A 55,224-nucleotide genomic window follows, 5' to 3' on the forward strand; every position below is an offset into this window, starting at 1 on the left:
ATGGCCGATGCCCGCAAGCACGAAGACGTAGTAGCGCGTTTGAAGTTGGCGGGGGCGCAGTTGCCGCCGCCGTTGATAGAGGCACCGGCGCTTGAGTGGCCCGAGCCAGACGCCGAAGGTGAACCCGCCTCAGTGGTGCGTGGGTATCTGTTGGCCTATTACGAATGGGAAACGCGTGGCTACAAGGATTCCCGGTCCGGTGGCAACCTTCTGCGAAGCTCCGGCTTCCAGCAGGAGAAAGCGGATATTTTGACAGCCTGGTGCACCGACCGCCAACGCCTGTACTCGACTGGAATTTCAGTCGGGAGCCCCCGACGGTATGTGCCGGATGACCTACTGGTATCAGTTGCGAAGCTTGGGATCTCGAAGGCGGAAGTGCTGGTGCGCGACCATCCTCAGAAGTCGAGTTCCTTGCGTTACGAGCACTTGTTCGTACTCAAACGCGTGGGTAGACAGTGGCGTATCGACGTGTTGAAAAGGCGCCAATTCCGAGTAAAAAAGTGGTCGTCGGCTATTCTTTGACTGCAACTTTCAATATCCGCCGCTGCTCTTCCGCAGCAACACCCACGCCAGCATCAGGGCGAACATGCCAACGACGGTCAGGCCGAACCACAGCGCGGCCACCTTCACGTTGCCGATCAACGCCGTCAGCATCCGCTGCGGCTCGCTCTTCAGGATCGGATATTCAGCATGTGCCTTGCGCAGACGCTGCCACCCCAACCCGAGGAATACCAGGGTCGAGAACGGCACCAGCAGCAGCGTCGCCTGCATCAACCAGCCGTTCTGCGACGCATCGATCGAGCTGCTGAAAAAACCGCAAGAGCGGCGATGGGTAGCGCCCCGATGAAAAAGCGCGGCCAGGCCGTATTGATGAAGGGCGACATCGCAATCTTCCATGAAGCGGGGGCAGGTCCGCGCGGCATCATGCCATGTGATTGCCCTGCTGCACCGCCGCGAGTGGTGTCACACAGCTCTGGCTAGACTGTGCTTCTTTTTCCCCCGCAGGAGGCACCCATGGCCCATCCCATTTCCGTATCCCTGATTGGCGTTCCCACCGATGTGGGTGCGGGCCATCGCGGTGCACGGCTGGGGCCGGAAGCGCTGCGCGTGGCTGGGCTGCCGGAAGCGCTCGAGGCGCGCGGCGTGGATGTGCGCGACCTGGGCAACCTGGATGGTCCGCGCAATCCGTGGACCGCGCCGGTGGAAGGCTATCGCCACCTGGATGAAGTGGTGGCGTGGAACCACGCGCTGATGGAAGCCAGCTATGCCGAACTGCAGGCCGGCCGCATGCCGATCATGCTCGGCGGCGACCACTGCCTGGGCATCGGTTCGATCACTGCCGTGGCACGCTGGTGCCGCGAGCAGGGCAAGACCCTGCGCGTGCTGTGGCTGGATGCGCATTCGGACTTCAACACCAGCGATGTCACTCCATCGGGCAACATCCACGGCATGCCGGTGGCCTGCCTGTGCGGCCTCGGCCCGAAGGCGCTGACCCACCTCGGCGGCAGCGCACCGGCGATCACCCCCATCCAGGTGCACCAGATCGGCATCCGTTCGGTGGACCCGGAAGAGAAGCGCCTGATCAAGACCCACAAGGTGGATGTCTACGACATGCGCTACATCGACGAGAACGGCATGAAGCGCGCGGTCGAGGCAGCACTGGCGGGCATCGACGAGAACACCCACCTGCATGTCAGCTTCGATGTGGATTTCCTCGACCCGAGCATCGCACCGGGCGTCGGCACCACCGTGCCGGGCGGGGTGAACTACCGCGAGGCGCAGCTGGTGATGGAGATGATTGCCGACACCGGGCGCATGGGTTCGCTGGACATCGTCGAGCTCAACCCCTTGCTGGACAAGCAGAATGCCACCGCCGAACTGGCCGTGGACCTGGTCGAAAGCCTGTTCGGCAAGTCCACCCTGATGCGCGACTGAGCTCTCCGCCTGAACGGATCGATGATCCGTTCACACGCGCTCCACGCCCCTGCCGCCAGATTGCACATCACGCGGCGGCAGTGGCAGTGGCTCCTTCCGCCGAGCGACCGAACCCCATCCGCGAATGAAGCGGTATAGCGGCGAACCCAAGGAGAAGCCCATGAAGCGCGTAGTTGCCCTGATGCTGTTGTCGATGTTCTCGGTGGCCCTGCTGGCCGGTTGCAACACCGTTGCCGGTGCCGGCAAGGACGTGCAGAAGGCTGGCGAAAAGGTTGAGGATGCCGCCAAGGGCCGTTGAGCCTGAAGTGGAACGGAAAGCAAAAAGGCCGGGGGGACCTCCCCGGCCTTTTTTCTTGCGCGTTTTTCTGCAGCGTACGTGTCGAAGCGTAGTGAACCATTCAAGCAGGTGAGCAGTGCTTTCATGGTCGGTTGACCGGCACTCAACAGCCGCTGCGCGAAGCTGTAGCCACGGTAAGAACGCCGTTGCAACCAAGGACTCCCAGCAATGAACAAAGACATCATTTCCGGCAAGTGGTCGCAGCTGAAGGGCAAGGCCCAGGCCAAGTGGGGCGATCTGACCAACGACGACTTCGATGTGGCTGAAGGCAATGCCGAGTATCTGGCCGGCCGCCTGCAGGAACGTTATGGCTGGGCCAAGGATCGCGCTGAGAAGGAAGTCCGTGAGTTCCAGGATGCCGTGAGCAAGGACTACCCGGACTACAAGTAAGCGCTACGGTTTTCCCCCACGGCACAACGCCCGCACCGAGAGGTTGCGGGCGTTGTGCTGTCTGGGCGGCGATCAACGCGCCGGCGGGTCCGGCACATAGCGGTTGGGGAACGCCTGCGGTTCGCGCGGCAGGCGCGACGGCGGTGTATCGACCAGGATGCCGCGCGCGCGCAGATTGCGGGCGCTGTCGTAGCGCAGCTGCAGAACCTGCGCCGGGCTGCGGCTGGCGCGTTCGAAGTCGGTATCGCGTACCGACGACTGCTCGCGTGCGCCGTGGCCGGTGCCCAGCGCAGGGGCCTGTGACTTGCTGGCATAGCCCTCGATGCGGCTGTTGCTGGCGCTGGCATCGGCCGCCGCTTCGGCCGTCGGGGCCGGTGCCGGCAGCGGCAGGCTGCGGCGCAGGATCGGATCCGGACGCCAGCGGCGCGCTTCCTCGAACACCGCCACGCCGACCACGCCGATGTTGTCCGGGCGACCGGTGCGGCTGGCATAGCTGCCGCTGGGGCTGCTGAACACGAACTGCGCCACTTCATCCTGGCTCTTGCGCCAGCCGGTGATGTCGGCGCGCTGGCCGGGGTTGAGCACGTAGCCGGTCTGCGACGGATCGGCATCCTCGCCGGAGATGGCGTTGACGCCGTCCACCGACAGCACCACCAGCACCCGGCGCGGGCTGTCGTTGTACAGGCGCACGGCGTAGCGGTGGCCGCGCTCGCCGGCCACCCAGCGCTGGCCCTCGGCAGGGTAGCTGCGCAATTCGGTGCCGCGGTCGCGGTCGACCAGAGACATGCGCACGGGGCCGCCCTCGTAGGCCGGCGGCGGCATCGGGACGGGGCGGAAGCCGGCCAGGGGCAGGATCAGCAGCAGGGGCAGCAGGCGTTTCATCGGGCGTCTCCAGCGGGGTTGCGTGAATGAACGCGCCGCAGGCCCTGACGGGGTTGGTGGCGTGCAAGGTAAACTGGCCCCGTTCATCGAAGGTTACCCCACGCAGTCATGACCACCCGAGTCCTTACCGGCATCACCCCCTCCGGCACGCCCCACCTGGGCAACTACGTTGGCGCCATCCGTCCGGCCATCGCGGCCAGCCGCGCCCCGGGGATCGAGAGCTTCTTCTTTCTGGCCGACCTGCACAGCCTGATCAAGTCCCAGGACCCGCAGCGCACCCAGCGCGCGACCTTGGAGATCGCGGCTAGCTGGCTGGCCTGTGGCCTGGACCCGGAACAGGTGTGGTTCTACCGCCAGAGCGACATCCGCGAGACCACCGAGCTGATGTGGTTCCTGACCGCCATCGCCAGCAAGGGCATCCTCAACCGCGCGCACGCCTACAAGGCGGCGGTGGACAAGAACCGCGAGGAAGGCGTGGACGAGGACGCAGGCGTCAGCGCCGGCCTGTTCATGTACCCGGTACTGATGGCCGCCGATATCCTCATCTTCAAGGCCAACCAGGTACCGGTGGGCCGTGACCAGATCCAGCACATCGAGATGGCGCGCGACTTCGCCCAGCGCTTCAACCACGTGTATGGCAAGGAGTACTTCCCGCTGCCGGACGTGGTGATCGACGAGCAGGTGGCGACGCTGGCCGGCCTGGATGGCCGCAAGATGAGCAAGAGCTACCACAACACCATTCCGCTGTTCGTGCCGCGCGAGGAGCTGAAGAAGCTGGTGTTCTCGATCCTGACCGACTCGCGCGCACCTGGCGAGCCGAAGGACACCGAGGGCTCTGCGCTGTTCCAGATGTACCAGGCCTTCGCCACCCCGGAACAGACCGCCGAATTCGCCAGGGCGTTCGCCGCCGGCATCAGCTGGGGTGAGGCCAAGCAGCAGCTGTTCGAGCGCATCGACAGCGAACTGTCGCCGCTGCGCGAGCGCTACAACGCGCTGATGGCCGAGCCGGAGAAGATCGAAGCGCTGCTCAAGCGCCGTGGCCAGCAGCTGCGCGAGCAGTTGGCGGCACCGCTGCTGGACGAACTGCGCCATGCGGTGGGCCTGCGTGACCTGTCCACCGCAGGCGATATCGCCAGCGAGGACGCCGGCGTGGCCCGCGTGGCACCGCCACTGTTCAAGCAGTACCGCGAGAAGGACGGCCGCTTCTACTTCAAGCTGACCGCCGGTGACGGCACGCTGCTGATCCAGAGCGAGGGCTTCGATTCGCCGCGCGATGCGGGGCAGTTGATTGCCGTGATCAAGCAGGCGGAGCAGGGTGACCAGCTGCAGAGCGAACTGTTCAAGCTGGAAGCCGAAGTGGACGCCGTGCTGGCGGCCCTGGCCATGCTGCGCGAAGCGTAAGGGTAGTGCCGGCCGCTGGCCGGCAACTGCATAGGAAATGCCGGCCAGCGGCCGGCACTACCACGGCAACTGCATAGGAAAACGCCGGCCAGCGGCCGGCACTACCACGGCACTGCATAGGAAAACGCCGGCCAGCGGCCGGCCCTACCCGCGAACGAAGGTCATGGCATGATGTCCGCGCGCCTCAGGCGCGATGACATGGAGTCTGCGATGGCCTGGTTGTCGCTGCTGCTGTTCCTGCCCTGGTTCCTGCTGCTGGGCAGCCTGTACTGGCTGTTCCCGCGCCAGCCGCGCACCCCGCGGCGGCGCCTGTTCGATGGCTCCACCCTGCTGCTGGCCTTCGCCCTGAGCATCGTCTCGATGCTGTGGGGGTATCGACTTGGCATGGCACAGCCCGGCGCCGGCCCGATCTGGCCGCAGGTACTGGCGGTGCTGTACGCCTACGGCGCATTCCTGGCGGTGCTGGTGCTGGCCCTGCTGCTGCGGCCGCGGTTCGCATTGCGCTGAACCTGGCCCTTGCGCACCCGCTGGACCTGCGGTTGGTTGGCCTGCGCTTGCCCTTGGTAGAGTCGACTGTGAGTCGACTGCTCTTCTGGAAGCCCGCGCTGCGCGCGACAGTCGACTGACAGTCGACTCTACCCGGCCACAACCCGGCACTACCCGACCAAAGCCGCATCGAACCCGGACCGCCCGCGCGCCTACCATGGGCGTCTGTTCCCGATCCTGCCAGGTGCGCGCCGATGATCGCCGACCCCAGCATCCACACCATCGATACCGGCTTCCAGCGTCCCGACTTCGACGCGGCCTATCTGATCGTTGAAAACGACCGCGCCGCGTTCGTCGACTGTGGCACCGGCCTGTCGGTGCCGGCGATGCTGCAGGCGCTGGCCAACGCGGGTCTGGCCGTTGACGCGGTGGACTGGCTGCTGCTCACGCACGTGCACCTGGACCACGCCGGCGGCGCCGGCCTGCTGATGCAGCAGCTGCCCAACGCAAAGGCAGTGCTGCACCCGCGCGGTGCGCCGCACATGATCGACCCGACCCGGCTGATTGCCGGTGCCACGGCGGTGTACGGTGCCGAGGAAATCGCGCGCAGCTATGGTCGTATCGAGGCCATTCCCGAACATCGTGTGGTGGTGGCCGAGGACGGCCACCGTATCGACCTGGCCGGCCGCGAGCTGGTGCTGCTGCACACCCCGGGCCACGCACTGCACCATTACTGCGTGTGGGATGCGCGCAGCCGCAGCTGGTTCACCGGCGATACCTTCGGCATTTCCTACCGCGAGCTGGACAGCGCGCAGGGGGCCTTCATCTTCCCGACCTCGTCGCCGGTACAGTTCGACCCGGAAGCGATGAAGGCCTCGATCCAGCGCATGCTGGGCTATGGCCCGCAGGCGATGTACCTGACCCACTACGGCCGCGTGGAGCAGGTGCAGAAACTGGCCAACGACCTGTTCGAACAGATCGATGCGATGGCCACCATTGGCCGCCAGTGCGATGGCCGCCCCGACCGCCACCGCTGCCTGCTGGCCGCGCTGCAGGCGCTGTACCTGGAACGTGCACAGCTGCATGGCTGTGCGCTGGACGATGCGGCGGTGATCGCTGTTCTGGCGATGGACATCGAACTCAACGCGCAGGGCCTGGCCTGCTGGCTGGACCGCATCAGCAGGTAGACCCATGCCATGCGTGGATGACGTGAGCCCAGGCTGCGCCGTGATGTCACGACCACGTTACACTCTGGTGACTTCCAAGCTAGCCGTGGTACTGCCGTGAATCCGATGCGCGTGTTGCTGCTGTCGTCCTGCCTGTTTGTCGGTGGCCTGGCCCATGCGGCCAACGACCTCCCGGGTGGCGGCATCGATCCGCAGGCTCTGTCGCGCCACGTGCGTGTGCTGGCGTCGGATGAATTCGAGGGTCGCGCGCCGGCCACCGAGGGCGAAGAGCGCACGATGCAGTACCTGATCGAGCAGTTCCGCAGCTACGGCCTGCAGCCGGGTGGCGTGGATGGCAGCTGGGTGCAGCCGGTGCCGCTGGTGCGCGCGCAGCTGGACGGGCCGGCCAAGGCCAGCCTGTCGCTGAAGCAGGGCAAGCGCGCGCTGGCCAACGGCGTGGACGTGACCCTGCAGAGCCTGCAGCCGCGCAAGCGCGTGCAGATCAAGGATGCGCCACTGGTGTTCGTCGGTTATGGCATCGACGCACCGGAACGCCACTGGAACGACTACAAGGACGTGGACCTGCACGGCAAGATCGCCGTGGTGCTGATCAACGACGCCGATTTCGAGGCCGATGCACCGGGCGCGTTCGATGGCAAGGCGGTGACCTACTACGGCCGCTGGACCTACAAGTTCGAGGAAGCCGCGCGCCGTGGTGCCGAGGGTGTGCTGATCGTGCACGAGACCGCGCCGGCCGCCTATGGCTGGGCCACTGTGAAGAGCTCGGGCACCTCGCCGCTGTTCGACATCGAACGCGGCCAGGCCGAGGCGATGGCGCAGCACACGCCGCTGCGTGGCTGGATGCAGCGCGAACTTGCCGAGGCGATCTTCGCCGACGCCGGCTTGGACTTCGATGCCGAGAAGCGCAAGGCGATGCGTGCCGACTTCCGCCCGGTGGCACTGGACAACGCGAAGCTGAGCGTGGATTTCGCGCTTAAGCGCGAGCAGGTGGTGACCCGCAACGTGGTGGCCAAGCTGCCCGGTGGTGAACACGCCGACGAGGCCGTGATCTTCTCCGCGCACTGGGATGCGTTCGGTATCGGCCAAGCCGACGCCAAGGGCGACCGCATCCGCCGTGGTGCGATCGACAACGCCACCGGCGTGGCCACGGTGCTGGAACTGGGCCGCGTGTTCGCCGCCGGCCCGCAGCCGCAGCGCACGCTGTACTTCGTGGCCCTCACCGCCGAAGAGAAGGGCCTGCTGGGTGCCAGCTACTACGCCGCGCATCCGCTGGCGCCGCTGGACAAGACCGCTGCAGTGCTGAACATCGAGATGTTCAGCCCGGATGGCGCGACCCGCGACATCGCTTCGTGGGGCAAGGGCCGGGTGTCGCTGGAAGGCGACCTGGAACGCGTGGCCAAGGCCCGCGGTCGCAGCTACAGCCCGGACCCGAACCTGGAGGCCGGCTTCTTCTACCGCGCCGACCACTTCGCCTTTGCCCGCCTGGGCGTGCCGGCGATCACCATCGGCCCGGGCCTGGACAAGCTGGACGGCGGTGTTGAAGCCGGCCGCGCGCTGCGCGAGAAGTATTTCGCCGACTGCTACCACCAGGCCTGCGATGCCTGGACCCCGAGCTGGGATCCGAGCGGCCACGCGGCTGACACTCTGCTGGTCTACGACCTGGGTGCCGAGCTGGCCAACAGCCGCCGCTGGCCGACGTGGGAGAAGGAATCGGAGTTCCGCAGCACGCGGGACAAGAGCGAATCCGCCCGCCGCTGAGGTAGTGCCGGCCGTTGGCCGGCAACCTCATGAACCTTCGGAAGGAATGCGGCGTTGCCGGCCAGCGGCCGGCACTACCGCGCGTTCACCGGCGCCGGCGCAGCAGCGTCCATGCGCCCCAGCCGGCGGCAGCGAGCGCTGCCAGATAGCACGCCACCATCGTACGCAGGCCAACCGGCGACCCTGCATTGATGCCGCGATGCAGGCGCAGTTGCAGCGAGCTGTGGCCGCTGCCCAGGTCCACCGCCAGCTGCAGCGCCAGCGCGGCGCAGAACACCAGCAGGGCGACCCCGAACCCGGTGCGTGGCCACGCGACCTGTGCGCTGGGGCGGCGCAGCAGCCAGGCCAGTGCCGTGGCTGCGGCCAGCGTCGCCGCGATCCACATCAGTGGCGTGGCGGGAGACGCAGCGGCCACCGGCAGTGCACCGGTGGCCGCGATCAGGGCAACGCGCTTACTTGCGGGTGCCGTCGAGCCAGTTGGGGCCCTTGTTGGTGAGGAAGAACACATAGACCACCAACGATACCGCGATCGTTGCGGTCACGTAGATGGCGAACCAGTCGACGTGGCCGGTCTTCAGCGCGCCCTGGTACAGCAGCGGGGCGGTGCCGCCGAACAGCGAGTTGGCCAGCGCGTAACCCAGGCCTACGCCCAGCGCACGCACGTGGGTCGGGAACAGCTCGGCCTTCACGACGGCGTTGATGGAGGTGTAGCCGGTGAGGATGACGAACGCCAGCGCCAGGGTCAGGAAGGCCAGGGTGGCGTCATGCTGGTGCGGCAGCTGGGTGATCAGGTACCAGCTGTACAGCACGCCGCCCACACCGAAGAACACCAGCAGGGTCTTGCGGCCGATGATGTCCGACAGCCAGCCGCCGACCGGCTGCAGCACCATCAGGAACGCCAGCACGCCCAGGTTGATCAGGGTGCCGGTCATCGGGTCGTTGCCCGCGAATGCGCTCTGGATCATTTTCGGGCCGTTCACCGAGTAGGTGTAGAAGGCCACGGTGCCACCGGCGGTGATCAGGAAGCACAGCAGCAGAGGCCGCCACTGGTGCACGAACAGCTCGTACATGGAGCCGGACTTCTGCGCCTTGCCCTCGCGCGCAGCTTCGATCGACGACTCCGACAGCGATTCGTCCATGCCGCGGCGCAGCCAGAACACCACCACCGCGGCGATGCCACCGATGCCGAAGGCGATGCGCCAGCCCCACTCGGAGATCTCCGGCTTGCCCCAGAAGGTCAGCATCAGCAGCAGGGTCAGCTGGGCCAGCACATGGCCGCCGACCAGGGTGACGTAGTGGAAGGAGGACAGGAAGCCGCGACGGCCGGGAATGGCGGCCTCTGACATGTAGGTGGCGCTGGCGCCGTACTCGCCGCCGGTGGCGAAGCCCTGCAGCAGGCGCGCGAACAGCAGGATGACTGCGGCCCAGATGCCGATGCTGGCGGCGGTGGGGGTGATGGCGATCAGGAACGAGCACAGCGCCATCAGCGTGACCGAGACAGTCAGCGCCAACCGACGGCCGTGGCGGTCGGCGAAGCGGCCGAAGAACCAGGCACCGATCGGGCGCATCAGGAACGTGGCGGCGAAGATCGCCCACACGTACATCGTGGAGTTCTTGTCGTCCGGCGAGAAGAACTGCGATTCGAAGTACACGGCGAACACCGAGTACACGTAGACGTCATACCACTCCACCAGGTTGCCGGCGGAGCCTTTGAGGGTATTGGAGATCGACCGGCGCAGGGCAGCGCGGTCGTTCGCGGGTACGGCAGGTTGGGACGTGGTGCTCATCTGGGTGGGAATCCTCGATGCGGCGCGTCCGTGCGCAGGGAAAACGGCGCCCGGCCTTGGGGCGGCGCGGCCGGGCAGCCCTCTTGGTACTGCATCCGCCGTCAACACGGGGTAGCAGACCAGAGCAGGGTGCATGGATGGATGACAGCGTGCCACCGTCCGGGGTGCCGGACCATACTCAAAACGTCCTAGAATCCGCCTTCCCCCGGCTCCCTGGTGTGTCATGTCGGTTCCCCCCTCTTCGTCTGCGGCTGCCCCCCGGGGTGGCCTTGTCGCGCTGGCATTGCTGCTGGTCTACGTGGTCTGGGGCTCGACCTACCTGGGCATCGCCAAGGCCCTGCACGGCGGCGCGCTGCCGCTGACGATGGTTTCCGGCAGCCGGTTCATCATTGCCGGTGGCCTGATGTTCCTGGCCTTGCGCCTGTTCTGGAAGATGCCGAACCCGACCCTGCGGCAGTGGCGCAACCTGGTGGTGATGGGCGTGACCATGCTGGTGCTGGGCAACGGCATGGTGGTGCTGGCCGAGCGTGAGGTGTCCTCGGGCCTGGCCGCGACAGCGGTGGCCTCGGTGCCGCTGTGGATGGCGCTGTTCTCGGCGCTGCGCGGGCAGCATGCCAGCCGCGGTGAGTGGCTGGGCATCGCCATCGGCTTCCTCGGCGTAGTCTGGCTCAACGCCGGCAGCAGCCTGACGGCCTCGCCGACCGGGCTGGTGCTGCTGCTGATCGCGCCGATCGGCTGGGCCTTCGGTTCGGTGTGGGCGCGCGGCCTGGACCTGCCGGGCCCGTTCATGACCGCCGCCGGGCAGATGATCTGCGGTGGTGTGCTGCTGGTGCTGATCGGCCTGGCGGTCGGCGAGCGCCCGACCACGCTGCCCGATACCGGTGGCCTGCTGGCGATGGCCTACCTGTGCGTGTTCGGTTCCATCGTTGCGTTCACCGCCTACGTCTGGCTGCTGCAGAACGTGCGGCCGGCGCTGGCCGGCAGCTATGCGTACGTCAATCCGGTGATCGCGGTGCTGCTGGGCGCGCTGCTCAACGGCGAGCGCTTCGGCTGGCGCGACCTGCTGGCGATGGCGGTGATTCTCCTGGGTGTGGTGGTGCTGACAATGGCAAGGACGAGAAAGAAGTGAGCATGGACGAGAAAGAACAACGCCGGGGCCTGCTGGTCACCGCATCCACCTTCGTGATCTGGGGCCTGGTGCCGGTCTATTGGCACCTGCTCAACGAGGTACCCTCGTTCCAGATCATCGCCCACCGCATCATCTGGAGCACCGTGATGGTGCTGGGCTGGCTCTTGATCAGCTCGCGCCTGGGCTGGTGGCAGAAGATCGCCGCGCAGCCGCGCGCGCTGCCGATCCTGCTGGTGTCGAGCCTGACCATCGCCTTCAACTGGGGCCTGTACATCTGGGCGGTCAACGCCGGCCATGTGATCGAGACCAGCCTGGGCTACTTCATCAACCCCCTGGTGAACGTGCTGCTGGGCGTGCTGGTGCTGAAGGAGCGGCTGCGGCGCCTGCAGTGGGTGGCGGTGGCGATGGCGGCGGTGGGCGTGGCCTGGCTGACCATCGACGCGGGTACGCCGCCGTGGATCGCGCTGGGCCTGGCCTGTTCGTTCGGCCTGTATGGCCTGCTGCGCAAGCTGGTCTCGGTCGATCCGGTGGCCGGCCTGGGCGTGGAGAGCATGTACCTGTTCCTGCCGGCGCTGGCCTTCGCGATCTGGGCGGAAAACGGCCATGGCGGCGCGTTCTTGCACGGCTGGGGCTGGCGCAATGACCTGCTGCTGATCTTCGGTGGCGCAGTGACCGCAGTGCCGCTGATCGGTTTCGCCTACGGCGTGAAGCGCATCCCGCTGTCGCTGGTCGGCATCCTGCAGTACATCGCGCCGAGCCTGCAGTTGCTGCTGGGCGTGTTCTTCTTCCACGAAGCGTTCGATACTGCCAAGGCGATTGGCTTCGCCGCGATCTGGGCCGGCCTGATCCTGTTCGTCGGTGACAACATCCGCACGATGCGCGCCAAGCGCTAGCGCCGGCGGGCTGCGGGGTCGGATCCCTCCGCAACGCGGAGGGCTCTGACCCTGTTCTATCCGTCGCGTGGGGTCAGAGCCCTTCGCAGGGCGAAGGGATCCGACCCGCTTCCACCCAAAAAAGAACGGCGCCCCGAAGGGCGCCGTTCTGCTTCCATCCACCGCCAGGAGAGAGAGATGGCGGTGGCGGGAACGCGGTTGCAGGCTTAGAAGCGCTGCTGGTACTTCATGTACATGAAACGACCGATGTCGAAGCCACCGTAGTAGGTGAAGCTGCTGTTCGGCTGGCTGTACATGATCGGACCCTGGTGGTCGAAGACGTTGTTCACGCCCAGCGACACGGTGCCGTCCCACGGCAGGCTGTAACGCACCTGCAGGTCGTGGAAGGTGTTGGAGCCCACCTTGCGGCTCGGCTGCGCATCGGTGTACGGCGAGACGAAGCCGGCCATGTTGCAGTCCGGGCCACCGGCCAGGTCATACGAGCAGGCTTCCTTCATGCCCGAGTAGTAGCGGGCGGTCCAACCGATGCCCAGGTCGCCGTACTGCCAGTCCAGGTTGAAGGTCGAACGCACGCGGAAGTTGCCCTGCCAGCCGGTCTTCTGCTCCACCGGCGTGGTGGCGGCGCTGTCGTTGCGCTGCTCCAGGTAGTCGGTGTAGGTGGTGTTCCAGGTGGCGGCAAAGCGGCCGAACGCGGTTTCCGGCAGGCGGTAACGCAGGCTGAAGTCGTAGCCGGCGGTTTCGCGGTAGCCCGCATTGACCAGCGAGCGGTCCAGCGACGTCACCTGACCCAGCGTCTTGGCGCTGGTGGAACGGGTGAAGCGGCCGCACGCCGAATCCACGCCCTGCACGTAGCACTGGTTGAGGATGTCGGTGGCCGACTCACCCACGATCGCGTTGTCGATGCGGATCTTCCACCAGTCCAGGCTGACGTCCAGGCCCGGCACGAACTCGGGGCTGTACACCAGGCCCACGGTCCAGGTCTTGGCGGTTTCCGGCTTCAGGTTCGCATTGGAACCGGAGTCGAAATCGGCGATGCCCTGCTGGCCCGGACGGTTGGCGACGTTGCCTTCCGACGCGGTCTGCTGGCGGAAGTCCGCCGGCACCTTCAGCGCCTGGCAGCGTGCGGCCACGGTCGCGCTGCTGGCAGCGATGCCGAACGAGGTATCGCACGGATCGGTGAACGAATCACGGCTCTTCACCGCACCGCCGTACAGGTCGTCCACGGTCGGCGCACGGAAGCCGGTGCCATAGGTCGCGCGTACCAGCAGGCTGTCGATCGGCTTCCACTTCAGGCCGAACTTGCTGTTGGTGGTCGAACCGAAGGTGTTGTAGTCGGTGTAGCGGCCGGCCAGGTCCAGCGACAGTTCACGCGCGAACGGCATGTCGGCCAGCAGCGGTACCTGCAGCTCCAGGTAGACCTCGTTGAGCGAGTAGTCGCCACGGGTCGGCTGGCCGGTGGTGCCGGCAATCTGGCCCTTCTGCACCATCAGGTCCGGGGTGTAGCTGGCTTCTTCGTTGCGGTGCTCGAAGCCCATCGCGGCCATCACGTCGCCGGCCGGCAGGGTGAACACCGAACCGGAGATGTTGGCGCTGGCGACCTTGGTGGTGCTCTTCATCTTGTCGACGAAGCGGGTGAACAGGTAGTCCTGCACGTCCTGGTTGCTCAGCGAGCCCGGGCCCGCATAGCCCATCGGCGCGGCCGGGTTCCACGGCACGCAGCCGGCGATCACTGCACCCGGGCTGCCGCAGCGTGCCACGGTGCCATCCATGAAGGATGGGCCGACCGCCAGGTCGACGTGCGGCTGGTACATGCTGCCGGTACCGATGCGCTCGCCTTCATTGCGGTTGTACATGTAGCTGACGTTCCAGTCCCAGTAACGCGAACCGGTTTCGAAGCTGCCTTCCAGGCCGATGCTGGCGCGCTTGGTGTCCAGGTTGTTCTCGGTCGCACGCGGCATTTCTTCGGTGCGGTGCGAGAACAGCACGTCCTGGCCCCAGTGGTTGAACGCACTGTCCTTGGACAGGGCAGCACGGGAACCGTTGCGCGCCTGTGCGGTGGACACCGAGTAGGGGTAGCCGGCCAGGTGCTTGGTCGACTCGCGCTTGCTGTACAGCGCGTCGGCCACGATGCGCAGGTCATCGGTGATCGAGAAGCCACCGTTGGCGAACACCGAAGTGCGCTCCAGGCCGCTCAGCAGGCTCATGTTGGTCTTGGTGTTGGCACCATCGGCCGGATTGGGCGTGTGGAAGTTGCCCTTCTGGCTCGGGTCGCCGCCCGGGCCCACGGTCAGCGACTTGCCGTCGACGGTGACGCTGCCCCACTGCGTGGTCTGGTTCAGTGCCTTGACGTCGTCGGGATGGCGCGGGCCACCCGGGTAACGGCTGAACTCGCGCTCGCTGCCGAGAATCTCGTCTTCCTTGGTGCGCTCGGCGCCGACGCTGAACCAGCCGCGGTCGAAGGTCTTGCCGAAGGTGGCGCTGTAGGAGCGCTTCTGGCCGTCACCTTCACCGTACTGGCCGACGTAGACGCTGGCTTCGCCACCGTCGAAGTTCTTGCGGGTGATGATGTTGACCACACCGGCGATGGCGTCCGAGCCGTACAGCGCGGACGCGCCATCGGTGAGCACTTCCACGCGCTCGACAATCGCCGAGGGAATCGAAGCCAGGTCGGAGTAGCCACCGGCGCTGACGCCCATGCGGCGGCCGTCGATCAGCACCAGGCTGCGCTCCGGGCCGAGGTTGCGCAGGCTGACGTACGTGCCGCCGAAGTCGCGCGAAGAACTCAGCGACGACGAGCGGCTCAGGCTCGGTGCGCCGGCGGCGGTGACGTCCTGCAGGATGTCGGCGACGTTGATGTAACCCTTCTTCTCGATCTCGGCGCGGCTGAGCGCGACGACCGGCTGTGCGGTCTCGACACTGGCCTGGCGGATGCGCGAGCCGGTGATTTCGATGCGATCGAGGTTGGTCGGGGTATCGCCGGCGCTCTGTGCGAAGGCGGGGGTGGTGCAGCTGGCGGCCAGCGCGATGACGATCGCGTTGCGCAGCGGATTGGTTTTCAGGGACATCCGTGAAATCTCGTGTTTCAGGAAAAACAAGCGCCCGTTCTATGGACGCGTGGGGTGCTGCAAACCAACGTGGGGGGGCGATTCTAGAATGTTTCCATTCGTAACTGTTTGCCTCTGCGCCGCGGATGGGCGCGAAAATGAATCGCAACCAACAATCCACAGATGGGATGTGCGCGACGTCACGCGCGTTGCGCTTGCGATGGGCAGAGGCATCGATAGCGGCGTATTTCCCGCAATCTGTAGCCGTGCGCGTGCGCCGGCATCCATCCACGCATGGCGTGGATCTACTGGACGTCCTGGCTCACCACCAAGCGTGGATGACGCGCAAAAGAAGAGGGACGGAGCCTTCGCTCCGTCCCCCTGCGTGATGCGCATTCCACCGCTGCGTGATGCTCAGGTTTCGCGCAACGCCGTGGTGATCGGCAAACGTGCCGCGCGCAGCGCCGGGAACAGGCCGCCGACCAGGCCGATGCCCAGCGCCCATTTCAGTCCGGTCCACAGCAGTTCCGGCGACACATGGAACTTGAACACCACCGCGCTGAAGTTGCTGCCGATGGTGGACACGCTGTAGCCATTGAACAGCAGCCACGCCACCGCACACCCCAGAAGGCCACCCAGCAACGCCAGCAGCATGGTCTCCAGCATCACCGCCGTCACCACCGGCAGGCCGCGGAAGCCGATCGCGCGCATGGTGGCGATCTCGCGCGCACGCGTGGCCACGGCCGCATACATGGTGTTGAGTGCGCCGAACACTGCACCCACCGCCATGATCGTGCCGATCACCTTGCCGAGGATGTCGATCAGCTTGGTCAGCCCGCCGCCCTGCTTGCTGTAGTAGACGCGGGTGGTTTCCACGTCCAGTTTCAGGCGCGGGTCGGCGGCGACCGCTGCCTTGAACTGCTCGAAGCCGGCCTTGCCATCGGTACGCACGCTGATCGACTGCCAGGCGCTGCGCTGGTAGGTGGTGGCCAGCGTATCGGCGTCGGTCCACAGCTCCGAATCGTGCGCATCGCCGGTGGCGAACACGCCGACCACGGTCCAGGTCTGGTTGCCCAGGGTCAGCGTCCTGCCCACGTCCATGTCGCGGAACTGGCCCTTGGCACCCTGGCCGACCACGATCTCGCGCAGGCCGGCTGCGAACTTGCGGCCTTCGATGATCTTGACCTTGTCATGCACGGCCCAGGCCTGCGGACCAACGCCGCGGAACTGCGCGTTGACGTCGGTGCCGTCGGACTTCGATACCAGGTTGACCACCTGCGACAGCTCCGGCGACAGCAGCGGCCGGCCTTCGCCATCGCGGCTGATGCCGGGCAGGGTGGACAACGTCGGTACCTGCTCGCGGGTGATCACCGAGTTGGTCTCGGCCTGCGAGCCGCCGCGCAGCACGATGGCGGTGGTGTCGTCGCCGGTGTTGTTGAGCGTGGCCTGGAAGCCTTCGCCCATCGCCAGCATCGCCACCAGCACGCCGACCACGCCGGCGATGCCGACCACGATCACCGAGGACGCGCCCCAGCGCTGCGGCAGGCTGGCCACGCCGATGCGGGTGGCGGCCAGCGCCAACCGTCCGCCACGAGTCAGCAGCAGCCACAGTGCCACCAGCACGGCCACGGCCAGCACGCCGAACCACGGCAGGCTGATCCACAGCACCAGGCCGATCACCAGCAGCAGCACCGTCAGGCCGTTGCCCAGCCATTTCTTGAGTTTGCTCTTGAACATGTCGGTGTCCTCCTCAGCGGCCGGCCAGTGCGTCGACGATCTTCAGGCGCTTGGCACGCAGCGCCGGCAACAACCCGACGATGATGCCGATCACCACGATCAGGCCCAGCCCCATCAGCCAGGTCGGCGTCGGTACGTGCGGCGGCAGCATGCCCATGCTCTTCGGGCCGATCGCCGGCAGGATCAGTGCGGCCAGGCCCATGCCGATCAGGCCGCCCAGGCCGATCAGCAGCACCGACTCCACCATCACCAGGGTCAGCACGGTGCTGTCCTTGAAGCCCAGCGTCTTCAGCGTGGCCAGCTCCGGCACGCGCTCGCGCACCGCCTGCGCCATGGTGTTGCCGGTCAGCAGCAGCAGGGTGAAGAACACCGCGCCCATGATTGAAGTGACGATCATGCCGATGTCGGCGAACTGCTTGACGAAGGCCTGCTGGAACGCCGACTCGGTCTGGGTCTTGGTCTCGTGGTCGGAGTTGGCCGAGATTGCATCAATGGCCTGCGCTACCCGCGAGGACTGATCCGGGTTGTCCAGCGTCACCGTGTACCAGCTCACCTGGTTCTTGATGTAGTCGTTGGATTCATCGAAGTACTTCCAGTTCATCATCAACTGGCGTTCTTCGTTGGCCGCCAGCGCTCGGTCCTTGGAACGGTAGATGCCCTTCAGTTCCAGCGGCCAGTCGTTGCTGCCGCCGCGCGGGAAGATCGTGGCCTGCAACGGGATGGTGTCGCCGATCTTCCAGCCGAACTGCTTGGCCAGCGATTCGCCGACGATGGCGCCGGTGCGGGTCTGCTTCCAGTCCTCCAGCTGGGCCGGATCGATCTGCAGCTCGCGGTAGACATCGAAGTAGTTGGGCGACACCGAGAAGTTCGGAAAGAAGTTCTTTGGATCCTGGTAGATGCCGCCGAACCACATGCCGTAGGCCACGTCGCGCACGCCGGCCACCTGGCGGATCTGGGTTTCCAGGCGGATCGGCAGCGACTGGGTGATCGACAGCCGCGAGGCCACCACCAGGCGGTTGGCGCCTTCCACGCTGCCGCCGGACGAGAACGCCACGCGCACCGAGTCGAGCATGCCGAACAGCAGGAACGCGGCCACCACCGACAGCAGGGTCAACAGGGTGCGCGTGCGGCTGCGGAACAGCTGCGCCCACACCAACGAGAAGTATTTCATCGCCGTGGCCTCCGTCAGTGGGCCAGCGGCGCGTCGGCCAGCTCGCCCTTGTCCAGGTGCACCGTGTGCGTGGCGTACTCGGCGGCCTTCGGGTCATGGGTGACCATGATGATGGTCTTGCCGTGTTCGCGGTTGAGCTGCTGCAGCAGGCCGAGGATCTCCTCGGCGGACTGGCGGTCGAGGTCGCCGGTGGGTTCGTCGCAGATCAGGAAGGTCGGGTCGGAGACGATCGCCCGCGCGATCGCCACGCGCTGCTGCTGGCCGCCGGACAGTTCATTGGGGCGATGGCTGCGGCGGTCGGCCAGGCCGACCAGGGTCAGCGCGATCTCGGCATTGCGCCGGCGCTGCGCGGCATTGAGATGGGTCAGCAGCAGCGGCAGCTCCACGTTCTTCTGCGCGGTCAGCATCGGCATCAGGTTGTAGAACTGGAACACGAAGCCGACGTGGTGGCTGCGCCAGGTCGACAGCTGGCCGCCGCTCATCTGGTCGATGCGCTCGCCTTCGATGCTGATCTCGCCGCCGCTGGGGTTGTCCAGGCCGCCGATCAGGTTGAGCAGGGTGGTCTTGCCCGAGCCGGACGGGCCCATCAGCGCGACGAAGTCGCCGCTGGCGATGTCCAGGTCGATGCCGTGCAGCACCTGCACTTTCTCGGGGCCACGCTGGTAGGTCTTGGTGATGTTGCGCAGTGAAACCAGGGTCGACATGGGTGGTTCTCCACGGAAGGCGGGAAACGGGGAAGCGCACCTGCGGTGGCCGCAGGCGTGCGTCGAGCGGTGTTGCCGGCGGCGCCCATGGGCGCCAGGCCGTTACTGCGCTTGTTTCTGATGCACCTTGGCGCCATCGCGCAGGGTGTCCGGCGGGTTCACCACCACCGACTCACCCGCGCTGACGCCCTTGAGGATCTGGCGGTCCTTGCCCATCGCCTGGCCGGCCTCGACCGTGCGCTGCTGCACGCGGCTCTGGTCGCCCAGTACGAAGGTCACCGAGGCGCCCTCGCGCTGGACCACCGCGCCAGCCGGCACGCGCACGCCCTGCGGTTTGGCGGCCGCCTGCGGCTGAGCCTGCTCCAGGAAGCTGACCCGCACGCCCATCTCCGGCACGATGCGCGGGTCCTTCACCTTCAGCGCCACGCGCACCTTCACGGTGGCCTTGCCGCGGTCGGCAGTGGGGATGATGGCGATGACCTCGCCCGGAATCTTCCACTCCGGATAGGCGTTGAGCGTGGCTTCCACCGGCATCTTCGGTTGCACGCGGCCGATGAAGGCCTCGCCGACCTCGACTTCGATCTCCAGCGAGTCCATGTCGACGATGGTGCCGATGCCGGTGCGGGTGAAACCACCGCCCGCCGACAGCGGCGAAACGATTTCGCCCGGCTGCGCGGCCTTGGCGGTGACCACGCCGGAGAACGGCGCGCGCACGATGTTGTTGTCCACGCCCAGATCGGCAATGGCCAGCTGGTCGTTGGCGACCTTGACGTTGCGCTGGGCCGTTTCCAGCTGCGCACGCAGGCTGTCGCGCTGGGCCACGGCCTGGTCGTACTGCGAACGTGACACCAGTTGCTGGCCGACCAGCGCCTGCAGGCGGCTGGCTTCGGCGGCGGCCTGCTTCTGCTGTGCCTCCAGCCCGGCCACCTGGCTGCGCGCGGCCTGCAACTGCGAGGCATACAGGCTGCGCTGCGCATCGGCATCGATCGGATCCAGGGTGGCCATCACCTGGCCGGCTTCGACCCGCATGCCTTCCTCGATCATCACCTCGCGCACCTTGCCGGTGATCTTGGCCGAGACCGTGGCCATGCGCCGGGCGACCACGTAGCCACTGGCATCGAGCACCGAACTGCTGGCGCTGCCCTGCTGGATGGCCACTGCGGGCGCGGCTTCCACTTCCACGGCCGGCGCGCGGCCGAACAGGAAGGCCACGGCAGCGGCGATCAGCAGCACGACCACGATGATCGCGATCCACAGCCAACGACGGCCACCGCCATTGCTGCCACCACCGGAGGCGGGCGGCGGCGACTTGCGGTCGATACGGAGTTCCTTCAACAGCTCGGCAGAAGCGTTCATTCGTTCCATCACAGGCGTTCGGGCGGGTGTGGCCGGAAGCGCGGACGGCGGCGGTTCCGGCGGTGGAGCGTGCGGCACAGCATGAAGGCAGGCACAGCGATGACGGCAGTGACAGCTGTCATCCGATGACACTGACGGCGGCAACTGCGAAATGTGACCACGGCGGCACAGGATGGCAACGTCCCCGCTACCGGTACCGCCCATGGATCCGATCGCCCCGTCGCTGGCCCGCCTGCAGCAGGTGCAGGTGCGCTACCGCGACCATACCGCCCTGCAGGGCATCGACCTGCAGGTCCGCGCTGGCCAGGTGCTGGCATTGCTGGGCCGCAACGGTGCCGGCAAGAGTACCGCGATCAGCGTGCTGTTGGGCCTGCGCCGCGCCGATGCCGGCCAGGTCGAGCTGCTCGGTGGCGACCCGCAGCAGCGCAGCAGCCGCCTCGGCCTGGGCGTGATGCTGCAGAGCACCAGCCTGCCGCCGATGCTGCAGGTGGACGAACTGGTGGCGCAGGCCAGCGCCTGCTATCCGGACCCGATGCCGCTGCAGGAGGTGCTGCAGCGCGCAGGCCTGCAGGCACTGGCAGGCCGTCGCTACGGTCAGCTGTCCGGTGGCCAGCAGCGCGCGGTGCAGTTCGCCATCGCGCTGTGTGGCCGCCCGCGCGTGCTGTTCCTGGACGAGCCCACCACCGGCCTGGACATCCAGGCGCGGCAGGCGATGTGGCAGGCGATCCGGCAGCTGGTGGCCGAAGGCTGCGGCGTGCTGCTGACCACCCACTATCTGGAAGAGGCCGAAGCGCTGGCGCAGCAGGTGGTGGTGCTGGAGCAGGGCAGGGTGCTGGCCGACGCACCGTTGAGCGAGCTGCGCCTGGCCGATCGGCCGCGCCGCATCCGCTGCCGCAGCGTGCTGACTGTTGAAGACGTACAGCAGTGGCCGGGCGTGCAGCAGGTGCAGCGTGATGGCGAGCACCTGCAGTTGATGGCAAGCCCGGCCGAGCCGGTGGTGGCGCGCCTGCTGGCCGCCGATGCACAGCTGCGTGAGCTGGAAGTACAGGGCGCGGCACTGGCCGACGCTTTCCTCGACATGACCCGGGAGGCCGCATGAACACGATGACCCGTACCGGCACTACACCCGCGCCGGTATCGGCGTGGCGTCAGGCCTTGCGCCCGTACGGCGCTGAACTGGTGGCGGAGCTGCGCCGCGCCTGGCGTACACCCGCCTTCGCGGTGCCTTCGCTGCTGTTCCCGGTGCTGTTCTACCTGTTGTTCGGCGTGCTGTTGGGCCGCGGCCATGCACCGCTCTACCTGCTGGCCACCTACTGCGTGTTCGGTGCGATGGCCCCGGCCCTGTTCGGCTTCGGCGTGCAGCTGGCGCTGGACCGTGAAGGCGGCCTGCTGACCCTCAAGCGAGCGCTGCCGATGCCGGCGGCGGCACCGTTGCTGGCGCGACTGGCGATGGCCGTGATGTTCGCGTTGCTGGTAGCCGCCCTGTTGATCGGGGTGGCGCGCGCGCTGGGTGGCGTGCAGCTGCAGGCAGTGCAGATGCTGCAGCTGCTGGCGGTGGCGGGCCTGGCAGCGCTGCCGCTGGGGGCGATCGGCCTGCTGATCGGCAGTCATGTCAGTGCCAGCGCGGCGCCGGCGATGGTCAACCTGGTCTACCTGCCGCTGGCCCTGCTGTCGGGCCTGTGGCTGCCGTTGTCGGCGCTGCCCAAGGTGTTCTCGATGATGGCACCGCTGTGGCCAACCTGGCATCTGGCGCAGCTGGCGCTGCCGGTGGTCGGGCTGCCGTCGGTGGGCAGCATGGCTGGCCACCTGCTGGTGCTGCTGGCGGTCACGGTGGTGGCGCTGCTGCTGGCACGCCGCCGCCTGCGCCGGATCGGCTGAACTGGCATGATCGGCAGCGATCATTCCCGCCTGGATTCTTCCGTGTCGTCGAGCTGGCTTGCGTCCCTGCTGCGCCCCGCGCCGGACTCGGCGGTGGCCGACCTGCTGCGGCGTGGCAAGTCGCCCTGGAGCGGTGCGATCCACCTGCTGTGGTCGGTCTGGATCTTCCTCACCCCGGTGCTCGGCAATGGCTTCACGGTGCGCTGGCTGCTGCTGACCGTGGCCAGCTATCCGCTGTTCCTGCTGCTCTATGCGAAGGTGATGCTGGCGCCACGGCACCACGCATGGCGCTATGCGCTGGGCATGATCCTGATGGCCCTGGTGCTGCTGCCGTGGTATCCGTCGGGACTGAGCTACTTCGTGTTCGGTTGCGTGATGATCCGCATGAGCAGCCGTGGCGGCTGGTGGGTGTACCTGTTGCAGCTCACCGGCCTGAACCTGTTGTTCTGCGGCGCTGCGCTCTACGTCGGTTATCCGTGGCAAGCCATGGTGTGGATGCCGGCCGTGTCGTTCATCGTCGGCCTGGTGGTGAACGTGGAGGCCTTGAGCCATCAACGGGACGTTGCCCTGCAGCTGTCCCAGGACGAGGTGCGGCGGCTGGCCACCACCGCCGAGCGCGAGCGTATCGGCCGCGATCTGCATGACCTGCTGGGCCACACGCTGTCGCTGATCACGCTGAAGCTGGAACTGGCGCGCAAGCTGTACGACCGTGATGACGCGCGCGCGCGGCAGGAGATCGGCGAAGCCGAGGCGATCGCCCGCGAGGCGCTGGCCCAGGTGCGCAGTGCGGTGACCGGCATCCGCGCCAGCGACCTGGCTGGCGAGCTGGCCTCGGCGCGCCTGCTGCTGGAATGCCAGCAGGTACACCTGCAGTACACACCGCCGCCGCCGATGCCGGTCGACGTGGAACGTGGGCTGGCGCTGGTGCTGCGCGAGGCTGCGACCAACATCGTGCGCCACGCGCAGGCGACCCGGGTGCAGGTGGATTTCATGCTTGAGGAACGACAGTTGGTGATGCAGATACGCGATGACGGCCGCGGTGGCGTACAGGCCGAGGGCAACGGATTGTGTGGCATGCGCGAACGGGCGATGGCGCTGGGCGGCCAGTTGTCACTGCAGTCGCCGCGCGGAGAAGGCACGGTAGTGACCGTGCGCGTGCCACTGGTGGCCGCGACCACGCCGCTGTCGCCAGCGTCATTGGCACGGGATGGTGCCGCATGATCCGCATCCTGCTGGCCGAAGACCAGGCGATGGTGCGCGGTGCATTGTCGGCGCTGCTGGGCCTGGAGCCGGACATCGAGGTGCTGGGCAGCGCTGCTGACGGCGAGGCGGCGTGGCGCATGCTGCAGCAGCTGCAGCCGGACATTCTGGTCACTGACATCGAAATGCCTGGCCTGTCCGGGCTGGAACTGGCCCAGCGCATCGCCCGCCACGAGTTGCCGATCAAGGTCGTGATCGTGACCACCTTCGCCCGTGCCGGCTTCCTGCGCCGCGCGCTGGAAGCGGGCGTGCTGGGCTACCTGCTGAAGGACGCACCAGCCGAGAACCTGGCCGATGCCCTGCGCAAGGTGAAGCAGGGCATCCGCGCGATCGACCCGCAGCTGGCGCTGGATGCGTGGTCGCAGGCCGACCCGCTGACCGACCGCGAACGCCGCGTGCTGCGGCTGGCGGGCGAGGGCCGTACCGCCAGCGAGATTGCCGAGCAGCTGGGGTTGTCGCACGGTACGGTGCGCAATTACCTGTCCGAGTGCATCGGCAAGCTGGGTGTGGCCAATCGGATCGAGGCGTACCGGCTGGCGCGGCAGAAGGGATGGTTGTAGCGGCGTGCGCCGACGCACTGGTAGCGCCGGGCGCTGCCCGGCGGATCGTTTCCGCGCCTGCGGAGAGGTGTCACTTTCTTTGCGCGTGCACCACGCTGCAGGAGCAGCGTGGAACGGCGTAGCCGGCCCGTAGGGTGGCGCACATGGATGTGCGCCATCAAGAAAGTAACCAAAGAAACGCTCCGCCGGCCGCGAGCCGGCGTGCTTTGCACGCCGGTGCCCTGCGCTCCTCGGTCCGTCGAGGGACGGCGCGGGAACTCGCTGCGCTCAGACACCCGCACCTCTTCGCCCTCGCCGGACCTGCGGTGCTCGGCTCGCTCAAGGCGGACTGGAAGGTCAAGATCAACGGCAACAACATCCACGCATGGCGTGGATCTACTGGGTGCAGCTGTCGCTCTTGATGTTGGGTCCGCCTTGAGCGAGCCGAGCATCGCAGGGGAATCAGGGGCGAAGAGGCGCCGGTGTTTGAGCGTAGCGAGTTCGGCGCCGTCCCCTGATTCACCGAGAAGCACAGGGCACCGGTGCGCAGCACCGGCTCGCGCTCTGGCGGCGCGTTTCTTTTGGTTACTTTTCTTTTCGCGCGAAAAGAAAAGTGACACCCCCCCGCAGTCGCGGAAACAATCCGCCGGGAACTCCCGGCGAACCCTTTCAATCCTTCCCGCGCGCCATCGCCTGGAACACGCCATCCCGCCGCACCCACAGGTGGAACAGCGCCGCCCCCACATGCATCAGCACCGTGGCGAACAACACATACGCCAGCAGGCTGTGCGCATTACGCAGCGCGGCATACAACGCCGGGGTGTGCGGCACGATAGGCGGCAGGTGCAGGCCGCCCCACAGCACGATCGGGTAACCGCCGGCCGACAGCATCGCCCAGCCGATCAACGGCATCGCCAGCATCAGCGCATACAGCATCCAGTGCGAGGCCTTGGCCGCCATCACCTGCCACACCGGCAGGTCGGCCGGCAGTGGCGGCGGGCGGTGGCGCAGCCGGTTGTACAGGCGCAGCAGCACCAGCAGCAGGATCGCGATGCCCAGTGGTCGGTGCAGGTCGATCAGCATCGGCCGCAGGTGCAGCGAGGCGACCATGGTCACGCCGATGAACAGCATGGCGATGATCATCAGCGCCATGGTCCAGTGCAGCACCCGCGCCAGCAGGTTGAAGTGGCCGTTGCCGGTGCTCATCGTGCGGCCTCCTTCGGTTGCTCGACGTTGCCGCTGGCGCGCTCGCGCTCGCGGCGGTTGAAGGATTGCGAATACACCGCCGAGCGGGCCGCCAGGATCGGATCGTCACTGCCGCGCACGCCGCTGGGCAGAATCAGCGGATCGAAGTTGATCTGGCCGCACGCGCCTTTTTCCTGCGACTGCATGCGGTCCAGGCTGAGTACGCCGGCCACCACCTGATCACGCGACTCTGGCCACGGCACCGATGGATCATCGATGGCATCGCCGGGCGCGGCGGTGGTGACGACCAGGTTCCAGCGCACCGGGCCGCTGGCCAGGCGTTGCTGCAGTTCCTGGCTGAGGAAATCGGCACTGGCCTGCTTGCGCGTTTCCGCATCCATCTCCACCACCGGCGCCTGTGGCTGCCAGCGCCAGCGCACCGCACGCTTCTGGCCCTGCGCGTTGGTGAACCAGAAGCTGTTGACGCTGTTGAAGGTGGTGTCAGCCCAGCTGCTGGTCCAAGGTGCCGTCCTGGCCCACTGCTGGAACGCCTGTGCACTGGGGTATTTCGCCAGCACCGCGGCCATCTTCTGCGGGTCGGGCTTGCCGGTGGTCGGGTCGGGAATGGAGGCGCGCGTCTGCTCGTAGAACGCCTCGGCATCGGGCACCGCGAAGAACGGGAAGCTGTTCATCGCCATGCGCCATTCCTGGCCATCATCGCTGACCATCTGCACCGCCAGGCTGCGTACGCGCGCGGTGTTGTCGGCACCGTAGGGATCACCACCGCCGATCGACAGGCGGCCCATCACCGGCACGCGGCGCTGCGAGAACACCCGTGCACTGGACAGGGTAGGGGCCTGTGCACTGGGTTCGAACCAGCCGCTCACGCAGATGCCCTTGCTGTGCGCCCGGCGGAACCCGGGATGTGCCGGGCCGGTGGCTTCGATGGTGTCGGTGAAGCGCTGCGCGGTCAGGCGGCCGCCAATCCAGCCGGCCAGCCAGGCGAAGGCCAGCGCGACCGCACCCAGAATGAGTGCGATCAGTGCGATCCAGAGCAGGGGTGAATGCTTGCGTGGCGCGCCCGGCGTCTGGGCAGCGCGGGTGTAGCGGAAGAGCGACATGGTCGGAGTCCTGCCTTCACGGAGCGTGTGGGTGGTCGACCCACACATCCTCGCAGAACCCGGCCGGGGCCGAAATTCAATTTTTCGTCAGATTTTCCGGGGACGGCGTGCCGACCAACGGTCGGCACCCACCCGATCAGCTGTAGCGCTGCTTCAGCATCGCCCACGCCGAGCGCAGCGCCAGCGCTTCGCCACCGGCCGGACGGCCCGGGCGCTCGCCGTCGTTCCAGGCATACACGTCCAGATGCGCCCAGCGCTGGCCGTCTTCCAGGAAGCGTTCCAGGTACAGCGCGGCGGTAACCGAGCCGGCCATGCGCGAACCGGCGTTGGCCAGGTCGGCGATGCCGCTGCTCAGGTAGCGCAGGTAGGGGCGCCACAGCGGCATGCGCCAGACCGGGTCGCGGGTCGCGTCACCGGCCTGCAGCCACTGCTGGGCCACCGTGTCGTCGTTGCTGAACAGCGCCGGCAGGTCCGGGCCCAGGGCGATGCGCGCGGCACCGGTGAGGGTGGCGAAGTCCAGCACCAGGTCCGGTTTCTGCTCACCGGCGAAGGTCAATGCGTCGCACAGGATCACGCGGCCCTCGGCGTCGGTGTTGTCGATCTCCACGCTCAGGCCCTTGCGGGTGGCGATGACCTCGCCCGGACGGAACGCATCGGGGCCGATCGCGTTTTCCACTGCCGGCACCAGCAGGGTCAGGCGCACCGGCAGCCCGCGCGCCATCACCAGGCCGGCCAGGGCCAGTGCGTGCGCGGCGCCGCCCATGTCCTTCTTCATGTTGCGCATGCCGTCGGCCGGCTTGATGTCCAGCCCGCCGGTATCGAAGCACACGCCCTTGCCGACCAGCACCAGCGCCGGGTCGGTTTCCCTGCCCCAGCGCAGCACGACCAGGCGGGGTGCACGGTGCGAAGCGCGGCCCACGGCGTGGATGGCCGGGAAATTCTGCTTCAGCAGTTCGTCGCCGGTAATCGCCTCGACCTGCGCACCATGTGCGTCGGCCAGCGCGCGCGCGGCGTCTTCCAGCTGCTGCGGGCCCATGTCTTCGGTCGGGGTGTTGACCCAGTCGCGCACGCGCAGGCTGGCGGCGATCAGGTCGGCCACTTCGCCGGTCGGCGAGGCTACCAGCTGCGCCGGTGCGCGGTTGCGCTTGCGATAGCGGTCAAAGCGGTAGCTGCCCAGGCCCCAGCCCAGCTGCAGCAGCGCCAGTTCGGCGGCCGGCAGTTCATTGGCCAGCTGCCAGACGCTGCCTTCCGGCAGCGCGTGCGGCGCATGCGCATAGCTGTAGGCATCGGCACGATCACCCACGCCCATCACGGCACCGGCCAGGCCATCGGCGCCCGGCAGCAGTGCCACGCTGTGGGCGCCGGCGTTGAAGCCCTGCGATGCCAGCCACGCCTGCGTGGCAGCCGGCTGGCTGTCCTTCCAGGCGGCGAACTGCTCGCGGTCCAGCACGTACAACGGCAGCGCCGCAGCGGTGTCGGCGGTGAAACCAGTGATCTCGCTCATGCGTCAGGTACTCCGGGGTGCGGCGGCGTCGAGGTTGGCATCCAACCAGTCGGCCAGGCCGGTAAGGGTGTCGAACTGCAGGTCCGGCTGCAGCTGCGGATGGGTCCAGGTGGCTGCGTCGCGGTTGATCCAGCAGCCGCGCAGGCCGGCGGCAATCGCCCCGGCCACGTCCATGTCGGCATGGTCGCCGACGTGCAGCACCTGTGCCGGTGCCACACCCAGGCGGGTGCACGCGGCATGGAAGATGCTGGCTTCGGGCTTGGCCGCGCCGTGTTCGCGCGAACCCAGCTGGAAGGCGAAATGATGGGCCAGGCCGATCCGCTCCAGGTCGGCGTTGCCGTTGCTCAGCGCCGCCACCGGTACCCGTGCGGCAATGCGCGCCAGCGCGTCGATCGCATCGGGATAGCACTCCACCTGGTTGCGCGCGGCGTAGAACACTTCATACGCAGGCTCCAGCAGATCGAGGCTGGCACCGCTGGCGTGCAGTGCTTCGTGCAGGGTCAGCCGGCGCAGCGCACTCAGGTCGTGGTGGAGGTGCGGATGGGCGTGGTACAGCCGCTCGCGCAGTTCGCGCATCGCCTCCACCGGATACATCGCGGCGGTAGCGGGGCTGTGTTCGCACATCCAGGCGTGCAGGACCTGTTCGATGCGGGCGCCGATCGGAGCGAACGGCCACAGCGTGTCGTCAAGGTCGAGGGTGATGGCTTGGACGGGGAAATTCACCCCGCCATTCTACCCCTGCCCGCGCGGGCTTTCATTCCAGCAGGCGTGCCCAGCCCTGCATGCCGTCCAGGCGTGCCAGCACCAGCTTGATGCACACCAGCAGCGGCACCGCCAGCAGCAGCCCGATCATGCCCCAGGCCCAGCCGAACACCATCAGCGCCAGGATCAGCACCAGCGGCGACAGCTTCATCCGATGGCCCAGCACGATCGGGGTCACCATCTGCCCTTCCAGTGTGTGCAGGCCCAGGTAGGCGGCCGCTGGCAGCAGGGCCTGCAGCGGGTCGCGGAACTCGACGAAGCCCATCAACAGCATCAGCGCCACGCCGATCAACGGACCCACATACGGCGCAAAATTCAGCAGCGCGGCCACCGTGCCCCACAGCAGCGCTTCCTGCAGGCCGATACCGAGCAGCATCAGCACGCCGGCGAACACCAGCCCGACCAGAGTGTTGATGACGCTGATGGTCAGCACGTAACGCGAGACCTCGCGTTCGATCGAACGCAGGATGTCCGTAGTGAAGCGCTGCTGCTGGCGGTTGGGGAACAGGGCGATCGCCGCGCGCTGCAGGCTCTGCCCGTAGATCATGAAGAACAGCGTCAGCAGCACCACGGCCAACACCGAGGCAGCCAGCCGCGGTGCACGGGTCAGCATGCGGTACGGGTCGTCCAGCTGGGTACGGATCACCTGCACCTTGTGGTTGCTGTCACCACCGGCCACACGGGCGAAGTTTTCCGCCGCCTGGTTGGCCTGCTGCACCGGCTTGGTCAGGTCCTGCACCTGGCGGGCGACCTTGCGCAGCTGCTGTGGGGCTTCCTGCGCCCATTCCATCGCCGGGCCGATGAGCTGCACGGCGAGCGAACCGGTCACGCCCAGGCCGGCGCCGAGGATCAACAGTGCGCCCAGCGCGCGCGGAATCCACAGCTTCTGCAGCAGGCGCAGGATCGGGTTGCCGACCAGGGCGAAGAACATCGCCAGCAGCACCGGCAGGATGATGTCCTGCGCGGCCCACAGCGTGTAGCCCACCGCCAGGGTCGCCAGCACCACCAGCGACATCGGCCCGCGCGGGCGCGACGGTGGTGGCAGCGCTGCCTCTGGCTCGTCGGGGCCGGCCGGTGGCGGGGACAGGAGGGACTCGCTCATCGACGCATCAACCGGAAAGGGGAGCGCATTATCCGCCGGCCGCGATCGGCGCGGCGGATTCCATGGATCAACGTTCGGACAGCTCGGTGGCCGCTTCGGCCGGACGCGGTCCGCGCAGGTCCGGTTCTGGCTCCGGCACGGAGCGTGGTGCCGGTGCCGGCCGTGCTCCGGCAGCGGAGGTCGCTGCCTGTGCCTGCTCGCTGGCATCGTCGGCTTCTTCGGCCGCATCGTCGGCGGTGGCCGCAGCCTGCGCCGCCATCGCCGTGGCGAACGCCGCCTGCGCACTGGCGAACAGGTTCGAGACCGAACCGACCATCTGCAGCCAGCGGGCACCGTTGACCTTGCCCGGTACCTCCAGCTTGCCGGCGATGAAGCCACCGGCAAGGCCGACCACCACGATGCGCAACGGCGACCAGCCCTGTCGCCACACCTGGCCGAGGGTGGACCAGTGGTCCTGGGTCTCGCCCAGGCGCACGGTCACCACCTGTTCACAGCGCTTTACCCGCCGCTGCAGCGCGCCGAACTTCATGGCTTGCCCTCGGGCAGCTGCACGCCGGCATCAGGGTCGTCTTCGCTGGGTTCGTCAAACAGGCCCAGGCGTGACAGCTGACGCCGGGTGGCGTGCATGCCGGTGTGGTGGAAGAAGTAGGACACCCGCCAGATCGCATAGCCGGTGACGGCCAGGCTCAGCAGCGAGGTGATCAGCAGGGCCTGCAGCCAACTCAGGCCCCAGCTCTGCAGCAGCGCGATGAGGGTGGCGGCCATCAGCAGCCACGCCGAGGCACCAAACACGATCGCCACGCCGGCCCAGGCCAGCGCACGACCGAATGCGCTGCGCGCCAGCGCGAAGTCGGCCGAGGCCAGCCGGCGCAGTGAACGCAGCGTGTGCTTGGCCGAATCGGCAGCGGCACGACCGGCCGCGCCGACCTGGCGGATACTCTCATCCAGCGGCGGGGTGGCCGCCGGATCAGGCGCTTGCGTGTTGTCTTCGCTCACGCTGCGGCTTACTTGTCGCTGCTGCCGCGGGCCAGCTTGGCGATGATCCAGCCGGCTGCGAAGGCGACGCCGAACGAGGCCAGCGGACGTTCGCGGATCAGTTCGGCGGCGCTGTCGATCAGGTCCTTGCCCTTGTCCATCAGCGCATCGACCTGTTCCTTGGCGGCGGCACCGCCGAACTCGGCGGCGGCCAGGCCGGACAGTGCACTGTCGGACAACTCAGCCTTGACGTTGGCCTTGCCGATGCGAAGCTCGTCGGTCGCTGCACCGGTTGCACCCTTGATCGCACCGCCGGCGGCCGTAGCGGCCTGCTTCAGGTGGGAACCGGCTTCACCCAGGTGTTCCTTCAGGTTCTCGGTATTGGTGGGGCTCATCGAATCACTCCTGTTGCGATGGGGGAACGGGAGTCGGCGGTGCCGACCTGGACTGACAGCAATAGCATTGCCGGGGTATAGGGGGTGTTACGGCAGGGCGATCAGCGCATCACGAGCTGGCCCTGCTGCTGGCCATTGTTGCGCAGCACGCGCAGCACCAGCGTCGGCGGGCGCTGCTGGAAGTTGGCGCGCCAGCTGGCCAGGTCGGCGAATTCACCGACGGTGGCGTCGGTGATGATGTCGCCCTGCTGCAGGCCGTTGCTGGCGGCGCGGCTGCCGCGCTTGACCTCGCTGACCAGCACGCCGCTGGCGCCTGACTGGCGCAGCGACTCGGGCAGGTCGACGAAGGTGGCCCCGCCCAGGCGCGGGTCCAGGCTGTCGCCGGTGACCGCGCGTGCCTGTTCCTTCAGCGTCGCCTTGATCTGCAGCGGCTTGCCTTCGCGGCGTACGTCCAGCGTCATCGGGCTGCCGACCGCCGCCAGGCCTTCCACGTTGTGCAGGGCTTCGGCGCTGTCCACGCGCTGGCCATTGGCCGACACCACCACGTCGCCCGGCTTCAGGCCGGCGGCGGCGGCCGCCGAACCGGCCAGCACGCGGGTGATCAGCGCACCGCGGGTTTCGCCCAGGCCCAGGCCCTGCGCGATCTGCGCGGTCAGGTTCTGGCTTTCCACGCCCAGCGTGCCGCGCACCACCACGCCGTGTTTGACCAGCTGGTCGACCACGCTGCGCGCCAGGTTCGAGGGAATCGCCAGGCCCAGGCCGATGTTGCCGGCCATGCTGCCCTGCGGGTTGAAGCTGGCAGTGTTGATGCCGACCAGTTGGCCCTGCAGGTCGACCAGCGCGCCACCCGAGTTGCCCGGGTTGATCGACGCGTCGGTCTGGATGAAGTTCTGGTAGCCCAGCCCGCGGATGCCGCTGCGGCCCACCGCCGAGACGATGCCCGAAGTGACCGTCTGGCTGAAGCCGAACGGATTGCCGATGGCCACCACGAAGTCGCCCACCCGCAGCTGGTCGCTGTTGCCGAGCTTGATGTCGGTCAGGTTCTGCGCCGGAATGCGGATCAGCGCGATGTCGGTATCGCGGTCCGAGCCGAGGAATTCGGCCTTGACCGTGCGCCCGTCGGCCAGTGTCACCTGTACGTCATCGGCGTTGTCGATGACATGGTGGTTGGTCAGCACCAGGCCCTCCCTGGCGTCGATGATCACGCCCGAGCCCAGCGATTCGTTGATGCGTTCCTGCGGGATGTCCGGGAACAGGCGGCGGAAGAACGGGTCGTTGAAGAAGGGATTGCGTACGCGCACCACCTGCTTGGTGTTGACGCTGACCACGGCCGGCATCGCCTTCTCCAGCATCGGTGCCAGTGACGGAACCTGCTGCCCGGCCACTGCGGCTGGCAGTGCCGCCATGGTCGGCACCACCGCTGGAAGCGGAGCGGCATCGGCACGGTTGTCCAGGTGGGCGTTGATGCCGGTGGCAACGAAGCCACCGAAGGCGGCGGCGATTGCGAGCGTGAGCAGGGTAGGTAGCGGTCGCATGGGAGTCGGTTCGCTGGCGGGAATGGGGGCGGTTCGGCTCTACGGTAAAACAAGCTGAATGAGTGTGTCGCGATCTGGATAAATGCGCCATGAAAACCGCGCGTCGGGAGCGCGGATCGCGACGACCAGCACTGGGCCGGTGACGACAGCGGAGGCGGCGCCCGGCAGTGTGTGGACGTCAGCCGCAGGTCGCGCGGATACAGGACGATACTTGCGCAGTTCTGCGCATCCCGGTGCCGCGACGCGCCATATTGCATGCCTTCCGCGGCACCCGGGCGGGTGCACACAACCAATGCCTGTCACGACGCGGATCATGCGGCGCAGCACTGAAAAAAAGGGGTTTCCTGTAAACACGGTGTGCCTGCAGGGATGGTCGACTACACCATCGCCGTCGCAGCAGATGCGATTGGTGGCGCATGCCCCGTTCCACGATCGTCAATGTCGGTATAGCATCGCCCCGTTTTGATACTTAAGGCCCCCAGGAGGGCAACATGAGCAACGGTAATGGTGTGTCGGTCGTGACCGACGCTGTCGAGAACGTCAAAGAAACCGCCACCAACGTTGGCGAGACCATCGCCCACGCTGCCGAAGACGCAGTGAAGTCGGTCAAGAAGACCGTCAAGCGCGCCACCAAGGCTGCCGGTACCCGCGTTGCCAAGGCCAAGAAGGCCGTGGCCAAGGTCGAGAAGACCGTTGCCAAGAAGGCCGAAAAGGCTGCCAAGTCGGTCGGCAAGACTGTTGCCAACGCCAAGAAGAAGCTGGAAGCGGCCAAGAAGAACGCCAAGGCCGAAGCCGCTGCCCTGAAGAAGGAAGTGGCCAAGAAGAAGGCCGCTGCAGGCAAGGCTGTGACCAAGAAGGCCGCCGCTGCCAAGAAGACCACCAAGGCCGCCACCAAGGCTGCCGGCAAGAAGGTCGCCACCGTGAAGAAGGCTGCCACCAAGAAGGCCGCCGTCGCCAAGAAGACCGTTGCCAAGAAGACCGCGGCCGCCAAGAAGGTGGTCGGCAAGAAGGTCGCCACCGCCAAGAAGGCTGTGGCCAAGAAGACCGTCGCCGCCAAGAAGGTCGCTGGCAAGAAGGCCGTGGCTGCGAAGAAGGTTGTCGGCAAGAAGGTTGCCGCCACCAGGAAGGTCGCCACCAAGAAGACCGCCGCCGCCAAGAAGGTTGTCGGCAAGAAGGCTGCCGTCGCCAAGAAGGCCGTCGGCAAGAAGACCGCTGCTGCCAGGAAGGTTGTCGGCAAGAAGACCGCCGTTGCCAAGAAGGCAGCTGGCAAGAAGGTTGCCGCCACCCGCAAGACGGTTGCCAAGAAGGCTGCCCCGCTGAAGAAGGTCGCTGCCAAGAAGGCTCCGGCCAAGAAGGCCGTGCGCAAGGCCGTCAAGCGCAAGTAATCGCGCCGTGACCGAAGGCCCTGCCACCCACCGGGTGGTGGGGCCTTTCGCGTTTCCGGGACACTGTCCGGGGCAAGATGCAGGTTCTTTCCGCCGGAGCCCCGGGCATGCGCGGTATCGACTTCAGTTCCTGGCAGGGCGTGCTGTCCACCTTGGCCGGCCTGGTCCTGATCACCCTGCTGGGCGTGGGCATCCGCCTGCTGGTGATGCAGACCCTGCAACAGCGCCGCGAGCGCGAGAACCGGCAGATCAACGAACGGCTGCGCACGCTGATGGCGGCCTACAAGACCCTGGGCGGTTCGTTCACCGGCGAACTGGGCGTGGATCCCAGCCATCGCCGCGACCTGCGCCAGCGCGAAGATGCCGAAGGCATCGCCGAACCCCGCTCGGATCGCGCGCGCCGCATCCGCGATGCCGTTGAAGCGGCGCTGTCGGACATCCTGCTGCTGGGCACCGACGAACACGTGCGGTTGGCTGCGCGCGCTGCCAACGATCTTGCACAGGGGCGACCGGTGCATACCCACGAACTGGTGGTCTCGCTGCGCGACTTCGTGCGCGAAGCGCTGGACCTGGCGCCGATTCCGGCCGACCTGCAGATACCGCCGCAGGGGCCGACCCGGCCGGGCGGTGCCAGTGGCAAGGGCCGCAACGACGGCGATGCCAAGGGCGGTCGTGCGGGCGGAGGCGGCGGTGGCGGAATGGGGGCCGGCATGGGCGGTGTGGGCCTCGGCGCCGGCGCCGCACTGGGCGCCGGCCATGCCTCCGCCAGCGATGAAACGGACGCGCGCTGAGCACGTCCGCCCGGTTCAGCGGGTCAGTTCGTAGATCGGCACGAAGCCACCGTAGATCATCCGCGCGCCGTCGAACGGCATCGGATTCGTCGCCGGATCAAACCTTGGGTCTTCCATCATCTTCTTCATGCCCGCGTCGCGGGTCGGCTTGTCCGGCCATTCGATCCAGGAAAACACCACCGTCTCATCCGGCGTGGCTTTCACCGCGCCGAAAAAGTCGGTGGTCTTGCCGTGCGGCACGTCGTCACCCCAGCACTCGACCACGCGCAGCGCGCCGTACTCGATGAAAACGGGATCCCCTGTGCGTGCATGGGCGAGGAACTTCTCTTTGTTGGCGGTGGGCACCGCCAGGACGAAACCATCGATGTAGCTCATTGCCTGCCTCCGGATGGACCGTGCCGCATGCACGGCCTTCAAGTACACGACGAACCAGGGCGTCGGGGATCGACATCCTCCGGGCGCTCGTTCAGCCCGGGCCACCGGGCAGCGGTGCCAGCACCGTATCCGGTGGCTGCTGGCCGGCCAGGTGGCGTACGAAGTAGTCCCACATGCGGTGCGTGTAGGTGGCGTCGTTGCGGAACAGCTCGTGGTCCTGCCGGGCCAGGTACAGCAGGTCGTAGCTGCGCTGGGCCTTGTTCAGGGCGGCGGCCAGCTGCAGGGTCAGCGCCGGCGGTGCGTTTTCGTCCAGCTCGCCATAGACCAGCATCAGATGCCCGCGCAGGTTGCCGGCCAGCGCTGCGTTGTCGAGCCCGGCAAAGGGCGCCGGCACGCCATCGGTCATGGCCGTGGCTGGCAGCACGCCACCGAACAGCCGGTCCATGCCGTGCAGGGCGCCGCCGTACATGCCCTGGAAATTGTGGCTGCCGGCCGAGGCCACGCCCACCTTGTAGAACGCCGGGTAGCGCAGCAATGCCCGCGCCGCGCTGTAACCGCCGAACGAATGCCCGTAGATGCCGACCCGCCGCAGGTCGATGCCCGGGTAGCGTTCGCCCAGCTGGCGCAGCGCGGCCACATGGTCATCCAGCTGCACATCGGCGCCGTGCAGGAAGCTGCTGTCATGGAAGGCCTTGTCGCGGCCGCCGGTGCCGCGCGCATCGATGCTGACCACCACGAAGCCAAGCTCGGCCAGGCTGGCGCGTGACACCGGATTCAGCGCGGACACTGCCTCGGCGTAGGTCACCGGGGCATTGCTGATGAAGGCGCCGCCGTACATCGCATCGATCACCGGGAAGCTGCCGTCATCGCGATAGTCGCGGGGCAGGTAGACGGTGGCGAAGATCGGCGTGCGCCCGTCGGCGGCCAGCAGACGTTCGCGCCGCGGTGGGCGCCACCCCGCAGCAAGCACTGCCCGGTTGTCCGCCGCTTCCAGCAACAGCAGCTCGCGACCGTCATCGCTGGCCCGCAGCACGGTGCGTGGTGGCTGGTCGAGACGGGAAACGGTATCCACCAGATAGCCACCGCTGGGCGACAGCGCCTGGGGGGCGCGCCCGCCGAACAGCGCGCCGGTACCGGCATCGGCCATGTGGTCGTAGCCATCGGCGGCCAGGCGCTGGATCGGCCCTCCCTGCAGCGATACCCGGTACAGGCCGCGCACGTAAGGATCGCCCGCGTCGACGCCACCGGCGCTGAAGTACGCCCAGCCACCGACAGCGTCCACACCCAGCAGGTCGCGCACCACCCAGTGGCCGCGGGTGAGCTGGCGCAGCACTTTGCCGTCGGACAGGCGCACCCGGTACAGGTGACCCCAGCCATCGCGCTGCGAGAACCACACGGCGGTGTCCTGCCCGGGCAGGATGGCCACCGCTGGCCGGTTGTAGGAATACACGTTGAGCTGCAGGCGAGTGTCGCTGGCTTCTTCCAGAACCGTGCGCAGTGCACCGCTGTTGGCATCGATCTCCACCAGGCGCAGCCTGCGCGGTGTGCCGAAGTGCGCGATCACGGCATACAACCGATCGCCGTCCCAACCCAGGATGCCGGCCTCACTGAGCGTGTTCCAGCCCTCGGGCAGCGCGATGTCATGCTGCCTGCCGCTGCGGTTATCCACCACAAACAGGGTGTCGCGCACCTGCTGTGCATCGCCCAGCACCCCCAGCTTCACGGTATGCACGCGCGGCCGCGCGCTGTGGGTCGGGCTGCTTTCCAGATAGGGGTAGTCCTGCAGCGCGCGTTCGTCGTAGCGGATGCCGGCCACGTAGCGCCCGTCCGCAGACCAGCCAACCGCGAACGGCCGCACCGGCATCCGGCCCTGACGGCGTGGAATACCGCGCAGGGCGAAGTCCGGCAGCACGCCATAGCCATTACCGGCTTCTCCGCCGTGGGTCAGTGCCCGTGGCGCCGTGCCAGGCGACTGCAGCCACAGGTTGTTGTCGCGCACCTGCAGCCACGCATCGCCTACGGGCGAAGGCAGTGCATCGGCCGGCGGCCGCGCATCCGGCGAACGTGCGCATTGCCAGCGCGGCCATTGGCAATCGACGGGCACTTCTCCGCTGAACCGCAGGCGCAGGCCATCGTCCGCCTGCTGCACGCTGGCCAGGCGCAGGCGTGGCCCGCTGGCACCGAGCGGCGCAACCGCAGCGTCCAGCGCAGTGGGTTCGAACAGGGTCTGGCGTGTCGCCTGGACCGGATCGACCAGTACCGCCTGGCGCCGGCCCTGAGTGTCTTCGCGCTCATACCAGAATCGTCCATCGGCCAGCCAGTGGGGCAGGACCGAAGCATTGCGCAGCGCGCCGCGCAGATGACTGTCATGCACGCGTTTGGCGCGCTGGTAGTCGGCCGCCTGCAGCGCATGTGCGGTGTGTGGCGACAAGAGGGCAACGCATGCAAAGACAGCGGCGCGGACACACGTCCGCAGCGGATCGGAAACGAGCAAGGCAACCTCCTGTTGCAATCGTCGAAGGATTACAGATGCACGCGCGCCGCGCGCGTATGCCAGACGGAGCCTGAATCAAGCCCAAAAATTCAGCAATGCGAAGACCACTGTTTTCAGGGAGCGTTGTGGCGAATAACGGAGAATTTACATTCCCGATGCGATGGCGCCCTGGCGCTGCTGCACACCATAAGAAAGTAAAGGTGTACCCCCATGAAGAATTCGCTGATTGCTCTGGCCCTGGCCGCTGCCCTGCCGTTCACCGCTTCGGCTGCTGAGAACCTGTCGTACAACTACGCTGAAGCCGACTACGCCAAGACCGACGTCGATGGCATCAAGGCTGACGGCTGGGGCGTCAAGGGTTCCTACGGCTTCCTGCCGAACTTCCACGCGTTCGGTGAATACAGCCGTCAGGAAGTCGACCACACCAACATCAAGGTTGACCAGTGGAAGGTCGGTGCCGGCTACAACGTCGAAATCGCTCCGTCGACCGACTTCGTTGCCCGCGTTGCCTACCAGAAGTTCGATCGCAAGCACGGCCTGGACTTCAACGGCTACAGCGCTGAAGCCGGTATCCGCACCGCCTTCGGTGCCCACGCCGAGGTCTACGGCATGGTCGGCTACGAAGACTACGCCAAGAAGCACGGCGTCGACATCGACGGCCAGTGGTACGGCCGCCTGGGTGGTCAGGTCAAGCTGAACCAGAACTGGGGCCTGAACGGCGAGCTGAAGATGAACCGCCACGGCGACAAGGAATACACCGTCGGCCCGCGCTTCAGCTGGTAATTGCTTCCTCGGCGCGCCTGCGCGCTGAAGATGCCTCGACAGGCCCGGCCCATGCCGGGCCTGTTGCGTTTCCGGCTGGGCAAACGCTACCTGACCGTGTCGCGGTGGACGGGCGGCATTGCAACGAATTGGATTCCGCAGGCGTCGGCTGCGCCCTAGGGTGAGTGGCCTGTCCTGCAGGAATGCAACGATGCCCCCGTTTCCCTCGCCCCGCGATTCTCCCTGCCGCTTGTTGCTGCTGGATCCGCATCCACTGTTGCGGCATGGCGTGCAGGAACTGCTGGCCCGGCAGGCGGGCCTGCAGGTCGATGGAAGCTACGGCCGCAGCGGTGATCTGCTGCAGCGCCTGCAGCAGCAGGCAGCTGCGATCGATCTGCTGCTGGTTGACGCCTTGCCGATCGGTGACAGGGGGGAAGGCCTGGAACTGCTGCGGCACGTATCACGACATTGGCCGGCAGTGCCGATCCTGGTGCTGTCCGCACACTGCAACGCGGGTGTCGTGTCCTTGGCCCTGCAGGCCGGTGCGCGCGGATTCCTGTCCAAGGCCTGCGCGCCGCAGATGCTGCTGCGCGCAGTGAGCGTGGTTGCCCGCGGCGGGCGCTTCGTGCCGCCGGAGCTGCGTGCACCGTTGAACCAGTCTCGCCGGCAGCGCCAGCAGTCCATGCGTTCACCACGGTTGAGTACGCGCGAGCGCGCTGTCCTGCAGTGGGTGCTGCGTGGCTGCAGCACCGGCGAGATGGCACGCCGCAGCGGGCGTGCGGCCAGCACCATCAGCACGCAGAAGCGAGCGGCTTACCGCAAGCTGGGCATCCGCAACGATGGCGAGCTGTTCCGCTTCCGCCATCTGATCGACGCTGATTGAGGCGGGGTTACTCGCCCTGGTACTGCTTTTCTTCGACCAGGGCCGAACCGGCCACGCGGTTGATCTCGTTCTTCACCTGCACGCGCTCGCCATTGGTGCCATAGACACCGCGTGCCAGCTGGATGAAGGCATCGTCGAACACCTGGGCCGCTTCCTTGTCGCGCAGCTGGTCCTGGATGTCCCACATGCGCTCGTTGATCACCTTCAGCTGCTGCTTCAGCGCGGCCAGTGCCGGTTGTGCGTGCAGCAGCTGCTGCAGCAACGGCAGCAGGCCGTCCAGCTCGGTGCGGACGTTGGCCAGCTTGGCGGGATCGTCGATGCGCTCGGCCTTGATCTCGAGAATGGTGATCTTGTCGATCAGCTCGCCGATCGATACCGGAGTCAGGATGGCGTCCACGCGGTTGGTTCCTGGAAACAGGGCGCCATGATACCGCGCTGCTGGCATTGGCCGCAGTCCACGGGATTTACGCCGAATTTGCGCCACGGGCCCGGCAGCACCCTCGATCCGTTACGGCCCCCGCCTCGACACTGCGTTCCCGGCGGCGTGACCGCCTTCGACGAGGAACACAGTGCAGTGAACAGCAAGGGGATGATGGCGGCGCTGGTGGCCGCCCTGGCAGGGCTGCTCGGGATCGGCAGCGCGCAGGCACAGGTGCAGGTCAGTGGCAGTGCGGCGTTGACCAGTGACTACGTATGGCGCGGCAGCTCGCAGAGCGACGGCGACCCGGCGGTGCAGGCCGGCGCGAAGGTCTCGATCCCAGCGGGCTGGTACGCCAGCGTGTGGGGGTCCAACGTTTCGTTCAAGCCGGACAATGGCGCGCGCAGCGAGTTCGACCTGGTGGCGGGCTGGTCCGGCGCACTGGCACCGGACTGGAGCCTGGATGCCAACCTGACCCGTTACGTGTACCCGGGCACCGGCCGCGCGCTGGACTGGACCGAGCTCAACACCACGGTGACCTGGAAGCAGCGCGCCTGGCTGCAGGTCGCCCATTCCAACGATGCGTTGGCCGGTGGCCATCACGGTACCTATGCCCAGCTGGGTGTGCGTGTGCCGTTGCACGAACGCCTCCGCCTGGAAGCAGCGGTGGGCCAGTACTGGCTGGCCACCGCGCAGGGCCCGGACTACCTGCATGGGCAGCTCAGTGCCATCGCCTCGCTGACCCCGGCATGGGAACTGCGCGCCACCGTGCATGACACGGACAACGCAGCCAAGCGCCTGTTCCCCGGCAACGCCGGTGGGCGATGGGAGCTGGCGCTGCAGGGCAGCTTCTAGTCGGGCAGCGACGCCTGGCGCGCGCGCAGCGCGCCGGGCAGCCACAGCAGCAGGGCCAGCGCAGCCACGGCAGCGCCGGCCACGCAGACGCCGGTCCAGCCGAAGCGCTGGTAGACCTGCGCAGACAGCAGCGAACCCAGCGAACCGCCGATGAAATAGCCGGTCATGTAGCCGGCATTGAGGCGGTTGCGTGCCGCCGGTTGCAGTGCGTAGATCAGGTTCTGGTTACTGACGTGCAACAGCTGGGCGGCGAGGTCCAGCACCACCACGCCCACCAGCAGCGCCAGCAGCGAGTGTGCCGACAGCCCCAATGGCAGCCACGACAGCAGCAACAGCAGCAGTGCAATGGCGGTGGCACGCCCGGTCTGGCCACGGTCGGACATGCGGCCAGCCAGGCCGGCCGCCAGCGTGCCGGCCGCGCCGACCAGCCCGAACAGCCCGATGGTGGCGTCGCTGTAGGCATACGGCGGCTGTGCCAGCAGGAACGCGAGCGGGGTCCAGAAGATCGCGAACATGGCGAAGCTGCAGGCGCCCAGCAGCGTGCGCTGGCGCAGCACCGGTTCCTGCACGAACAGCACGCCGATCGAGCGCAGCAATGCGAAATAGCCCAAGCCGGCGCTGTGGTGGAATCGCGGCAGACCGCGCTGCAATGCCAGTGCGGTCAGCACCAGGGTGGCAGCGGCGATCGCATACACCAGGCGCCAGTCGCCCAGGCTGGAAAGCAGGCCGGCCACGGTGCGCGCCAGCAGAATGCCCAGCAGCAGACCACTCATCAGCGTGCCGACCACGCGACCGCGATGTTCCGGCGCGGCCAGCGTAGCGGCGAACGGCACCAGCACCTGTGCCACCACCGAGAACAGGCCGGTGATCGCGGTGCCGACCAGCAACCAGGTCAGCGACGGTGCACAGGCGCTGATCACCAGCCCGCCGGCCGACAGCAGGCTCATCACCACGATCAGGCGGCGGCGTTCGAACAGGTCTCCCAGCGGCACCAGCAGGATCAAGCCGGCGGCATAGCTCAGCTGCGCGGCGGTAACGACCATGCCGACCTGGCCGAACGGTACGCCGAAGGCGTCGGCGATGGTGTGCAGCAGTGGCTGCGCATAGTAGTTGCTGGCCACGGCCACGCCAGTAGCCACGGACATCAGCAGCACCTGCCAGCGGTGCAGAGGGGGGAGGGACGGGCTCACGCGGTGTTCCAGGAAGCGGGGGGCACAGTGTCCACCTGCTGCGGCCATGATGGAAATGAATCATCATCATCCTTGCCATCTGTAAACGAGATAGTTGGATGAATCTCAAGCAGCTCGAGTTTGCCGTTGCCCTGGCCGAGGAGGGCAATTTCACCCGTGCCGCCGAACGCTGCCATGTGGTGCAGTCCGCGTTGAGCCACCAGATTGCCTACCTGGAGCAGGAACTGGGCACGCCGCTGTTCGAGCGCCTGCCGCGGCAGGTGCGGGCGACGGCAGCGGGTGAGGCGCTGCTGGTGCACGCACGCCAGGTGCTGGTCAGCCTGCGCCACCTGCGCGCCGATGTGGCCGCGGTGAGTGGCGAGGTGCGCGGGCTGCTGGCGATCGGGCAGATCTCCTCGCTGACCGATATCGATGTGGTGGCGATGCTGGCCGCGTTCCAGCAGGCGCACCCGCAGGTGGAATTCCAGTTGCGGGTGGACAAGAGCGAGGACCTGATCGCGCAGGTGCAGTCGCGTGACCTGGATGTTGCACTGGTGGGGTTGGCGCCCTCGGCCGGCCTGGACGGGGTCTGCCACCAGATGCTGCAGGAAGAAGACCTGGTGGCGGTGCTGGCCCCCTCGCATCGGCTGGCTAGGCGCAAGCGGCTGCCGTTGACCGAATTGCAGGACGAGGCGCTGGTCGACTTCCCGCGCGGCACCGGTGCGCGGCGGCAGACCGACGATGCTTTCGTCGCCGCTGGCCTGCCGCACACGGTGCGTTTCGAGGTCAACCTGATGGAACTGGTGGAGCGCTTCGTCCGCCATGGTCTGGCGGTTGGCATCGTGCCGGCGCTGATCGCCGAAGGCTTCCAGGGCGTGGTGCGGATTCCGCTGCAGCCAACCCCGACCCGCCGCGTGCACCTGGTCTGGCAGCGGCTGCCGACACCGGCGGCGCGGGCGTTCGTCGAGGCCGTGCTCAGCCGCGCAGGCGCAGGCTCAGGCCCTTGAGGAAGTTGCGCAGCATCTGGTCCAGGCAACGCCGGTAATTGGTGTGCCCGGGCTGGCGGAACAGCGCGCCGACTTCCGACTTGGAGACGTTGAAACCGGCGCTGGCGAAGATCTCCATCAGATCGACGTCGCGCAGCTGGAACGCCACGCGCAGCTTCTTCAGCACCAGGTTGTTGTCGATGCGGGTTTCCACCGCGCGCTGCGGCTGGCTCTTGTCGCGACCGCGCAGGTGCACGATCAGGCCATCGAGGAAGTGCGCCAGCGCGCTGTCGCTCATCGCTTCGAAACCGGCTTCGTCCTCGCGGCGCAGCCAGGCCTTCACCTGTTCGGGATCCACGGCGAAGGCCGGGTCGGCCATCTGGCACAGGGTCACCACGTGGTGGTCGCCCAGGTCCAGGGAATAGCGCACGCTGCGCAGGACATCGTTGTTGATCATGGCCCATTGTACCGGCCCCTGGCGTGTCACCGGAGTGTCATCGAACTGCAGCATCGTGGGCACTCGTTCGCTGAGACCCTTGCATGCGCCGGTATCTGTTTTCCGCACTGCTGCTCGCCAGCAGCTTCGCTGCCTTCGCCCAGGACCGCTTCGTACCCGTCGAGCGGCGCCTGAGTGCATCCCAACTGGCCGAGGTCGGGCTCAGTCCAGCGCAGTTGCAGGCGCTGAACCGGGTACTGCGCGAGGCAGAGCGCGCGGCCACCGGGCCGACGGCAGCGGTGGCCCCCGCCGCTGCGCCGCTGCCTGCCAATGTGCCGGCACCGGCAGCAATGCATCTGGGCCTGGAAGAAGGACCGGTCAATGCACGCGTGGTCGGAGAGGTCGCAGGCTGGCAGCCCGGCACGCTGTTCACCCTTGATAACGGCCAGCAATGGCAGGTGATGAAGGGGCAGATGAAGCTGCGCAAGGTGCTGCAGTCGCCGCAGATCGCCGTTGTTCCAGGAATTGCCGGGCGCTGGTTCCTGCAGGTCGACGAAGACCTGCCCAAGGCCAGAGTGTTTCGCGTGCGTTGAGCCGGGGGGACGGCAGGACGGCGGGCAACTCAGGACGGGCCGGGAATGCCAGAATGGGCGTCCGGTTTTTCCCCCTGGAGTTGCCTGATGACCCGCACTGTCCTGATTACCGGCGCCACGTCCGGCTTCGGCGCCGCCGCCGTCCACCGCTTCGCCCAGGCCGGCTGGAAAGTGATCGCCACGGGCCGCCGCGGCGAACGCCTGCAGCCGCTGGTCGATCGCTACGGCAAGGACGTGGTGCATGCCGCCGCCTTCGACATCCGCGATCCGGTTGCGATGGAAGCGGCGCTGCTGGCACTGCCGCCCGCCTTTGGCGAGATCGATCTGCTGGTCAACAACGCCGGCCTGGCGCAGGGCACCGCGCCGGCACAGAGCGCCAAGTTGTCGGACTGGACCACGATGATCGACACCAACATCACCGCGCTGGTGACCCTGACCCACCGCCTGCTGCCGCAGCTGGTGGAGCGCAAGGGCGCGATCATCAATATTTCGTCGGTGGCCGGCGTCTATCCGTACCCGGGTGGCAACGCCTACGGTGGCACCAAGGCTTTCGTCAGCCAGTTCTCGCTGGGCCTGCGTTCGGACCTGCACGGTACCGGCGTGCGCGTGACCACGATCGAGCCAGGCATGGCTGAAACCGAGTTCACCGTGGTGCGTACCCACGGCGACCAGGCGGCGTCGGACAAGCTCTACAACGGCGCCAACCCGATGACCGCCGAAGACATCGCCGAACAGATCTTCTGGGTGGCCAGCCTGCCGCCGCACCTGAACATCAATCGCCTGGAACTGATGCCGGTGAGCCAGTCCTTCGCCGGTTTCCAGGTCGCCCGCGAAGGCTGACCGCCGTTTGTAGAGTCGAGCATGGCTCGACTCTGCAGAAACAAGAAAAAGCCGGGCAATGCCCGGCTTTTTCATTCACAGCGGCAGGCTTACTGGGCCTTGATCGCCATCGCCTGCAGGCCGGTGCCATCCAGCTTCTGCTTGGCTTCGGACAGTTCACCGGCACTGCCATACGGCCCCATGCGCACGCGGTACACGGTCTTGCCGTTGATCTGTGCTGACTCCACGCGTGCCGCAAGTCCCATCATCGCCAGCTTGGCCTTGGTTGCTTCGGCATCGCCGGAGGCGCCGAAGGCGCCTGCCTGCAGGATATAGCGGGCGTTGTCGGCGGCCGCGGGTGCGGCAGTGGCCGGGGTACCCGCCGTTGCCGTTGCGGTTTCCGCGCGCGCTGCCGGCGTGGCGGCGGCGGTGCTGGTCGAGGCCGTGCTGGCCGGCGGCGTTGCCGCAGCCGGACGTTCACTCAGCGGTGCCGGCAGCGGACGGCTGGTGGCGGTCACCTGCGCGGTGCTGGACACGCTGGCGGTGGCCGCCGGTGCCGGTGCGGTCGTGGTCGCCGGCGGAACCGGCTTGCCTTCCAGTGCCGCCTGCGCGCGCTGCGCTTCGGCCTTGGCCCGGCGCTGGTCTTCGGCACGCGCGCTGGCGGCCAGTTCGGCGTCGGACATCTCGACTTCCTTGCCCGGCAGCAGGGTGTAGAAGTCGTACTGGGTGGCGGCCGGCTTTTCCGGTTCGGCCTGCTTCGGCGCAGCCGGCTGCGCGGCCGGCTGGGTACCGACATCGCTGTCGGCATCGGCGACCGGGGCCGGCTGCGCGTTCGGGTTCGGCTGCGGACCGGCGCGCAGGAAGCCATCGCCCTCGCCCTTGAACAGGTTCGGCGCCGCCAGGAACACCACGGCCGCGATCGCTACACCGGCCACCAGCCACACCCATCCGGGGGTGCCCTGGCTGCCGCTGTTGCGTCGTGCCTGGCTTTTGCCGCGTCGTGCTGCCATGTGTACTGCGTCTCCTGATGCTTACATTTTTTCCGGGGCGCTGACGCCCAGGAGTTCGAGGCCATTGGCCAGTACCTGGCGCGCCGCACAGGCCAGGGTCAGTTTGGCGTTGCGATCGGCGGCATCTTCCACCAGTACCGGCGTCCCGTGATACCACGTGTGGAACGCATGCGCCAATTCACGCAGGTACTGCGCCACCAGATGCGGTTCCAGCGCCACGCCGGCCGCTTCCACCACTTCCGGATAGCGCGAGATCTCGTTCATCAGCAGCAGCGAGGCGTCGTCGGCCAGGCGGCCGAGGTTGGCCAGGCCGTTGCCCTGCTCGTACACCAGGCCCTTCTCCTGCGCCTGGCGCAGCAGGCTGCAGACGCGGGCATGCGCGTACTGCACGTAGAACACCGGGTTGTCGTTGCTCTGCTGGCGGGCCAGGTCGATGTCGAAGGTCAGCTGCGAATCTGGCTTGCGCGCGATCAGGAACCAGCGGGTAGCATCGCGGCCGGCTTCCTCGATCAGGTCGCGCAGGGTGAAGTAGCTGCCGGCACGCTTGGACAGCTTCACTTCCTCGCCGCCGCGCATGACGGTGACCATCTGGTGCAGCACGTATTCCGGCCAGCCCTGCGGGATGCCCACTTCCATCGCCTGCAGGCCGGCGCGCACGCGGGCCAGCGAGCCGTGGTGGTCGGCGCCCAGCTCGGTGATCGCGCGCTCGTAGCCGCGCTGCCACTTGGACAGGTGGTAGGCCACGTCGGGCACGAAGTAGGTGAAGGTGCCGTCGGACTTGCGCATCACGCGGTCCTTGTCGTCACCGAAGTCGGTGCTGCGCAGCCACAGCGCGCCACCTTCTTCATAGGTATGACCCGACGCCTGCAGCTTGGCCACCGCTTCGGCTACCTTGCCGTCGGCGTACAGCGAGCTTTCCAGGAAATAGATGTCGAAGTCGACGCCGAACGCGGCCAGGTCCAGGTTCTGCTCGTTGCGCAGGTAGGCCACGGCGAAGCGGCGGATCGCCTGCATGTCGTCCGGGTCCTTGGCGCCGACCACGGTGCTGCCTTCCAGGTCGACGCTGGCGCCGGCCATGTAGGCGCGTGCGACGTCGGCGATGTACTCGCCGCGGTAGCCACCTTCCGGCCAGCCGTCCTGGTCCGGCGCGATGCCCTTGATCCGTGCCTGGGTGGACAGCGCCAGGTTCTCGATCTGCACGCCGGCGTCGTTGTAGTAGAACTCACGCTTGGCGTTCCAGCCGTTGGCATCGAGCACGCGCGCCACGCAGTCGCCGATCGCCGCCGCGCGGCCATGGCCGACATGCAGCGGACCGGTCGGGTTGGCCGACACGTACTCCACACCCACCGTGCGGCCATTGCCGGACAGGTTGCGGCCGTAGTCGTGGGCTTCCTTGATGACCGAGGCGGCTTCGCGCTGGTACGCGGCCGGGGCCAGGTGGAAGTTGATGAAGCCGGGTCCGGCGATCTCGACCTTGCTGACGTCCTCGCTGCGCGGCAGCGCCTCGACCAATGCCTGTGCCAGTGCGCGCGGATTGCTGCGCGCGGCCTTGGCCAGCAGCATCGCGGCGTTGGTGGCGAAGTCGCCGTGGTCGCGGGTCTTCGGGCGCTCGACCACGAAGTCCGGCGGCAGGGAGTCGGCGGGCAGGGTGCCATTGGCGCGCAAGGCTTCGATGCCTTGGCTGATCAGGGCGCGGAGGAGATTTTTCACGAGGCCTGCTGTGAGAATGAGCGGCGGAATCGCCCATTTTAGCGCAGATACCCGCGCCCACGCTGACCAGAACATGCCTGTGGGGGCGGCCGATGGCGCCTGAAGGGCCGCGCTCAGCCGAACAGCCGCGGCTGGGGCGGGGATAGCAGGCCCCGTTCAGCAAATGAAACGGGACGGCCCTCGCCCACCACGAAGTGGTCCAGCAGGCGCACGTCCACCATCGCCAAGGCCTGGTGCAGTTCGTCGGTGATGCGGGTATCGGCGCTGGAGGGTTCCGGGTCGCCGGAAGGGTGGTTGTGGCTGAGGATCACCGCCGCCGCGTTGTGCAGCAGGGCGCGCCGCACCACTTCGCGGGGGTAGACCGGTGCGGCGTTGATGGTGCCGTGGAACAGCTCTTCACAGGCGATCAGGCGGTGGCGGTTGTCCAGGAACAGGGCCATGAAGACCTCGCGGGCCTGGCCACGCAGCCGGTGCTGCAGGTAGCGGCCGACCGCCGCCGGATTGTTGCCAACCGCCTCGCCGTGCTCCAGCTCGGCCGCCAGGTAGCGATGGGCCAGTTCCAGCCCGGCAGCAAGCGTGCAACTGCGTGCCGGGCCGAGCCCGGGCAGGCGGGCGAGCTCGGCGGCGGGGCGGTCGAGCAGTACCCGCAACGGGCCGTGCGCCTGCAGCAGGTCGCGCGCGGTCTGCACGGCATCGCGGCCACCGAACCCGGAGCCGAGAAACAGGGCCAGCAGTTCGGCGTCGGAAAGTGCCGTGGGCCCGCGCGCGATCAGCTTCTCGCGGGGGCGTTCCTGTTCGGGCCACTCATGGATGGGCATGGCCCATCATCGCCAGACCTTGCGGTGGCTCCCATCGGGGCATGCCGCGGGCTGGGGTCGGAGGTTGCCTCAGTCGCGCCGGGTCTGCAGGTAGTCGAACAGTTCCTGGTTGTTCTGCAGGCCCAGCTTGCGCTTGGCTTCGGCCTTCTGCCGGCTGATGGTCTTCGGGCTGCGCCCACAGCGCTCGGCGACCTCGTTCACGCTGAGGCCGGCTGCCAGCAGTTCCAGCACTTCCTGTTCGCGTGCCGACAACGGCGCCGGCTGACGCGGAAACAGCAGGTCGCGCGCCTGCAGGTGGTGGCGCAGCTGCTGGGAGACGAATACCTGCCCGGCCAGCGCGGCGTTCAGCGCGTGGGGCAGTTCGGCGAAGTCGGCGCACTTGTCGACCAGGCCACTGATACCCTCCCGCAGCAGGCTGTCCAGCAGGCCGGGATGGCGGGCGCCGGTCAGCACCACCACCGGCAGGCCAGGGCGGCGCATGCGCAGCGCGTCGATCAGCTCCGGACCGTCCGGACCGGCACCCGGCATCGACAGGTCGGTCAGCACCGCATCGCAGTCGTGGTGATCCACCAGCTCCAGCAGCTGGGCGCCGTCGCGCGCACTGCCGACGATGTCCATCAGGTAGGTCTGCAGCACGATACGGATGCCATGCAGGACCACGGGATGGTCGTCGGCGATGATGATGCGCGGATGCACGCGGCTCCTCGAAGGTCGAACAGGCCACGGCGGGCGGCAGCCAATGCCTGATTCTGCAAAAGCGCAGACCCGTAGAGGTATAGGAAAGGTCCGAAACTGATACCGGGTGAATCCCCGGTCAACGGAGACGGACTCCATCTGCTGATAGCCGCCCGCTATGTGCGCCCTGCACCGGGACATTACCGACCATCGGGTAAGCTAGCGCCCTCGTTTGCACAGGAATTCCAGGTGGCTGACTCCCCCAACGCTTCCCCCGCGCCGGCCCGCGCGCTGGAAGGTCAGAAACTGCTGTTGTGCGTCGGAGGCGGGATCGCGGCCTACAAGGCCCTGGAACTGGTGCGGCGCCTGCGCGACGCCGGTGCCCAGGTGCAGGTGGCGATGACCGCCGGAGCACAGCAGTTCGTCACTCCGCTCAGTTTCCAGGCCCTGTCCGGGCAGCCCACCCGCACCACGCTGTGGGACAGCGCGGCCGAACAGGCCATGGGCCACATCGAGCTGGCCCGCTGGGCCGACCGCATCGTGGTCGCCCCGGGTACCGCCGATCTGCTGGCCCGGCTGGCCCAGGGCCACGCCGATGATCTGGTCAGCACCCTGTGCCTGGCCAGTACCGCGCCGCTGACGATCTGCCCGGCGATGAACCACCGCATGTGGCTGCATCCGGCCACCCAGGCCAACATCGCCCTGCTGCGCCAGCGCGGCGCTCAGGTGATCGGCCCGGTCGACGGTCCGCTGGCCGAAGGCGAATCCGGTCCCGGCCGTCTGGCCGAACCGGGCGACATCGTTGCCGCGCTGGCTGCCAATGGCAGTGCTGCAGCGGCGGTTGTCGCACCGGAAACCCGCGCGCTGCAGGGCCTTCGCCTGCTGATCAGCGCTGGCCCGACCTATGAAGACATCGATCCGGTGCGCTACGTCGGCAACCGCAGCAGCGGCAAGATGGGCTTTGCCCTGGCCGCGGCCGCCGCGACGATGGGCGCCCAGGTGGTGCTGGTCAGCGGCCCGGTACAGCTGCCGACGCCAGCCGGCGTGCAACGCGTGGACGTGCGCTCGGCCGCGCAGATGCGCGATGCGGTGCTGAAGTCGTTGCCGGCCGACATCTATATCGGTGCTGCCGCAGTGTCCGACTACACGCCACGCCAGGTCGCGCCGCAGAAGCTGAAGAAGACCGCCGACAGCCAGTCGCTGGTGATCGAGCTGGTGCGCACGCCGGACATCCTCGCCGAAGTCGCTGCACAGACGCAGTCGCTGAAGCTGGTGGTCGGCTTCGCCGCCGAGACCCACGACGTGGAGAAATATGCGCGTGGCAAGCTGGTCGACAAGCGCCTGGACCTGGTGATCGCCAACCAGGTCGGCATCAGTGGCGGCGGTTTCGAGAGCGACAACAATGCCGCCACGGCCTTCTGGCAGGACGGTGAACAGGTATTCCCGGCCACCTCCAAGCGCGAGCTGGCCGAACAACTGCTGGCGCTGATCGCGCGGAGACTCCAGGCATGACCCAGGCTTCCACTTCCCAACCGCTGCAGGTCAAGCTGCTTGATCCGCGTTTCGGCGACAGCTGGCCGCTGCCCGCCTACGCCACCGAAGCCAGCGCCGGCATGGACCTGCGCGCGGCGCTGGATACCGCGCTGACCCTGCAGCCGGGCGACACCGCGCTGGTGCCCAGCGGCCTGGCCATCCATATCGCTGATCCGCACCTGTGCGCGGTGATCCTGCCGCGTTCCGGGCTGGGCCATCGCCACGGCATCGTGCTTGGCAACGGCACCGGCCTGATCGACGCCGATTACCAGGGCCCGTTGCTGATCAGCGTCTGGAACCGTGGCCGCGAGGCCTTCACCATCGAGCCGGGCGATCGCATCGCGCAGCTGGTGGTCGTGCCGATTGCCCGCGTCAGCCTGCAGGTGGTGGATACTTTCACCGACAGCGTGCGGGGAACGGGTGGATTCGGCCATACCGGGGTGCGTTGACGGGGGACATTGATGAGCGGCATCGGGGAAGGGCAGCGGGAACGGTCGTTGGGACGCAGTGCGCCACTACTGGGGGTGCTGCTGGTCCTGCTGGCCGGCTGGTTCGGATGGAGCGCGGTGCAGCAATGGCGGCAGGAGGCCAACGGCCAGGCGCTGGAAGAAGCGCGTGACCAGGCCGTGCAGGGCTTGCAGGAGGCCGCAGCCGGCCAGCTGAAGCAGCTGCAGCAGCAGTTGAAGAACGAACGCGTGCAGCAGGCACTGCAGGCCGGTGACGCCGCGGCAGCGGCGCTGGCCGTGCGCGAGAGCTGGACCGGCGTGGAGCAGGCTGACGTGCTGACCGCCGATCTGGCCACGGCCTATGCCGACCCGGCCACCTTCGGCTACGCACGCCTGGCCCTGCTGGAACAAGCGCTGGCCGAGGGCAAGCCTGGCCTGCGCGTGGTGCGCGATGCAGGTGGCAATCGCCTGGGTCTGGCGGCTCCGGTGCAGCTGGGCAGCCTTGGCCCGGCAGTGCTCTACGTGCGCCAGCCATTGCTGCGGCTGACCTCGCCGCTGGACCAGGTGAGCGCCCCGTCCACCGGTTTCCTCGGTCTGCGCCAAGGCACGCATGACCTCGTTGCCCAGGGCGACGCCGGCCTGGCCGAGAGCGCCGAAGCGCTGGCGCGCCCGGTTCCGGGCACGCCGTTGCGGCTGGTGGCCGCCGTACCGAATGTCGAAGCCGGTCCTCTGGGCCTGGGTTCGCTGGCCAGTGCCATCGTCGCGCTGCTGCTGGCGTTCATCGCCGTGCTGCTGGTGGTGGGTCGCGGCCGGCTGCCGAAGTCGCTGCCGTTGCCGCGCCGTGCGGCCGTGGCGGAAGCGGATCATGGCCCGACCCTGAGCGAGAGCCTGCAGATGGCGCCGCCACCGGTGGCCGCCGCCAGCGCCGCGGACACTGCGCCGCCGCCGCCACCGGTCCCTGCCGGGGAACTGGCCGCCGGCATCTTCCGCGCCTACGACATCCGTGGCGTGGTCGGCAGCGAACTGACGCCGAAGACCGCCGCGCTGATCGGCCAGGCCATCGGTACCCTGACGCTGGAACAGGGTCTGCGCGAGGTGGTGATCGGCCGTGATGGCCGCCTGTCCGGCCCGGAACTGGCTGCGGGATTGGCCGAAGGCCTGCGTCGCACCGGTTGCGCGGTGATCGACATCGGCCTGGCACCGACGCCGGTCGTCTATTACGCCGCCTTCCACCTGCGCACCGGCACCTGCGTGGCGGTCACCGGCAGTCATAACCCGCCCGAGTACAACGGCTTCAAGGTGGTCATCGGCGGCGAGACGCTGTCAGGCGATGCCATCACCGATCTCTACCAGCGCATCGTCGAGGGGCGCCTGGCGCAGGCGGCCGAGCCGGGCGATTACCAGCAGCGCGATGTCAGTGCCGACTACATCCAGCGCATCGCCGACGACGTGCAGCTGGACCGCCCGTTGAAGGTCGTGGCCGATGCCGGCAACGGCGTCGCCGGTGCGCTTGCACCACAGCTGCTGGAAGCCATCGGCGCCGAAGTCATCCCGCTGTACTGCGATGTCGACGGTACCTTCCCCAACCATCATCCCGACCCGAGCGAGCCGGCCAACCTGGAAGACCTGGTGCAGACGGTCAAGCGCTTCGGCGCCGACCTCGGCGTCGCCTTCGATGGCGACGGAGACCGGTTGGGCGTGGTCACCGGCGAAGGCAGGATCATCTATGCCGACCGCCTGCTGATGCTGTTCGCCGCCGACGTGCTGATGCGCAACCCCGGCGCGATGGTGATCTACGACGTGAAGTGCACCGGCAAGCTGTCCGACCACGTGCTGCGTAATGGTGGCAGCCCGTTGATGTGGAAGACCGGGCACTCGCTGATGAAGGCGAAGATGCGCGAGACCGATGCCGAGCTGGCCGGCGAGATGAGCGGCCACTTCTTCTTCAAGGAGCGCTGGTTCGGTTTCGACGATGGCCTGTATGCCGCCGCGCGACTGCTGGAGATCCTGGCGCAGCGCGAGGAAACCCCGGACGAAGTGCTGGCCGAGCTGCCGGAGATGGTGGCCACGCCGGAACTGAAGGTACCGGTGGCCGAAGGCACGCCGCATGCGCTGGTGGCGATGCTGGTGGCGGCGGCACAGTCGCCGGACAACCCCTATGTGGGCGGCCGCCTGTCGACCATCGACGGCCTGCGCGTGGACTTCCCCGATGGCTGGGGGCTGGTGCGTGCTTCCAATACCACGCCGGTGCTGGTGCTGCGCTTCGAGGGCAACGACGAGGCGGCACTGGAACGCATCCAGGCGTTGTTCCGCAGCCAGCTGCAGCCGGTGCTGGGCGACACCCCGCTGGGGTTCTGAGGTGGGGCCGGGCTGCGCCCGGCACCCGCCGAATCAACGTCAACGTCAACGTCAAAGGCCGGCTATCCGAGGGATGCGGGGTGGGTCCGGTTACGGGGGACGCTGCAAGTACGTCCATGTAAGCTCGGTCGCCGCATCCATGCGGCTCACGCCCCCGCAACCGGACCCACCCCGCCTTCGACAGATTTCCGCGATCTGTCGGAACGGCATGGACCGCTGCTGGTGGGTGTCGACCTTGGTCGACACGGTAGATCCACGCCATGCGTGGATGCTCTTCCGGCTTCGATGATGTCCATCCACGCATGGCGTGGATCTATTACCCCTTGAAACGCAAGCCCACGCCTGGCTCGGTGAACAGGTAGCGCGAATCCAGCGCTGAATCGCCCAGCTTGTGCCGCAGCTTGCCGACCAGGATGCGCAGGTAGTGGGTGTCGTGCTGGTGGGTCGGGCCCCAGATCTCCTGGAGGATCTGCGGCTGGGTCACCACCCGCCCGGCATTGCGCAGCAGCAGCGACAGCAGCGCGTACTCCTTGCGGGTCAGCGCCACCGGCTCGCCATCCAGCGCCACTTCGCGGCGTACGAGATCCACATGCAGATGGCCATCGTCGAACACCGGTGGCGTGCCGTCGCTGGGCACGCTGCGCGTGCGCAGCAGCGCCCGCACCCGCGCCATCAGCTCCTGGGTGCCGAACGGCTTGGTCACGTAGTCATTGGCGCCGGTATCCAGTGCGCGCACCTTTTCGGCTTCACCCGCACGCACGGTCAGCATGATCACCGGCACCTGGCTCCACTGCCGCAGTTGCTCCAGCACCTCATGGCCTTCCATGTCCGGCAGGCCGATGTCCAGGATCACCAGGTCCATGTCCTCGCTGGCCGCCAGCTGCAGGCCTTCCTGGCCGGTGGCCGCCTGCCGCACCTGGTAGCCCTGCGCGCGCAGGCTGATGTCCAGGAACCGGCGGATCTGGGTTTCATCATCGATCACCAGCACGCGCGGGGCCGGCGCGCTGGCGTCAATCGGAGTCGGGCTCATCGTGGGAGGCTGGCTTGAGCAGGGGCAGGGTGATGCGGATCAGGGTACCGCGACCGTCGCGTCCGGGCAGCGCCTGCACGCTGCCGCCATGCGCACCGACCATGCCCTGGCAGATGGTCAGGCCCAGGCCGGTGCCGTGGCGGCCACGGTCGCCGCGCTCGACGCTGTAGAACATGTCGAAGATGCGCGCGCGCTCGTCATCGGGAATGCCGGGGCCGGCATCAATCACATCGATGCGCAGCTGTCCGTCCAGTTCGCGCGCCTGCACCTGCACGGCGGCATCGGGTGGCGAGAACTTGGCCGCGTTTTCCATCACGTTGAACACCGCCTGTTCAACCAGCGCCGGGTGTACCCAGATTGGCGCGAGCGTGGCCGGAATATCCAGCTCCAGCCGCACCTTGGGCTGGTAGCGCTGCAGGCGCCGCGCCGCCGAGCCGATCAGCTCGTCCACGCCGATCCAGTCGCGGTTGATCTTCAACCCTTCGTGGCCGAGCCGGGTCATGTCCAGCAGGTTCTGGATGTAGCGGTCCAGCCGCTCGCCTTCGACCAGGATGGTGTCCAGCAGGGCACGGCGATCGGCCGTATCCATCGCCGCACCGTAGCTGGCCAGGCTGTCGGCCGAACCGATCATCGCCGCCAGCGGCGAGCGCAGGTCGTGTGACACCGAAGAGAGCAGGGCCGAGCGCAGCCGCTCGGTCTCGTTGCTGACGTGGGCCTGCTCCAGTTCGGCCACCAGCCGGGTGCGCAGCGCGGCCTGGGCGATGTCGTCGACCATCGCCTCGGCCAGCTGCCGCTGCTCGGGCAGCAGGCGCGCCTGTGCGCCGGGCAGGTAAAGGCCCGCCACGCCGATGGCGCGGTCTTCGCCATCCAGCAGCGGCAGGAACCACCACTGCGCACCGGCCAGGGTGTCGGTGAAGCGCCCGCTGGGCTGGCCGTGGTGCAGTGCCCAATCGGCGGCGGCCAAGTCGGTATCGCCCGGCTGGCTGCGGCCACCGGTTGCGGTATCGGCGCCGATCCGTAGCCACGCTGGAACGTCCATGGCCTGTTCCAGTGCATGCCGACCCGCCTGCGCCACCTCGCCATTGCCGGCCGCGCTGGCCAGCTGCCGTCCCAGCTGCTGGCGCGCACGCGCATGTCGATTCGCCGCACGCAGCGCGATCACCTGCATGCGCAGGCGCGAGGCCAGGCGTCCGGCCACCAGCGCGGCGGCCAGGAACAGGAACAC

The 55,224-nt window shown here is 67.5% G+C and carries 54 protein-coding genes (2 of these 54 running past the window's edge); 25 read left to right on the forward strand and 29 right to left on the reverse strand.

Going from position 1 to position 55,224, the window contains the following annotated elements:
• Positions 1-522, forward strand: partial view of an ankyrin repeat domain-containing protein gene (locus JLDANKMP_RS19270; protein ID WP_049449941.1) — the 3' portion only. The gene continues 423 nt to the left of window position 1, outside the view; 522 of the gene's 945 nt are visible here — the last part of the coding sequence; its start codon lies beyond the left edge, outside the window; the stop codon is at positions 520-522.
• A 9-nt stretch (positions 523-531) separates the two neighbouring features.
• On the opposite strand, the gene JLDANKMP_RS19275 is transcribed toward JLDANKMP_RS19270, so the two are convergent.
• Complete coding sequence (locus JLDANKMP_RS19275; protein WP_249337001.1) at positions 532-897, reverse strand: hypothetical protein; 366 nt, start codon at positions 895-897, stop codon at positions 532-534.
• 117 nt (positions 898-1,014) lie between these two features.
• Here JLDANKMP_RS19275 and rocF point away from each other — a divergent pair, with 117 nt between their 5' ends.
• From rocF to JLDANKMP_RS19290, 3 genes are all read left to right on the forward strand, one after another.
• Positions 1,015-1,935: an arginase gene (gene rocF, locus JLDANKMP_RS19280; protein WP_005407709.1), complete on the forward strand. Its 921-nt coding sequence runs from the start codon at positions 1,015-1,017 to the stop codon at positions 1,933-1,935.
• Between the two features lie 160 nt (positions 1,936-2,095).
• Positions 2,096-2,233 (forward strand): entericidin A/B family lipoprotein, encoded by a 138-nt coding sequence (locus JLDANKMP_RS19285; RefSeq protein WP_005407710.1) that lies wholly within the window; start codon positions 2,096-2,098, stop codon positions 2,231-2,233.
• Positions 2,234-2,440: 207 nt separating this feature from the next.
• The gene (locus tag JLDANKMP_RS19290) at positions 2,441-2,662 is read left to right on the forward strand and encodes a CsbD family protein (RefSeq protein ID WP_004153772.1); all 222 of its coding nucleotides are present in this window, start codon (positions 2,441-2,443) and stop codon (positions 2,660-2,662) included.
• A 72-nt stretch (positions 2,663-2,734) separates the two neighbouring features.
• Here the strand turns inward: JLDANKMP_RS19290 and JLDANKMP_RS19295 are convergent, their stop codons facing one another.
• Positions 2,735-3,544, reverse strand: coding sequence for a hypothetical protein (locus JLDANKMP_RS19295; protein ID WP_212561863.1), 810 nt, complete (start codon positions 3,542-3,544; stop codon positions 2,735-2,737).
• 108 nt (positions 3,545-3,652) lie between these two features.
• Between JLDANKMP_RS19295 and JLDANKMP_RS19300 the strand changes: the two genes are divergently transcribed.
• From JLDANKMP_RS19300 to JLDANKMP_RS19315, 4 genes are all read left to right on the forward strand, one after another.
• Positions 3,653-4,945 carry a tryptophan--tRNA ligase gene (locus tag JLDANKMP_RS19300; RefSeq protein WP_212561864.1) on the forward strand — a complete coding sequence of 431 codons (1,293 nt, stop codon included), beginning with the start codon at positions 3,653-3,655 and terminating at the stop codon, positions 4,943-4,945.
• Between the two features lie 210 nt (positions 4,946-5,155).
• Complete coding sequence (locus tag JLDANKMP_RS19305; RefSeq protein ID WP_005407713.1) at positions 5,156-5,452, forward strand: hypothetical protein; 297 nt, start codon at positions 5,156-5,158, stop codon at positions 5,450-5,452.
• A gap of 233 nt (positions 5,453-5,685) precedes the next feature.
• The gene (locus tag JLDANKMP_RS19310; RefSeq protein WP_024956158.1) at positions 5,686-6,618 is read left to right on the forward strand and encodes an MBL fold metallo-hydrolase; all 933 of its coding nucleotides are present in this window, start codon (positions 5,686-5,688) and stop codon (positions 6,616-6,618) included.
• Between the two features lie 105 nt (positions 6,619-6,723).
• Complete coding sequence (locus JLDANKMP_RS19315) at positions 6,724-8,376, forward strand: M28 family metallopeptidase (RefSeq protein WP_212561896.1); 1,653 nt, start codon at positions 6,724-6,726, stop codon at positions 8,374-8,376.
• Between the two features lie 85 nt (positions 8,377-8,461).
• Here JLDANKMP_RS19315 and JLDANKMP_RS19320 read toward each other — a convergent pair whose 3' ends face one another.
• Positions 8,462-8,761: a hypothetical protein gene (locus JLDANKMP_RS19320; RefSeq protein WP_212561897.1), complete on the reverse strand. Its 300-nt coding sequence runs from the start codon at positions 8,759-8,761 to the stop codon at positions 8,462-8,464.
• A 67-nt stretch (positions 8,762-8,828) separates the two neighbouring features.
• The gene (locus JLDANKMP_RS19325) at positions 8,829-10,163 is read right to left on the reverse strand and encodes an MFS transporter (protein WP_043035190.1); all 1,335 of its coding nucleotides are present in this window, start codon (positions 10,161-10,163) and stop codon (positions 8,829-8,831) included.
• A gap of 223 nt (positions 10,164-10,386) precedes the next feature.
• Between JLDANKMP_RS19325 and yedA the strand changes: the two genes are divergently transcribed.
• Both yedA and rarD read left to right on the forward strand, forming a co-directional pair.
• Positions 10,387-11,292, forward strand: coding sequence for a drug/metabolite exporter YedA (gene yedA, locus JLDANKMP_RS19330; protein WP_043035189.1), 906 nt, complete (start codon positions 10,387-10,389; stop codon positions 11,290-11,292).
• Positions 11,289-12,185 (forward strand): EamA family transporter RarD, encoded by an 897-nt coding sequence (gene rarD / locus JLDANKMP_RS19335; protein WP_212561865.1) that lies wholly within the window; start codon positions 11,289-11,291, stop codon positions 12,183-12,185. Before yedA ends, rarD begins: the two co-directional genes overlap by 4 nt.
• Positions 12,186-12,391: 206 nt before the next feature.
• On the opposite strand, the gene JLDANKMP_RS19340 is transcribed toward rarD, so the two are convergent.
• From JLDANKMP_RS19340 to JLDANKMP_RS19360, 5 genes are all read right to left on the reverse strand, one after another.
• Complete coding sequence (locus tag JLDANKMP_RS19340; protein ID WP_005407725.1) at positions 12,392-15,250, reverse strand: TonB-dependent receptor; 2,859 nt, start codon at positions 15,248-15,250, stop codon at positions 12,392-12,394.
• A gap of 393 nt (positions 15,251-15,643) precedes the next feature.
• Positions 15,644-16,966 (reverse strand): ABC transporter permease, encoded by a 1,323-nt coding sequence (locus JLDANKMP_RS19345; protein WP_005407726.1) that lies wholly within the window; start codon positions 16,964-16,966, stop codon positions 15,644-15,646.
• 13 nt (positions 16,967-16,979) lie between these two features.
• Positions 16,980-18,137 (reverse strand): ABC transporter permease, encoded by a 1,158-nt coding sequence (locus tag JLDANKMP_RS19350; RefSeq protein WP_212561866.1) that lies wholly within the window; start codon positions 18,135-18,137, stop codon positions 16,980-16,982.
• 14 nt (positions 18,138-18,151) lie between these two features.
• Complete coding sequence (locus tag JLDANKMP_RS19355) at positions 18,152-18,841, reverse strand: ABC transporter ATP-binding protein (RefSeq protein WP_004137569.1); 690 nt, start codon at positions 18,839-18,841, stop codon at positions 18,152-18,154.
• Between the two features lie 102 nt (positions 18,842-18,943).
• Positions 18,944-20,197, reverse strand: coding sequence for an efflux RND transporter periplasmic adaptor subunit (locus JLDANKMP_RS19360; protein WP_212561867.1), 1,254 nt, complete (start codon positions 20,195-20,197; stop codon positions 18,944-18,946).
• Between the two features lie 202 nt (positions 20,198-20,399).
• Here JLDANKMP_RS19360 and JLDANKMP_RS19365 point away from each other — a divergent pair, with 202 nt between their 5' ends.
• The 4 genes from JLDANKMP_RS19365 to JLDANKMP_RS19380 are packed head-to-tail and all read left to right on the forward strand — an operon-like array spanning position 20,400 to position 23,895.
• A complete protein-coding gene (locus JLDANKMP_RS19365) occupies positions 20,400-21,296 on the forward strand; it encodes an ABC transporter ATP-binding protein (RefSeq protein WP_049403473.1) in 897 nt (298 codons plus the stop codon).
• Positions 21,293-22,075, forward strand: a complete 783-nt coding sequence (locus JLDANKMP_RS19370) for an ABC transporter permease (protein ID WP_049433627.1) — start codon at positions 21,293-21,295, stop codon at positions 22,073-22,075. The genes JLDANKMP_RS19365 and JLDANKMP_RS19370 overlap by 4 nt, the downstream gene beginning before the upstream one ends.
• Positions 22,076-22,081: 6 nt before the next feature.
• On the forward strand, positions 22,082-23,296 hold the full coding sequence (locus tag JLDANKMP_RS19375) for a sensor histidine kinase (protein ID WP_049460177.1): 1,215 nt from the start codon (positions 22,082-22,084) through the stop codon (positions 23,294-23,296).
• Positions 23,293-23,895 carry a response regulator transcription factor gene (locus JLDANKMP_RS19380; RefSeq protein WP_005407733.1) on the forward strand — a complete coding sequence of 201 codons (603 nt, stop codon included), beginning with the start codon at positions 23,293-23,295 and terminating at the stop codon, positions 23,893-23,895. The genes JLDANKMP_RS19375 and JLDANKMP_RS19380 overlap by 4 nt, the downstream gene beginning before the upstream one ends.
• Before the next feature lie 648 nt (positions 23,896-24,543).
• On the opposite strand, the gene JLDANKMP_RS19385 is transcribed toward JLDANKMP_RS19380, so the two are convergent.
• The 9 genes from JLDANKMP_RS19385 to JLDANKMP_RS19425 all read right to left on the reverse strand — a co-directional run bounded on the left by JLDANKMP_RS19385 (position 24,544) and on the right by JLDANKMP_RS19425 (position 32,453).
• A complete protein-coding gene (locus JLDANKMP_RS19385; protein WP_088436371.1) occupies positions 24,544-25,080 on the reverse strand; it encodes a cytochrome b in 537 nt (178 codons plus the stop codon).
• Entirely contained in the window at positions 25,077-26,180 is a 1,104-nt protein-coding gene (locus JLDANKMP_RS19390; RefSeq protein WP_212561869.1) for a catalase family peroxidase, read from the reverse strand. Before JLDANKMP_RS19390 ends, JLDANKMP_RS19385 begins: the two co-directional genes overlap by 4 nt.
• Before the next feature lie 136 nt (positions 26,181-26,316).
• Positions 26,317-27,684 (reverse strand): M17 family metallopeptidase, encoded by a 1,368-nt coding sequence (locus tag JLDANKMP_RS19395; protein ID WP_005411979.1) that lies wholly within the window; start codon positions 27,682-27,684, stop codon positions 26,317-26,319.
• Positions 27,685-27,687: 3 nt separating this feature from the next.
• Entirely contained in the window at positions 27,688-28,407 is a 720-nt protein-coding gene (locus JLDANKMP_RS19400; protein WP_212561871.1) for an HAD-IA family hydrolase, read from the reverse strand.
• Positions 28,408-28,438: 31 nt separating this feature from the next.
• Positions 28,439-29,548 carry an AI-2E family transporter gene (locus tag JLDANKMP_RS19405; RefSeq protein ID WP_212561872.1) on the reverse strand — a complete coding sequence of 370 codons (1,110 nt, stop codon included), beginning with the start codon at positions 29,546-29,548 and terminating at the stop codon, positions 28,439-28,441.
• A 67-nt stretch (positions 29,549-29,615) separates the two neighbouring features.
• Entirely contained in the window at positions 29,616-30,077 is a 462-nt protein-coding gene (locus JLDANKMP_RS19410; RefSeq protein ID WP_212561874.1) for a protein sip-5, read from the reverse strand.
• Positions 30,074-30,544 (reverse strand): phage holin family protein, encoded by a 471-nt coding sequence (locus tag JLDANKMP_RS19415; protein ID WP_005407741.1) that lies wholly within the window; start codon positions 30,542-30,544, stop codon positions 30,074-30,076. The genes JLDANKMP_RS19410 and JLDANKMP_RS19415 overlap by 4 nt, the downstream gene beginning before the upstream one ends.
• A gap of 8 nt (positions 30,545-30,552) precedes the next feature.
• Positions 30,553-30,918, reverse strand: a complete 366-nt coding sequence (locus JLDANKMP_RS19420) for a hypothetical protein (protein ID WP_004153835.1) — start codon at positions 30,916-30,918, stop codon at positions 30,553-30,555.
• Between the two features lie 101 nt (positions 30,919-31,019).
• Positions 31,020-32,453: a Do family serine endopeptidase gene (locus tag JLDANKMP_RS19425; protein WP_012478904.1), complete on the reverse strand. Its 1,434-nt coding sequence runs from the start codon at positions 32,451-32,453 to the stop codon at positions 31,020-31,022.
• A gap of 491 nt (positions 32,454-32,944) precedes the next feature.
• On the opposite strand from JLDANKMP_RS19425, the gene JLDANKMP_RS19430 reads away from it, so the two are divergent.
• Positions 32,945-33,838 (forward strand): histone, encoded by an 894-nt coding sequence (locus JLDANKMP_RS19430; protein WP_212561875.1) that lies wholly within the window; start codon positions 32,945-32,947, stop codon positions 33,836-33,838.
• A 107-nt stretch (positions 33,839-33,945) separates the two neighbouring features.
• Complete coding sequence (locus JLDANKMP_RS19435) at positions 33,946-34,629, forward strand: hypothetical protein (RefSeq protein WP_212561877.1); 684 nt, start codon at positions 33,946-33,948, stop codon at positions 34,627-34,629.
• 15 nt (positions 34,630-34,644) lie between these two features.
• Here JLDANKMP_RS19435 and JLDANKMP_RS19440 read toward each other — a convergent pair whose 3' ends face one another.
• Positions 34,645-35,004 (reverse strand): DUF1428 domain-containing protein, encoded by a 360-nt coding sequence (locus tag JLDANKMP_RS19440; RefSeq protein WP_005407745.1) that lies wholly within the window; start codon positions 35,002-35,004, stop codon positions 34,645-34,647.
• Between the two features lie 91 nt (positions 35,005-35,095).
• The gene (locus tag JLDANKMP_RS19445; protein WP_212561878.1) at positions 35,096-37,498 is read right to left on the reverse strand and encodes a DPP IV N-terminal domain-containing protein; all 2,403 of its coding nucleotides are present in this window, start codon (positions 37,496-37,498) and stop codon (positions 35,096-35,098) included.
• Between the two features lie 210 nt (positions 37,499-37,708).
• Between JLDANKMP_RS19445 and JLDANKMP_RS19450 the strand changes: the two genes are divergently transcribed.
• On the forward strand, positions 37,709-38,281 hold the full coding sequence (locus JLDANKMP_RS19450) for an Ax21 family protein (RefSeq protein ID WP_005407747.1): 573 nt from the start codon (positions 37,709-37,711) through the stop codon (positions 38,279-38,281).
• A gap of 190 nt (positions 38,282-38,471) precedes the next feature.
• Entirely contained in the window at positions 38,472-39,143 is a 672-nt protein-coding gene (locus tag JLDANKMP_RS19455) for a response regulator transcription factor (protein ID WP_212561879.1), read from the forward strand.
• A gap of 7 nt (positions 39,144-39,150) precedes the next feature.
• On the opposite strand, the gene JLDANKMP_RS19460 is transcribed toward JLDANKMP_RS19455, so the two are convergent.
• A complete protein-coding gene (locus JLDANKMP_RS19460; RefSeq protein ID WP_212561880.1) occupies positions 39,151-39,540 on the reverse strand; it encodes a DUF6165 family protein in 390 nt (129 codons plus the stop codon).
• 177 nt (positions 39,541-39,717) lie between these two features.
• Here JLDANKMP_RS19460 and JLDANKMP_RS19465 point away from each other — a divergent pair, with 177 nt between their 5' ends.
• Positions 39,718-40,416, forward strand: a complete 699-nt coding sequence (locus tag JLDANKMP_RS19465; protein WP_212561882.1) for a TorF family putative porin — start codon at positions 39,718-39,720, stop codon at positions 40,414-40,416.
• Here JLDANKMP_RS19465 and JLDANKMP_RS19470 read toward each other — a convergent pair.
• The gene (locus JLDANKMP_RS19470) at positions 40,413-41,561 is read right to left on the reverse strand and encodes an MFS transporter (protein ID WP_329762175.1); all 1,149 of its coding nucleotides are present in this window, start codon (positions 41,559-41,561) and stop codon (positions 40,413-40,415) included. The two genes, JLDANKMP_RS19465 and JLDANKMP_RS19470, sit on opposite strands and share 4 nt — an antisense overlap.
• A 143-nt stretch (positions 41,562-41,704) precedes the next feature.
• On the opposite strand from JLDANKMP_RS19470, the gene JLDANKMP_RS19475 reads away from it, so the two are divergent.
• Positions 41,705-42,592 (forward strand): LysR family transcriptional regulator, encoded by an 888-nt coding sequence (locus JLDANKMP_RS19475; protein WP_005407753.1) that lies wholly within the window; start codon positions 41,705-41,707, stop codon positions 42,590-42,592.
• On the opposite strand, the gene JLDANKMP_RS19480 is transcribed toward JLDANKMP_RS19475, so the two are convergent.
• On the reverse strand, positions 42,561-43,028 hold the full coding sequence (locus tag JLDANKMP_RS19480; protein ID WP_212561898.1) for a DUF1456 family protein: 468 nt from the start codon (positions 43,026-43,028) through the stop codon (positions 42,561-42,563). The two genes, JLDANKMP_RS19475 and JLDANKMP_RS19480, sit on opposite strands and share 32 nt — an antisense overlap.
• Positions 43,029-43,111: 83 nt before the next feature.
• Between JLDANKMP_RS19480 and JLDANKMP_RS19485 the strand changes: the two genes are divergently transcribed.
• Positions 43,112-43,600 carry a hypothetical protein gene (locus JLDANKMP_RS19485; protein ID WP_005407755.1) on the forward strand — a complete coding sequence of 163 codons (489 nt, stop codon included), beginning with the start codon at positions 43,112-43,114 and terminating at the stop codon, positions 43,598-43,600.
• An 87-nt stretch (positions 43,601-43,687) separates the two neighbouring features.
• The gene (locus tag JLDANKMP_RS19490) at positions 43,688-44,440 is read left to right on the forward strand and encodes an SDR family NAD(P)-dependent oxidoreductase (RefSeq protein ID WP_005411994.1); all 753 of its coding nucleotides are present in this window, start codon (positions 43,688-43,690) and stop codon (positions 44,438-44,440) included.
• An 89-nt stretch (positions 44,441-44,529) separates the two neighbouring features.
• Here JLDANKMP_RS19490 and JLDANKMP_RS19495 read toward each other — a convergent pair whose 3' ends face one another.
• The 4 genes from JLDANKMP_RS19495 to JLDANKMP_RS19510 form a co-directional block, all read right to left on the reverse strand.
• The gene (locus tag JLDANKMP_RS19495; RefSeq protein WP_088436379.1) at positions 44,530-45,429 is read right to left on the reverse strand and encodes an SPOR domain-containing protein; all 900 of its coding nucleotides are present in this window, start codon (positions 45,427-45,429) and stop codon (positions 44,530-44,532) included.
• Positions 45,430-45,450: 21 nt separating this feature from the next.
• Entirely contained in the window at positions 45,451-47,139 is a 1,689-nt protein-coding gene (gene argS / locus JLDANKMP_RS19500; protein WP_012478915.1) for an arginine--tRNA ligase, read from the reverse strand.
• Between the two features lie 113 nt (positions 47,140-47,252).
• Positions 47,253-47,957 carry a DNA repair protein RadC gene (gene radC, locus JLDANKMP_RS19505; protein WP_212561883.1) on the reverse strand — a complete coding sequence of 235 codons (705 nt, stop codon included), beginning with the start codon at positions 47,955-47,957 and terminating at the stop codon, positions 47,253-47,255.
• A 69-nt stretch (positions 47,958-48,026) separates the two neighbouring features.
• The gene (locus tag JLDANKMP_RS19510) at positions 48,027-48,653 is read right to left on the reverse strand and encodes a response regulator transcription factor (protein ID WP_043035174.1); all 627 of its coding nucleotides are present in this window, start codon (positions 48,651-48,653) and stop codon (positions 48,027-48,029) included.
• Positions 48,654-48,881: 228 nt separating this feature from the next.
• Between JLDANKMP_RS19510 and coaBC the strand changes: the two genes are divergently transcribed.
• Genes coaBC through JLDANKMP_RS22360 form a run of 3 tightly spaced genes read left to right on the forward strand, consistent with a single transcriptional unit; the run spans position 48,882 to position 52,969 of the window.
• On the forward strand, positions 48,882-50,144 hold the full coding sequence (gene coaBC / locus JLDANKMP_RS19515) for a bifunctional phosphopantothenoylcysteine decarboxylase/phosphopantothenate--cysteine ligase CoaBC (protein WP_005411998.1): 1,263 nt from the start codon (positions 48,882-48,884) through the stop codon (positions 50,142-50,144).
• Positions 50,141-50,614, forward strand: a complete 474-nt coding sequence (gene dut / locus JLDANKMP_RS19520) for a dUTP diphosphatase (RefSeq protein ID WP_005407763.1) — start codon at positions 50,141-50,143, stop codon at positions 50,612-50,614. Before coaBC ends, dut begins: the two co-directional genes overlap by 4 nt.
• Before the next feature lie 12 nt (positions 50,615-50,626).
• Positions 50,627-52,969, forward strand: coding sequence for a phosphomannomutase/phosphoglucomutase (locus JLDANKMP_RS22360; RefSeq protein WP_249337005.1), 2,343 nt, complete (start codon positions 50,627-50,629; stop codon positions 52,967-52,969).
• Between the two features lie 316 nt (positions 52,970-53,285).
• On the opposite strand, the gene JLDANKMP_RS19530 is transcribed toward JLDANKMP_RS22360, so the two are convergent.
• Positions 53,286-53,999: a response regulator transcription factor gene (locus tag JLDANKMP_RS19530; RefSeq protein ID WP_005412001.1), complete on the reverse strand. Its 714-nt coding sequence runs from the start codon at positions 53,997-53,999 to the stop codon at positions 53,286-53,288.
• Positions 53,980-55,224: the end of a sensor histidine kinase KdpD gene (locus JLDANKMP_RS19535; protein WP_212561885.1), read on the reverse strand. 1,416 nt of this gene lie beyond the right edge of the window; only the last 1,245 of its 2,661 coding nucleotides appear in the window; the start codon falls outside the window, past its right edge; its stop codon occupies positions 53,980-53,982. Before JLDANKMP_RS19535 ends, JLDANKMP_RS19530 begins: the two co-directional genes overlap by 20 nt.

Origin of the sequence: Stenotrophomonas sp. PE591, from assembly GCF_018320795.1 — a bacterium.
GTDB lineage: Bacteria > Pseudomonadota > Gammaproteobacteria > Xanthomonadales > Xanthomonadaceae > Stenotrophomonas > Stenotrophomonas maltophilia.

Excerpts from the sequence above, each read along its gene's own strand:
- JLDANKMP_RS19370 (WP_049433627.1), top strand. The coding sequence starts at position 21,293 with ATGAACACGATGACCCGTACCGGCACTACACCCGCGCCGGTATCGGCG.
- JLDANKMP_RS19470 (WP_329762175.1), bottom strand. The coding sequence starts at position 41,561 with ATGTCCGTGGCTACTGGCGTGGCCGTGGCCAGCAACTACTATGCGCAG.
- JLDANKMP_RS19425 (WP_012478904.1), bottom strand. The coding sequence starts at position 32,453 with ATGCGACCGCTACCTACCCTGCTCACGCTCGCAATCGCCGCCGCCTTC.
- JLDANKMP_RS19350 (WP_212561866.1), bottom strand. The coding sequence starts at position 18,137 with ATGAAATACTTCTCGTTGGTGTGGGCGCAGCTGTTCCGCAGCCGCACG.
- JLDANKMP_RS19490 (WP_005411994.1), top strand. The coding sequence starts at position 43,688 with ATGACCCGCACTGTCCTGATTACCGGCGCCACGTCCGGCTTCGGCGCC.
- JLDANKMP_RS19395 (WP_005411979.1), bottom strand. The coding sequence starts at position 27,684 with ATGAGCGAGATCACTGGTTTCACCGCCGACACCGCTGCGGCGCTGCCG.
- JLDANKMP_RS19495 (WP_088436379.1), bottom strand. The coding sequence starts at position 45,429 with ATGGCAGCACGACGCGGCAAAAGCCAGGCACGACGCAACAGCGGCAGC.
- JLDANKMP_RS19390 (WP_212561869.1), bottom strand. The coding sequence starts at position 26,180 with ATGTCGCTCTTCCGCTACACCCGCGCTGCCCAGACGCCGGGCGCGCCA.
- JLDANKMP_RS19435 (WP_212561877.1), top strand. The coding sequence starts at position 33,946 with ATGCGCGGTATCGACTTCAGTTCCTGGCAGGGCGTGCTGTCCACCTTG.
- JLDANKMP_RS19430 (WP_212561875.1), top strand. The coding sequence starts at position 32,945 with ATGAGCAACGGTAATGGTGTGTCGGTCGTGACCGACGCTGTCGAGAAC.
- dut (WP_005407763.1), top strand. The coding sequence starts at position 50,141 with ATGACCCAGGCTTCCACTTCCCAACCGCTGCAGGTCAAGCTGCTTGAT.
- JLDANKMP_RS19380 (WP_005407733.1), top strand. The coding sequence starts at position 23,293 with ATGATCCGCATCCTGCTGGCCGAAGACCAGGCGATGGTGCGCGGTGCA.
- JLDANKMP_RS19275 (WP_249337001.1), bottom strand. The coding sequence starts at position 897 with ATGGAAGATTGCGATGTCGCCCTTCATCAATACGGCCTGGCCGCGCTT.
- JLDANKMP_RS19360 (WP_212561867.1), bottom strand. The coding sequence starts at position 20,197 with ATGAACGCTTCTGCCGAGCTGTTGAAGGAACTCCGTATCGACCGCAAG.
- JLDANKMP_RS19420 (WP_004153835.1), bottom strand. The coding sequence starts at position 30,918 with ATGAGCCCCACCAATACCGAGAACCTGAAGGAACACCTGGGTGAAGCC.
- JLDANKMP_RS19375 (WP_049460177.1), top strand. The coding sequence starts at position 22,082 with ATGATCGGCAGCGATCATTCCCGCCTGGATTCTTCCGTGTCGTCGAGC.
- JLDANKMP_RS19475 (WP_005407753.1), top strand. The coding sequence starts at position 41,705 with ATGAATCTCAAGCAGCTCGAGTTTGCCGTTGCCCTGGCCGAGGAGGGC.
- JLDANKMP_RS19410 (WP_212561874.1), bottom strand. The coding sequence starts at position 30,077 with ATGAAGTTCGGCGCGCTGCAGCGGCGGGTAAAGCGCTGTGAACAGGTG.
- JLDANKMP_RS19450 (WP_005407747.1), top strand. The coding sequence starts at position 37,709 with ATGAAGAATTCGCTGATTGCTCTGGCCCTGGCCGCTGCCCTGCCGTTC.
- JLDANKMP_RS19310 (WP_024956158.1), top strand. The coding sequence starts at position 5,686 with ATGATCGCCGACCCCAGCATCCACACCATCGATACCGGCTTCCAGCGT.
- JLDANKMP_RS19440 (WP_005407745.1), bottom strand. The coding sequence starts at position 35,004 with ATGAGCTACATCGATGGTTTCGTCCTGGCGGTGCCCACCGCCAACAAA.
- JLDANKMP_RS19355 (WP_004137569.1), bottom strand. The coding sequence starts at position 18,841 with ATGTCGACCCTGGTTTCACTGCGCAACATCACCAAGACCTACCAGCGT.
- JLDANKMP_RS19485 (WP_005407755.1), top strand. The coding sequence starts at position 43,112 with ATGCGCCGGTATCTGTTTTCCGCACTGCTGCTCGCCAGCAGCTTCGCT.
- JLDANKMP_RS19385 (WP_088436371.1), bottom strand. The coding sequence starts at position 25,080 with ATGAGCACCGGCAACGGCCACTTCAACCTGCTGGCGCGGGTGCTGCAC.
- JLDANKMP_RS19345 (WP_005407726.1), bottom strand. The coding sequence starts at position 16,966 with ATGTTCAAGAGCAAACTCAAGAAATGGCTGGGCAACGGCCTGACGGTG.
- JLDANKMP_RS19285 (WP_005407710.1), top strand. The coding sequence starts at position 2,096 with ATGAAGCGCGTAGTTGCCCTGATGCTGTTGTCGATGTTCTCGGTGGCC.
- JLDANKMP_RS19340 (WP_005407725.1), bottom strand. The coding sequence starts at position 15,250 with ATGTCCCTGAAAACCAATCCGCTGCGCAACGCGATCGTCATCGCGCTG.
- radC (WP_212561883.1), bottom strand. The coding sequence starts at position 47,957 with ATGCCCATCCATGAGTGGCCCGAACAGGAACGCCCCCGCGAGAAGCTG.
- JLDANKMP_RS19315 (WP_212561896.1), top strand. The coding sequence starts at position 6,724 with ATGCGCGTGTTGCTGCTGTCGTCCTGCCTGTTTGTCGGTGGCCTGGCC.
- JLDANKMP_RS19320 (WP_212561897.1), bottom strand. The coding sequence starts at position 8,761 with ATGTGGATCGCGGCGACGCTGGCCGCAGCCACGGCACTGGCCTGGCTG.
- JLDANKMP_RS19405 (WP_212561872.1), bottom strand. The coding sequence starts at position 29,548 with ATGAGCGAGTCCCTCCTGTCCCCGCCACCGGCCGGCCCCGACGAGCCA.
- JLDANKMP_RS19295 (WP_212561863.1), bottom strand. The coding sequence starts at position 3,544 with ATGAAACGCCTGCTGCCCCTGCTGCTGATCCTGCCCCTGGCCGGCTTC.
- JLDANKMP_RS22360 (WP_249337005.1), top strand. The coding sequence starts at position 50,627 with ATGAGCGGCATCGGGGAAGGGCAGCGGGAACGGTCGTTGGGACGCAGT.
- JLDANKMP_RS19300 (WP_212561864.1), top strand. The coding sequence starts at position 3,653 with ATGACCACCCGAGTCCTTACCGGCATCACCCCCTCCGGCACGCCCCAC.
- JLDANKMP_RS19365 (WP_049403473.1), top strand. The coding sequence starts at position 20,400 with ATGGATCCGATCGCCCCGTCGCTGGCCCGCCTGCAGCAGGTGCAGGTG.
- JLDANKMP_RS19455 (WP_212561879.1), top strand. The coding sequence starts at position 38,472 with ATGCCCCCGTTTCCCTCGCCCCGCGATTCTCCCTGCCGCTTGTTGCTG.
- JLDANKMP_RS19325 (WP_043035190.1), bottom strand. The coding sequence starts at position 10,163 with ATGAGCACCACGTCCCAACCTGCCGTACCCGCGAACGACCGCGCTGCC.
- yedA (WP_043035189.1), top strand. The coding sequence starts at position 10,387 with ATGTCGGTTCCCCCCTCTTCGTCTGCGGCTGCCCCCCGGGGTGGCCTT.
- rocF (WP_005407709.1), top strand. The coding sequence starts at position 1,015 with ATGGCCCATCCCATTTCCGTATCCCTGATTGGCGTTCCCACCGATGTG.
- JLDANKMP_RS19530 (WP_005412001.1), bottom strand. The coding sequence starts at position 53,999 with ATGAGCCCGACTCCGATTGACGCCAGCGCGCCGGCCCCGCGCGTGCTG.
- JLDANKMP_RS19305 (WP_005407713.1), top strand. The coding sequence starts at position 5,156 with ATGGCCTGGTTGTCGCTGCTGCTGTTCCTGCCCTGGTTCCTGCTGCTG.
- JLDANKMP_RS19290 (WP_004153772.1), top strand. The coding sequence starts at position 2,441 with ATGAACAAAGACATCATTTCCGGCAAGTGGTCGCAGCTGAAGGGCAAG.
- JLDANKMP_RS19480 (WP_212561898.1), bottom strand. The coding sequence starts at position 43,028 with ATGATCAACAACGATGTCCTGCGCAGCGTGCGCTATTCCCTGGACCTG.